The sequence below is a fragment of the Streptomyces afghaniensis genome, assembly GCF_044327915.1.
GTDB lineage: Bacteria > Actinomycetota > Actinomycetes > Streptomycetales > Streptomycetaceae > Streptomyces > Streptomyces afghaniensis.
This window is the reverse complement of sequence record NZ_JBIRGJ010000001.1, coordinates 1-57671: the sequence shown is the minus strand read 5'-3', so window position 1 is coordinate 57671 and position 57671 is coordinate 1. Positions and strand designations below refer to the sequence as shown.

General features: G+C 70.9%; 48 protein-coding genes, 1 tRNA gene, 1 rRNA gene and 1 pseudogene (1 of these 51 running past the window's edge). 18 read left to right on the top strand and 33 right to left on the bottom strand.

What is annotated here, in order from left to right; all coding sequences use genetic code 11:
* From hflX to miaA, 6 genes are all read right to left on the bottom strand, one after another.
* On the bottom strand, positions 1-21 hold the start of the coding sequence (gene hflX, locus ACH4G3_RS00255) for a GTPase HflX (RefSeq protein WP_020274556.1). 1473 nt of this gene lie to the left of the window's left edge; 21 of the gene's 1494 nt are visible here — the first part of the coding sequence; the start codon lies at positions 19-21; the stop codon falls past the left edge of the window.
* Between the two features lie 157 nt (positions 22-178).
* A complete protein-coding gene (locus tag ACH4G3_RS00250) occupies positions 179-1666 on the bottom strand; it encodes a M1 family metallopeptidase (protein ID WP_397622326.1) in 1488 nt (495 codons plus the stop codon).
* Positions 1667-2041: 375 nt separating this feature from the next.
* The gene (locus ACH4G3_RS00245; RefSeq protein WP_397622325.1) at positions 2042-4273 is read right to left on the bottom strand and encodes a RelA/SpoT family protein; all 2232 of its coding nucleotides are present in this window, start codon (positions 4271-4273) and stop codon (positions 2042-2044) included.
* A gap of 296 nt (positions 4274-4569) precedes the next feature.
* Positions 4570-5442, bottom strand: coding sequence for a diaminopimelate epimerase (gene dapF, locus ACH4G3_RS00240; RefSeq protein ID WP_397622324.1), 873 nt, complete (start codon positions 5440-5442; stop codon positions 4570-4572).
* A 154-nt stretch (positions 5443-5596) separates the two neighbouring features.
* Entirely contained in the window at positions 5597-6181 is a 585-nt protein-coding gene (locus ACH4G3_RS00235; RefSeq protein ID WP_397623340.1) for a hypothetical protein, read from the bottom strand.
* 108 nt (positions 6182-6289) lie between these two features.
* Positions 6290-7228, bottom strand: a complete 939-nt coding sequence (miaA, locus tag ACH4G3_RS00230; RefSeq protein WP_397622323.1) for a tRNA (adenosine(37)-N6)-dimethylallyltransferase MiaA — start codon at positions 7226-7228, stop codon at positions 6290-6292.
* A 182-nt stretch (positions 7229-7410) separates the two neighbouring features.
* On the opposite strand from miaA, the gene ACH4G3_RS00225 reads away from it, so the two are divergent.
* Complete coding sequence (locus ACH4G3_RS00225) at positions 7411-7686, top strand: hypothetical protein (RefSeq protein WP_397622322.1); 276 nt, start codon at positions 7411-7413, stop codon at positions 7684-7686.
* Positions 7687-7712: 26 nt separating this feature from the next.
* Positions 7713-8066, top strand: a complete 354-nt coding sequence (locus ACH4G3_RS00220) for an antitoxin (RefSeq protein ID WP_397622321.1) — start codon at positions 7713-7715, stop codon at positions 8064-8066.
* A 162-nt stretch (positions 8067-8228) separates the two neighbouring features.
* On the opposite strand, the gene ACH4G3_RS00215 is transcribed toward ACH4G3_RS00220, so the two are convergent.
* From ACH4G3_RS00215 to ACH4G3_RS00200, 4 genes are all read right to left on the bottom strand, one after another.
* Entirely contained in the window at positions 8229-8942 is a 714-nt protein-coding gene (locus ACH4G3_RS00215) for a class III extradiol dioxygenase subunit B-like domain-containing protein (RefSeq protein ID WP_397622320.1), read from the bottom strand.
* Between the two features lie 77 nt (positions 8943-9019).
* Positions 9020-10543 (bottom strand): tRNA (N6-isopentenyl adenosine(37)-C2)-methylthiotransferase MiaB, encoded by a 1524-nt coding sequence (gene miaB, locus ACH4G3_RS00210; RefSeq protein ID WP_397622319.1) that lies wholly within the window; start codon positions 10541-10543, stop codon positions 9020-9022.
* A 66-nt stretch (positions 10544-10609) separates the two neighbouring features.
* Complete coding sequence (locus ACH4G3_RS00205) at positions 10610-11317, bottom strand: response regulator (RefSeq protein WP_397622318.1); 708 nt, start codon at positions 11315-11317, stop codon at positions 10610-10612.
* Positions 11317-12264, bottom strand: coding sequence for a sensor histidine kinase (locus ACH4G3_RS00200; protein ID WP_354748687.1), 948 nt, complete (start codon positions 12262-12264; stop codon positions 11317-11319). The genes ACH4G3_RS00205 and ACH4G3_RS00200 overlap by 1 nt, the downstream gene beginning before the upstream one ends.
* A 261-nt stretch (positions 12265-12525) precedes the next feature.
* On the opposite strand from ACH4G3_RS00200, the gene ACH4G3_RS00195 reads away from it, so the two are divergent.
* On the top strand, positions 12526-13011 hold the full coding sequence (locus ACH4G3_RS00195; RefSeq protein WP_397622317.1) for a cation:proton antiporter regulatory subunit: 486 nt from the start codon (positions 12526-12528) through the stop codon (positions 13009-13011).
* 4 nt (positions 13012-13015) lie between these two features.
* Positions 13016-14239: a cation:proton antiporter gene (locus ACH4G3_RS00190; RefSeq protein ID WP_397622316.1), complete on the top strand. Its 1224-nt coding sequence runs from the start codon at positions 13016-13018 to the stop codon at positions 14237-14239.
* A 38-nt stretch (positions 14240-14277) separates the two neighbouring features.
* On the opposite strand, the gene ACH4G3_RS00185 is transcribed toward ACH4G3_RS00190, so the two are convergent.
* Positions 14278-14685: a pyrophosphohydrolase domain-containing protein gene (locus ACH4G3_RS00185; protein ID WP_397622315.1), complete on the bottom strand. Its 408-nt coding sequence runs from the start codon at positions 14683-14685 to the stop codon at positions 14278-14280.
* Positions 14686-14795: 110 nt separating this feature from the next.
* Between ACH4G3_RS00185 and ACH4G3_RS00180 the strand changes: the two genes are divergently transcribed.
* Complete coding sequence (locus ACH4G3_RS00180; protein ID WP_397622314.1) at positions 14796-15797, top strand: TAXI family TRAP transporter solute-binding subunit; 1002 nt, start codon at positions 14796-14798, stop codon at positions 15795-15797.
* Between the two features lie 34 nt (positions 15798-15831).
* Here ACH4G3_RS00180 and ACH4G3_RS00175 read toward each other — a convergent pair whose 3' ends face one another.
* Positions 15832-17235, bottom strand: coding sequence for a sensor histidine kinase (locus ACH4G3_RS00175; protein ID WP_397622313.1), 1404 nt, complete (start codon positions 17233-17235; stop codon positions 15832-15834).
* Positions 17236-17244: 9 nt separating this feature from the next.
* Positions 17245-17931, bottom strand: coding sequence for a response regulator transcription factor (locus ACH4G3_RS00170; protein WP_010034790.1), 687 nt, complete (start codon positions 17929-17931; stop codon positions 17245-17247).
* Positions 17932-18221: 290 nt separating this feature from the next.
* Here ACH4G3_RS00170 and ACH4G3_RS00165 point away from each other — a divergent pair, with 290 nt between their 5' ends.
* The 8 genes from ACH4G3_RS00165 to ACH4G3_RS00130 all read left to right on the top strand — a co-directional run bounded on the left by ACH4G3_RS00165 (position 18222) and on the right by ACH4G3_RS00130 (position 24836).
* Positions 18222-18998 carry an amino acid ABC transporter ATP-binding protein gene (locus tag ACH4G3_RS00165; protein WP_397622312.1) on the top strand — a complete coding sequence of 259 codons (777 nt, stop codon included), beginning with the start codon at positions 18222-18224 and terminating at the stop codon, positions 18996-18998.
* Between the two features lie 75 nt (positions 18999-19073).
* Positions 19074-19925 (top strand): glutamate ABC transporter substrate-binding protein, encoded by an 852-nt coding sequence (locus ACH4G3_RS00160; RefSeq protein ID WP_397622311.1) that lies wholly within the window; start codon positions 19074-19076, stop codon positions 19923-19925.
* A 128-nt stretch (positions 19926-20053) separates the two neighbouring features.
* Positions 20054-20731 (top strand): amino acid ABC transporter permease, encoded by a 678-nt coding sequence (locus ACH4G3_RS00155; RefSeq protein WP_397622310.1) that lies wholly within the window; start codon positions 20054-20056, stop codon positions 20729-20731.
* Entirely contained in the window at positions 20728-21636 is a 909-nt protein-coding gene (locus tag ACH4G3_RS00150) for an amino acid ABC transporter permease (protein WP_397622309.1), read from the top strand. The genes ACH4G3_RS00155 and ACH4G3_RS00150 overlap by 4 nt, the downstream gene beginning before the upstream one ends.
* 281 nt (positions 21637-21917) lie before the next feature.
* The gene (locus ACH4G3_RS00145) at positions 21918-23525 is read left to right on the top strand and encodes an FAD-dependent monooxygenase (protein ID WP_397622308.1); all 1608 of its coding nucleotides are present in this window, start codon (positions 21918-21920) and stop codon (positions 23523-23525) included.
* Positions 23526-23543: 18 nt separating this feature from the next.
* Complete coding sequence (locus ACH4G3_RS00140; RefSeq protein WP_397622307.1) at positions 23544-23705, top strand: putative leader peptide; 162 nt, start codon at positions 23544-23546, stop codon at positions 23703-23705.
* A gap of 100 nt (positions 23706-23805) precedes the next feature.
* Positions 23806-24393 (top strand): cupin domain-containing protein, encoded by a 588-nt coding sequence (locus tag ACH4G3_RS00135; RefSeq protein WP_397622306.1) that lies wholly within the window; start codon positions 23806-23808, stop codon positions 24391-24393.
* Between the two features lie 17 nt (positions 24394-24410).
* Positions 24411-24836, top strand: coding sequence for a rhodanese-like domain-containing protein (locus ACH4G3_RS00130; RefSeq protein WP_397623339.1), 426 nt, complete (start codon positions 24411-24413; stop codon positions 24834-24836).
* Positions 24837-24897: 61 nt separating this feature from the next.
* Here the strand turns inward: ACH4G3_RS00130 and recX are convergent, their stop codons facing one another.
* From recX to ACH4G3_RS00110, 4 genes are all read right to left on the bottom strand, one after another.
* Positions 24898-25788 carry a recombination regulator RecX gene (recX, locus tag ACH4G3_RS00125; RefSeq protein ID WP_397622305.1) on the bottom strand — a complete coding sequence of 297 codons (891 nt, stop codon included), beginning with the start codon at positions 25786-25788 and terminating at the stop codon, positions 24898-24900.
* 3 nt (positions 25789-25791) lie between these two features.
* On the bottom strand, positions 25792-26916 hold the full coding sequence (gene recA, locus ACH4G3_RS00120) for a recombinase RecA (RefSeq protein WP_037672698.1): 1125 nt from the start codon (positions 26914-26916) through the stop codon (positions 25792-25794).
* Between the two features lie 229 nt (positions 26917-27145).
* Entirely contained in the window at positions 27146-28459 is a 1314-nt protein-coding gene (locus tag ACH4G3_RS00115) for an AI-2E family transporter (protein WP_397622304.1), read from the bottom strand.
* An 84-nt stretch (positions 28460-28543) separates the two neighbouring features.
* Entirely contained in the window at positions 28544-28738 is a 195-nt protein-coding gene (locus tag ACH4G3_RS00110; RefSeq protein WP_397622303.1) for a DUF3046 domain-containing protein, read from the bottom strand.
* A 79-nt stretch (positions 28739-28817) separates the two neighbouring features.
* Between ACH4G3_RS00110 and ACH4G3_RS00105 the strand changes: the two genes are divergently transcribed.
* Positions 28818-29762: a hypothetical protein gene (locus tag ACH4G3_RS00105; RefSeq protein ID WP_397622302.1), complete on the top strand. Its 945-nt coding sequence runs from the start codon at positions 28818-28820 to the stop codon at positions 29760-29762.
* On the opposite strand, the gene ACH4G3_RS00100 is transcribed toward ACH4G3_RS00105, so the two are convergent.
* From ACH4G3_RS00100 to ACH4G3_RS00090, 3 genes and pseudogenes are all read right to left on the bottom strand, one after another.
* Positions 29763-30071 (bottom strand): AzlD domain-containing protein, encoded by a 309-nt coding sequence (locus ACH4G3_RS00100; RefSeq protein ID WP_397622301.1) that lies wholly within the window; start codon positions 30069-30071, stop codon positions 29763-29765.
* On the bottom strand, positions 30068-30790 hold the full coding sequence (locus tag ACH4G3_RS00095) for an AzlC family ABC transporter permease (RefSeq protein ID WP_397622300.1): 723 nt from the start codon (positions 30788-30790) through the stop codon (positions 30068-30070). The genes ACH4G3_RS00100 and ACH4G3_RS00095 overlap by 4 nt, the downstream gene beginning before the upstream one ends.
* Positions 30676-31644 (bottom strand): annotated as a pseudogene (locus ACH4G3_RS00090) (AraC family transcriptional regulator); the annotation flags it as partial. The gene ACH4G3_RS00095 and the pseudogene ACH4G3_RS00090, both read right to left, overlap by 115 nt.
* A gap of 92 nt (positions 31645-31736) precedes the next feature.
* Between ACH4G3_RS00090 and ACH4G3_RS00085 the strand changes: the two are divergent.
* Genes ACH4G3_RS00085 through ACH4G3_RS00075 form a run of 3 tightly spaced genes read left to right on the top strand, consistent with a single transcriptional unit; the run spans position 31737 to position 38313 of the window.
* Entirely contained in the window at positions 31737-36659 is a 4923-nt protein-coding gene (locus ACH4G3_RS00085; protein ID WP_397622299.1) for an ATP-dependent helicase, read from the top strand.
* A gap of 29 nt (positions 36660-36688) precedes the next feature.
* Complete coding sequence (locus ACH4G3_RS00080; RefSeq protein WP_397622298.1) at positions 36689-37516, top strand: Fpg/Nei family DNA glycosylase; 828 nt, start codon at positions 36689-36691, stop codon at positions 37514-37516.
* A gap of 32 nt (positions 37517-37548) precedes the next feature.
* Positions 37549-38313 (top strand): SDR family NAD(P)-dependent oxidoreductase, encoded by a 765-nt coding sequence (locus tag ACH4G3_RS00075; protein WP_397622297.1) that lies wholly within the window; start codon positions 37549-37551, stop codon positions 38311-38313.
* A 65-nt stretch (positions 38314-38378) separates the two neighbouring features.
* Here the strand turns inward: ACH4G3_RS00075 and ACH4G3_RS00070 are convergent, their stop codons facing one another.
* The 10 genes from ACH4G3_RS00070 to ACH4G3_RS00025 all read right to left on the bottom strand — a co-directional run bounded on the left by ACH4G3_RS00070 (position 38379) and on the right by ACH4G3_RS00025 (position 53477).
* Entirely contained in the window at positions 38379-38636 is a 258-nt protein-coding gene (locus ACH4G3_RS00070) for a hypothetical protein (RefSeq protein ID WP_397622296.1), read from the bottom strand.
* Between the two features lie 175 nt (positions 38637-38811).
* Positions 38812-39282, bottom strand: coding sequence for a Dps family protein (locus ACH4G3_RS00065; RefSeq protein WP_306963005.1), 471 nt, complete (start codon positions 39280-39282; stop codon positions 38812-38814).
* Positions 39283-39504: 222 nt separating this feature from the next.
* Positions 39505-39885: a helix-turn-helix domain-containing protein gene (locus ACH4G3_RS00060; RefSeq protein ID WP_020276318.1), complete on the bottom strand. Its 381-nt coding sequence runs from the start codon at positions 39883-39885 to the stop codon at positions 39505-39507.
* Between the two features lie 109 nt (positions 39886-39994).
* Positions 39995-40540, bottom strand: a complete 546-nt coding sequence (locus tag ACH4G3_RS00055; RefSeq protein WP_397622295.1) for a CinA family protein — start codon at positions 40538-40540, stop codon at positions 39995-39997.
* On the bottom strand, positions 40537-41445 hold the full coding sequence (gene pgsA, locus ACH4G3_RS00050) for a CDP-diacylglycerol--glycerol-3-phosphate 3-phosphatidyltransferase (RefSeq protein ID WP_397622294.1): 909 nt from the start codon (positions 41443-41445) through the stop codon (positions 40537-40539). The genes ACH4G3_RS00055 and pgsA overlap by 4 nt, the downstream gene beginning before the upstream one ends.
* Entirely contained in the window at positions 41442-42923 is a 1482-nt protein-coding gene (rimO, locus tag ACH4G3_RS00045) for a 30S ribosomal protein S12 methylthiotransferase RimO (RefSeq protein WP_397622293.1), read from the bottom strand. The genes pgsA and rimO overlap by 4 nt, the downstream gene beginning before the upstream one ends.
* Positions 42924-43016: 93 nt before the next feature.
* Positions 43017-43868 (bottom strand): helix-turn-helix domain-containing protein, encoded by an 852-nt coding sequence (locus ACH4G3_RS00040; protein WP_397622292.1) that lies wholly within the window; start codon positions 43866-43868, stop codon positions 43017-43019.
* 265 nt (positions 43869-44133) lie between these two features.
* Positions 44134-46890, bottom strand: a complete 2757-nt coding sequence (locus ACH4G3_RS00035) for an FtsK/SpoIIIE family DNA translocase (RefSeq protein WP_397622291.1) — start codon at positions 46888-46890, stop codon at positions 44134-44136.
* Positions 46891-47017: 127 nt separating this feature from the next.
* Positions 47018-47698, bottom strand: a complete 681-nt coding sequence (locus tag ACH4G3_RS00030; protein WP_354748628.1) for a response regulator — start codon at positions 47696-47698, stop codon at positions 47018-47020.
* Positions 47699-48005: 307 nt separating this feature from the next.
* Positions 48006-53477: a HAMP domain-containing protein gene (locus ACH4G3_RS00025; protein ID WP_397622290.1), complete on the bottom strand. Its 5472-nt coding sequence runs from the start codon at positions 53475-53477 to the stop codon at positions 48006-48008.
* Positions 53478-53852: 375 nt separating this feature from the next.
* Between ACH4G3_RS00025 and ACH4G3_RS00020 the strand changes: the two genes are divergently transcribed.
* Entirely contained in the window at positions 53853-56606 is a 2754-nt protein-coding gene (locus ACH4G3_RS00020) for a SpoIIE family protein phosphatase (RefSeq protein WP_397622289.1), read from the top strand.
* A 43-nt stretch (positions 56607-56649) separates the two neighbouring features.
* Here ACH4G3_RS00020 and ACH4G3_RS00015 read toward each other — a convergent pair.
* The 3 genes from ACH4G3_RS00015 to rrf form a co-directional block, all read right to left on the bottom strand.
* Positions 56650-56725: transfer RNA gene (locus tag ACH4G3_RS00015), tRNA-Thr, on the bottom strand.
* 74 nt (positions 56726-56799) lie between these two features.
* Entirely contained in the window at positions 56800-57462 is a 663-nt protein-coding gene (locus ACH4G3_RS00010; protein ID WP_397623338.1) for a DegT/DnrJ/EryC1/StrS family aminotransferase, read from the bottom strand.
* Between the two features lie 114 nt (positions 57463-57576).
* Positions 57577-57671 (bottom strand): 5S ribosomal RNA (gene rrf / locus ACH4G3_RS00005); the annotation flags it as partial.

Below are 57671 nucleotides of genomic sequence, written 5' to 3'. Positions count from 1 at the left end.
AGGGGAAGAAGAGGAGGTCATTGGATCCTTAACGTAGCTGGGAAACCGTTTACGGCGACGGGGCCCTGCGAGCTTTCCGTCACCGGTCACAACGCGCGAGCACTCCGGGAGATTCCCGGCGCTCCGTGCCGCGCCGACCTGAAGATAGTCGCACGGCACGGGGCGTCTCGTCACCGTGTTATCGAGCGGCCGCTCGCGCGGGCGCGGCCGGCTTCCAGTCCGGGTGCCCCGGCATCGGCGGGGTCTTCTCCCCGTACAGCCAGGCCTGGAAGAAGCCGTCCAGGTCGCGCCCGGAGATCTCGGCGGCGAGCCGGACGAAGTCCTCCGTCGTGACGGTGTCGTCCCGGTACCGCCCGGCCCAGGCGCGTTCCAGGCGTTCGAAGGCCGGGCGGCCGATCTCCTGGCGCAGGGCGTACAGGACGAGCGCGGCGCCGCCGTAGACGTTGGGCCGGAAGATGCTGGTCTTGCTGCCGGGCTCGGGAACCTTCGGTGCGGCGGGTGGTCCGCCGGAGGCGCGCCAGCTGTCGGAGGCGCCGTACGCGGCCTTCATACGGTCCCGCATCGGCTTGCCGGCCTGTTCCTCGGCGTACAGCGCCTCGTACCAGGTGGCGTGTCCCTCGCTCAGCCACAGGTCGGACCAGGTCCGGGGGCCGACGCTGTTGCCGAACCACTGGTGGGCCAGCTCGTGGATCATGATCGACTCGACGTACCAGGCGGGGCGGACGGACTCGGCGAACAGCTCCCGCTCGAAGAGGGAGAGCGTCTGGGTCTCCAGTTCGAAGCCCGTCGAGGCGTCGGCCACGAGGAGGCCGTACGTCTCGAAGGGGTAGCGGCCGACCTTGCTCTCCAGCCAGGCGATCTGCTCCGGGGTCTTCTCCAGCCAGGGTTCGAGCGCCTTGCGGTGCCTGGTCGGGACGACGTCCCGTACGGGCAGCCCGTGCGGGCCGGTGCGGTGCAGCACGGTGGAGCGGCCGATGGAGACCTGGGCGAGCTCGGTGGCCATGGGGTGGTGACTGCGGTACGTCCAGGTGGTCGCGCCGCCGGACCTGTCCACCCCGGCGGGCAGGCCGTTGGCGACGGCCGTGTGACCGTCGGGTGCGGTGACCCGGATGGTGAACATCGCCTTGTCGGAGGGGTGGTCGTTGCACGGGAACACCAGGTGCGCGGCGTCGGCCTGGTTGGCCATGGCAAGGCCGTCCGCGGTGCGCACCCAGCCGCCGTCGCGGCCCTTGGCCGACGCGGGGTTACTGGTGTGCCACAGGGTGATCCGCATCCAGTTGCCGTCCGGCACGGAGTCCTCGGGCGTGATCACCAGGTCCTCGCCGGCGGTGCTGAAGGTGGCGGGCTCGCCGTCGATCTCGACCGCGTGGACCGTGCCGTGGGCGAAGTCCAGGTTGACGCGGTCCAGGTCGGCGGTGGTCCAGGCGTCGATGGTGGTCACGGCCCGCAGCGGCTCGCTGTTGCTGCCGTGATAGGTGAAGGAGAGGTCGTACGACGCGACGTCGTAGCCGGGGTTGCCCAGGTAGGGGAAGAGGCGGTCGCCGACGCCGAGCGGGACGGCCGGGGCGCTCGCGGCGACGAGGCAGACGGAGACGGCCGAGGCGAGCAGCGCCGCGGACGTCCGCCGGCGACAGGCACGGGTACGGGTGTGAGGGGTGAGGCGCATGCGTCACGGCTATCAGCGCGCGCGTGCGCGACGCGGGCGACGCGCGTCCGGCCCACCCGAACCGGGGACCGGGGCCTGCGCCGGGTGCCGCCCCGCGTCAGATGACCGACGCCCGCGCGCGCCCGGCCGCCCCTCGTCCGGTGCTCGGCGTCCGGGGGCCCGGCCGACCCGTGTCCGGCGACCGGCGCCCGCGCGTTCTCAGCCGAGCTTCGTCCGGTGCTCGGCGTCTGGGCGGGCTCATCCGGCCCATGTCCGGCCGGCGCCCCGGGCCAGCGGCCGTATCCGCCGAGCGACGCCCGCACCCGCACCCGTATCCGCTGGCCGGCGCCTGGGCGGGCTCGCCCGGCCCGTGTCCGGTGGCCGCGCTCGGGCGGCTCAGCCGCCCTGCGTCTGCGGTTGCGCCCGGGTGACGTCGTAGACCCCGGCCACGTTGCGCATCGCGCGCATGAGGGCGGGCAGGTGGGCCGCGTCCGGGAGCTGCACGGTGTACGTGTGACGGACCTGCTGCTGGGTCGGGGGTTCGACGGTCGCGGAGACGATCTCGGCGCCTTCGAGGGCCATGGCCTCCGTGAGGTCCGCGAGCAGATGCGGACGGACGAACGATTCGGCGACCAGCGTGACCCGGCACTCGGTGGCCTCACCCCAGCGCACGCCGACCTCCGCGCGCCCCCCGTCCTTCATACGGGTCACCGCGGCGCACTCGACGCGGTGCACGGTGACCGCTCCCCCGCGTACGGCGAAGCCGGTGATGTCGTCGGGCCGTACGGGTGTGCAGCAGCCGGCGAGCCGGACGGTCGCGCCGGGCAGGTCGGTGAGGACGTTGCCGGTGGCGGGGCGCACGGCCGCCTGGTCGGGAGCCGGCCCCGCCGGATCGGACGCGTCGGCGGGCGCGGGCCGGACAGCCCCCGCGTGCTCCCCGGCCTGCCGGTCCTCCTGGGACTGCCGGTCCCCCCGGGCCTGCCGGTCCTCCTGGGCCTCGGTCTGCTGGGCCTCGGCCTGCGCCGGGTGGGCGGCCAGCCACCGCTGGATGGCGATCCGGGCCGCAGGCGTGTGAGCGTGCTCCAGCCACTCCCGGGAGGGCTCGGACGCCGGGTCCTGGCCCATGAGGAGCTGGACGCTGTCGCCGTCCTTCAGAACGGTGCTCAGCGTGGCCAGACGGCCGTTGACCCGCGCGCCGATGCACGCGTGCGCGTCCTCGCCGTACTGCGCGTACGCGGCGTCCACACAGGTCGCCCCCTCGGGCAGGCCCAGCGTGCCGCCGTCGGGCCGGAAGACGGTGATCTCGCGGTCCTGGGCGAGGTCCTCGCGCAGCGTCGACCAGAAGTGGTCCGGGTCGGGTGCCGCCTCCTGCCAGTCGAGGAGCCGGGAGAGCCAGCCGGGGCGGGTGGGGTCGACGCGTTCGCCGTCGGCGGGGTCGTCGGGGGCGGGCGCGTACGGGTTGCCGAGCGCGACGACGCCGGCCTCGGCGACCTTGTGCATCTGGTGTGTGCGGATGAGGACTTCGACGACCTGGCCGTCCTCGCGCGCGACGGCCGTGTGCAGCGACTGGTACAGGTTGAACTTAGGTACGGCGATGAAGTCCTTGAACTCCGAGACGACCGGCGTCAGGCAGGTGTGCAGTTCGCCCAGGACGCCGTAGCAGTCGGCGTCCTCGTTCACCAGCACCAGCAGGCGGCCGAAGTCGGAGCCGCGGAGCCGGCCGCGCTTGCGGGAGACCCGGTGCACGGAGACGAAGTGGCGGGGCCGGATGAGGATTTCGGCCGGGATGTCCGCCTCGCGCAGCACGGTGCGCACCTCGTCGGCGACCTCGGCGAGCGGGTCGTCCGCGCGGGCGGCGTTGCGGACGATCAACTCCCTTGTGTGCGCGTACTCCTCGGGGCGCAGGATCGCGAAGACGAGGTCTTCCAGTTCGGTCTTGAGCGCCTGGACGCCGAGCCGTTCGGCGAGCGGGATCAGCACGTCACGTGTCACCTTGGCGATGCGCTCCTGTTTCTCGGGGCGCATGACGCCGAGGGTGCGCATGTTGTGCAGCCGGTCGGCGAGTTTGATCGACATGACGCGGACGTCGTTGCCGGTGGCCACGAGCATCTTGCGGAAGGTCTCCGGCTCGGCGGCTGCGCCGTAGTCGACCTTCTCCAGTTTGGTGACGCCGTCGACGAGGTAGCGGACCTCCTCGCCGAACTGCTCGCCGACCTGGTCGAGCGTCACGTCCGTGTCCTCGACGGTGTCGTGGAGCAGGGACGCGGTCAACGTCGTGGTCTCGGCACCGAGTTCGGCGAGGATCAGGGTCACGGCGAGCGGGTGCGTGATGTACGGCTCGCCGCTCTTGCGCATCTGGCCGCGGTGCGAGGACTCGGCCAGGACGTAGGCACGGCGCAGGGGTTCGAGGTCCGCGTCGGGATGGTGGGCGCGGTGCGCGTCGACGACGTGGCTGATGGCGTCGGGCAGCCGGTCGCGAGCGGCGGGGCCGAGGAGCGCGGCGCGCCCGAGGCGGCGCAGGTCGATCCGGGGGCGGGCCTTTCTGCGCGGGGCTGTCGGCGTCACCGGCCCTGACACCGCGCCCGGCATCGGGCCTGGGGTCACGGAATTCGTGGCCTCCGCACTCATGGGCACCTCCGGCTGCGTGGACCGGCGGACGGGGTGCCCCAGGGCGGACACGGCTCAGGGAGCGGCTTCGATTCCCCGTCCGGGCCGGTGCTTGATGCTACCGAGCCCACCACGCGTGGCTGACCCCCTCTCGCCGAGCGTGAAACTGATCACCCATTCGAGGGATGAATGTGAAGTTTGCACCCCCGTACGTCGCGGCCACGACGGTTCTGTTCCCGCCAAGTGGCCGGTTCCCTACGGTGGGTTCGGGTCGCGTGGCCGACCGGGAGCAGCGTTTCGGTACGGTCGGCGCCTGCTCACGCGCGGGTGGCGGTCGCCAGCCACTCCGCGTCGATCTCGCCCTCGGCCACGATCACCGCGGGGCCCGTCATCTCGATCTCGCCGTCGGGCCGCTCGGTGATCACCAGGGTGCCGCCGGGTACGTCCACGGTGTACGTCGCCGGCGTGCCGGTGGCCGTCGGGTCGGCGCCGTCGCGGCGGGCGGCGGCCACGGCGACCGCGCACGCGCCCGTGCCGCACGAGCGGGTCTCGCCGGCGCCGCGCTCGTGCACGCGCAGCGCGACGTGCCCGGGGCCCCGGTCGACCACGAACTCGACGTTCACGCCGTCCGGGTAGGCGGTGGCCGGGCTGAAGGGCGGCGGCGAGAGCAGGTCACCGGCGTGGGACAGGTCGTCCACGAAGGCGACCGCGTGCGGGTTGCCCATGTTCACGTTCCGCGCGGGCCAGCTGCGCTCGCCGACGCTCACCGTGACGTCGCCCTCGGGGAGCAGTGCCTTGCCCATGCCCACGGTGACGTCGCCGTCCTTGGCGATGTGCACGGTCTTCACACCACCGCGCGTGGCGACGGCGAGGTCCCCTTCGGCGACATGTCCGGCGCACTGGAGGTAGCGCGCGAACACGCGCACGCCGTTGCCGCACATCTCGGCGATCGAGCCGTCCCCGTTGCGGTAGTCCATGAACCACTCCGCCTCGGGCGCCATGTGCCGGGCCTCGGGGTGCGCGGCGGATCGCACCACGTGCAGCAGTCCGTCACCGCCGATGCCCGCGCGGCGGTCGCAGAGGGCGGCGACGGCGGCCGGGGGCAGGTCGATGGCGTTCTCGGGGTCCGGGACGATCACGAAGTCGTTCTCGGTGCCGTGGCCCTTGAGGAAGGGGATCCGCGTGCTCATTCCTCGATCGTACGGGGCGCTCAGCGGGTCCGGCCGAAGGAGGGTTCGAGGTGGTGAGGCCGTGGGTCCGTGCAGGGCCGTCATGGCTGGTCCCGCTCACGCGGCGGAGCCGCGAGACGGCACAGCCCCGCGCCCCCGAGAGGGACGTTGCGCTCTAGCGGAGCCGTGCTACTCGCCAGACCGCCAGCACGACCACCGCGGCCACCATCACGGCGTACGCGAGGACGACGCGCCAGTCCGGTCTGCGGCCCGAGCCCTTGGGGGGCAGGCCCGGCAAGGTGTAGCCCACGCGGCGGGCGGCCATCATGCCCCAGCCGGCCGCGCACGAGCAGATCAGCAGCCCGAGCATGGCGATCACGGCCCCGCTGTCGCCGAAGTCGAAGGCGAGCGGGAACGCGAACATCAGGGAGCCGAGCGCGGCCAGGCTCACGATGGGCGCGAGCTGCCAGATGCGCAGCCGGCGCTGCGGGCGCAGCTCGACCTCGACCTCGCCCGCGAACATCTCCTCGGGCTCGGGGCCGTCGTCCGTCACACCCTGCGTCTCGTCGGGCCCGTCGGAGCTGAGACGGTCCGACTCCTGCTCCGGTCCGTCCCGGTGCTCCGGGTCATCCAGGCGCTCGGGTACATCCCGGCGCTCGGGTTCATCCAGGCGCTCGGGTACATCCCGGCGCTCGGGTTCATCCCGGTCGGCGGTGATGTGATCGGTGCCTTGTGCGGTGTCGCGAGGGCCGGCCTCCATCGCCACGCGCCCTCCCAACTAGGACTCAACTCGGTCGATCGAAGCTCGATGATGGCACGCCACCGCAGGCCCGGATGACGGCCTGGGCGTCCCGATGCCATGACGTGATCAGGCTGTAACCGGTCGTTCGACCAAAGACAACGCGAGCTGCGGAAGTTCCGTGAGATCGGCCGCAGCCCCACTCAACCAGTGCACCCGGGGATCGCGCCTGAACCATGAATCCTGACGGCGCGCGAAGCGCTTGGTGGCACGCACGGTCTCGGCCCGCGCGTCCTCCAGGGTGCACTCCCCGGCGAGCGCCGCGAGCACCTGCTGGTAGCCGAGCGCGCGTGAGGCGGTACGCCCCTCGCGCAACCCTTGCGCCTCCAGTGCGCGCACCTCGTCCACGAGGCCGGCCTCCCACATCCGGTCGACCCGGCGCGCGATGCGCTCGTCCAGCTCCGGCCGGGCCACGTCGACACCGATCTGGATCGTGTCGTACACGGAGTCATGGCCGGGAAGGTTCGCGGTGAAGGGCCTGCCGGTGATCTCGATCACCTCCAGCGCACGGACCACCCGGCGGCCGTTGCTCGGCAGGATCGCCCGCGCCGCCTCGGGGTCGGCGGCGGCCAGCCGGGCATGCAGCGCGCCCGGGCCGCGCAGCGTGAGTTCCCCCTCCAGGCGGGCGCGGACCTCGGGGTCGGTGCCCGGGAACTCCAGGTTGTCGACGGCTCCGCGCACGTAGAGCCCGGAGCCGCCGACCAGGATCGGCCAGCGGTCCTCGGCGAGCAGGGCGTCGATCCGCTCGCGGGCCAGGCGCTGGTACTCGGCGACGGACGCCGTGACGGTCACGTCCCAGATGTCCAGGAGGTGGTGGGGTACGCCACCGCGCTCTTCGGGCGTCAGCTTGGCGGTGCCGATATCCATCCCTCGGTAGAGCTGCATGGAGTCGGCGTTGACGACCTCACCGCCTAGACGCTGGGCCAGGAAAACGCCCAGATCGGACTTTCCGGCCGCAGTAGGTCCTACGACGGCGATGACGCGGGGGGCGGGGGGTGCACTGCTCACCGACCCAGTCTCGCAAACCTCGAACCCTGCTCTCGAACGAGTTACGTGACGCCACGGCCCCGGGGTCGTTGCCCGTTGCGAGGTTCCTGCCGCCGGATCACGAAGGCGGTGGCCCGGGTCGCGCAAACGGACGCACCGGGCGACGCGGGATTTCGCCCGCACGAGTAACGTATGGAGTGGATATGGGCGTTTTTGCACGACTTCTCCGGCGGTCCAAGGCCACGGAGGAGGCGGCGCCTGCCGCCGAGGCTCAGGCCGACAAGGCGACGGCCGGGACCGAGGCGGAGGAAACGGCAGGGGCGGAGGCTGCGGCGAAGGGGGCTGACGGGGCAGCGGAAGCGGCCGAGCCGGTGGCTGAGGCGGCCGAGGTCACCGAGTCCGAAGGCGTCGACATCCCCAAGCAGCAGTCCACCGACAAGGCGGCCGACAACGAGGCCGGCGAGGGCGCCCGCACGTGACCGCCCCGCGCGAGGGAAGGTGAACCATGGGTCTGCTGCACAACGTGAAGGCCAAACTGGGCCCGGCCAAGAGCAAGGTCTCGGACCTCGCACAGCGGCACGAGGACAAGATCCAGCACGGCCTCGACAAGGCCGCGCATGTCGTCGACAAGAGGACCAAGGGCAAGTACAGCGACAGGATCCACTCGGGCACGGACAAGGCCAAGAGCGCCATGGACCGACTCGCGCACAAGGGCGGCAGCGGACCTGACGCGAGCGGCACCACGCCGCCGCCGGGCCCCGGGCGCACCATGCCGCCGGACACGGGCCGTACGGCACCGCCTCGGGACGCCGGAGGCACCAGCACCCCGCCGCCGGACGCACCACCGCCCACTTCCTGAGCGCATATCGACGCAGCGGTTCCTGACCACACATCGGCACACTGAAGGGCACATCGGCGGACGGCCGTGGAGCACGAGGGCTCCCGGCCGTCCGCCGTTTTCCGTGACCCGTTTTCCGTGACCCGTTTCCCGTGACCCGTTTCCCGTGTCCCGCCGCCGGGGCTACGACCAGGTGGCCACGAGGTATCCCACTCCGTACGGCGCGTCCTCGTACAACAGTGATCCGCCGAGGTCCGCGCCCTCGGCCGCGCCCGCCAGGACCTGCCAGGGGGCCCGGCCGGAGACCTTCAGTTCGTGTGCCAGCCCTGTGTCCAGGGTCGTGAGCGCGGCCACGTCCGCCGCGCCGAGTGCGCGCGCGACCTCCGCGTCGAAGGGCGCCGCACGTTCGTCCAGATACCCCGGCGCCTTGAGCGTCCGGCACGCGCTGGCGTCACCCATCACCAACAGCGCGACCCGCTCGGCCCGTGAGGCGAGGTCCCGTCCGATCCGCCCGCACCGCTCCGGCGCGAGCCGGTCCCCCACGCCGAGTCCCTCGACCGGAGCATCGGACCACCCGGTCCGCTCCAGCAGCCAGGCGGCCACCGCCAGCGAGTACGGCAGCCGCTGCTCCGCAGACGCGCCCTCGCCCCCTCCCAGCCGTACGTCGAGATCGACGCCGAAGCCCCGGAACGAGCCCGGCGTGCCCTCCGGGTACGTCTCGGGCCCGGCACTGTCGACCGGCCCGACGACCACGAGCCGGCCGGGCCGGGCGGCGGCGAGCACGCCCAGCGCGTCCGTGCAGGCGGCCCGCGCGGCGTCCAGCTCCGGAGCGGCGCCCGCGGCGACGTCGGGCACCAGTAGGGGCGGGCAGGGGCAGACAGCGGCGGCGGCAAGCATGATCGGCAGGGTAACTCAGCAGGGCACAGGCCCTGCCCGGCCCGGCGCGGTCCTGGCCGCGGCGGGCCGCAGCCCGCTCAGTCGCAGCCGCAACCGCTCGCCGCCACCGGGAGCGGCTCGGGGACGCCGATCTTCGGCAGGCCCAGGAGCACGCCGGCCGGCTGGGCCGGCTTGCCCGCCTTCTCGGCGTTGCGCTTCTCCCAGGCGTCGCCCGCGCGCGTCCGGCGCACGTCCAGCACGGGGCCCTCGGCGAGGAGGTGGTGCGGGGCGGCGTAGGTGATCTCGACCGTGACCACGTCGCCGGGGCGCACCTCCTGGTCCGGCTTGGTGAAGTGGACGAGGCGGTTGTCGGGGGCCCGGCCGGACAGGCGGTGGGTGCTGTCGTCCTTGCGGCCTTCGCCCTCGGCGACCATCAGCTCCAGCGTGCGGCCGACCTGCTTCTTGTTCTCCTCCCAGGAGATCTCCTCCTGGAGGGCGACCAGACGCTCGTAGCGCTCTTGGACGACCTTCTTGGGGATCTGGCCGTCCATCTCGGCGGCCGGGGTGCCCGGGCGCTTGGAGTACTGGAAGGTGAAGGCCTGGGCGAAGCGGGCCTCGCGCACCACGTGCAGCGTCTGCTCGAAGTCCTCGTCGGTCTCGCCGGGGAAGCCCACGATGATGTCGGTGCTGATCGCCGCGTGCGGGATGGCGGCGCGGACCTTCTCGATGATCCCCAGGTAGCGCTCCTGACGGTAGGAGCGGCGCATGGCCTTGAGGACCGTGTCCGAGCCGGACTGGAGCGGCATGTGTAGCTGCGGCATCACGTTCGGCGTCTCGGCCATGGCGGCGATGACGTCGTCGGTGAAGTCGCGCGGGTGCGGCGAGGTGAAGCGGACGCGCTCCAGGCCGTCGATCTTCCCGCAGGCCCGCAGCAGCTTGCTGAAGGCCTCGCGGTCGCCGATGTCCGAGCCGTACGCGTTGACGTTCTGCCCGAGCAGTGTGATCTCGGAGACGCCCTCGGCGACCAGGGCCTCGATCTCGGCGAGGATGTCGCCCGGGCGGCGGTCCTTCTCCTTGCCGCGCAGGGCCGGGACGATGCAGAAGGTGCAGGTGTTGTTACAGCCGACGGAGATGGAGACCCAGGCCGCGTAGGCGCTCTCGCGCCGTGTCGGCAGCGTGGACGGGAACGCCTCGAGCGACTCGGCGATCTCGACCTGCGCCTCCTCCTGCACGCGCGCGCGTTCCAGCAGGACCGGCAGCTTGCCGATGTTGTGCGTGCCGAAGACGACGTCCACCCAGGGCGCCTTCTTCACGATGGTGTCGCGGTCCTTCTGCGCGAGGCAGCCACCGACCGCGATCTGCATGCCCGGGCGGGCGGCCTTCGTCGGCGCGAGGTGGCCGAGGTTGCCGTACAGCTTGTTGTCGGCGTTCTCCCGCACGGCGCAGGTGTTGAAGACCACGACATCGGCCGCGTCGGCGCCCTCGGGGGCGCGGACGTAGCCCGCGCCCTCCAGCAGACCGGCCAATCGCTCGGAGTCGTGGACGTTCATCTGGCACCCGTAGGTGCGTACCTCATATGTGCGCGTGCCGCCCACTGACTGGCTCCGGTCGATGCTGCTCATGGGACAAGGGTAGGCGGTCGGCAGAAGTGGCCCGGTCCCCTGTGGACAACCCCGGGCCCCTCGGGCTCAGGCCTCTATGAGACCGGCGCGGATCGCGTACCTGGTCAGCTCCAGACGGTCGCGCATGCCGAGCTTCTGGAGGAGGTTGGCGCGGTGGCGTTCGACCGTCTTGGCGCTGATGAAGAGGAGTTCGCCGATCTCCTTCGAGGTGTGGCCCTCGGCGACCAGCTTGAGGATCTCCTCCTCGCGTTCGGTGATGGCCCGTTCCGGCAGGCTGTCGCCCCGCTGCAGCCGCTCCAGGTAGGAGCGGACGAGGGCCCGTTCGGCACCCGGGTAGATGAACGGCTCGTCGCGCACGGCCGCCCGGCAGGCCTCGACCAGGTCGCGGTCGGCGACGGACTTGAGGACGTAGCCGCTGGCCCCGGCCCTGAGCGCCTCGAAGAAGTACTCCTCGTTGTCGTACATCGTCAGGATCAGGATGTGCAGCGCGGGGAGCCTGCGGGAGAGTTCGCGGGCCGCCTGGAGGCCGGTCATGCGGGGCATGGCGACGTCCAGGACGGCCAGGTCGACGGCGGTGTCCCGGGCGCGGGCGACGGCCTCGGCCCCGTCTCCGGCCTCGGCCACGACCGTCAGGTCGGGCTCTCCGTCCAGGATGAGGCGCACGCCCCGGCGTACGAGGGTGTGGTCGTCGGCGAGCAGGACGCGGATCGGGGGCCGGTCGATCGGGGTACGGGCGGTTGCCGACGGGCTGCCCGGCGTCACCGGTGTGGACATCAGCGGGCTCCTTCCGTCACCGGTATCCGCAGGCGTACGTCGGTGCCCCGGTCGGGCGCCGGTTCCAGGGCGAGGGAGGCGCCGATCAGGAGGGCGCGTTCACGCATGCCCGTGATGCCTGCGCCTTCCGGGGCGTCGCCGAGGCCGGTGCCGTTGTCGCGTACGAGGAGTTCGACGCCGCCGGGGACCGGCCGGAGGCGGAGTTCGGCACGGTCGGCGCCGGCGTGCCGGGCGGTGTTGGTCAGGCCTTCCTGGGCCACTCGGTAGACGACGAGTTCCGATTCCGGGGTCAGGGCGGGGAGGTCGCCGGTGACATGGTGGCGCACGGTCAGCCCGTGGGTCGTGAACTCGGCGGCGAGCGAGCGCAGGGCGCTGGCCAGGCCGAGTTCCTCCAGGACACCGGGGCGCAGCCGACGGGCGATACGGCGGATCTCGTCCAGGCCGGCCCGGGTCGCCTCCTGCGCCTGGCCGACCTCCTCGCGCAGGTCCTCGGGGGCCCGGTCCGCGACGCGCTTGAGCTGGAGGAGGACGGCGGTCAGGGTCTGCCCGACCTCGTCGTGAAGCTCACGGGCGATCCGGTGCCGTTCGCTCTCCTGTGCGGACAGCGCCCGGGCGGCGCCGGCGGCCCGCTCGGCCTCCAGCCGGTCGAGCATCGCGTTGTACGTCGTGATCAGTCCGGCCGTCTCCGCGGGTCCGGCGACCACCGGGCGGGAGCCCGGGCGCAGCAGGTCCACGGTGGCCATGGCCCGGTCCAGCCGTTGCAGGGGCCCGAGGCCGAAGCGCAGCACGAGCGCGTTGCCGGCGAGCAGCACCGCCAGGCCGCCGAGCAGGACGAGCGCCTCGCCCGCCAGGACGGGGGTCGACACGGTGACCGGGCCGAGCAGCAACGCGGTGGCCACGACCAGGCCCGCCGCGTTGAGCGAGAAGATCCGCCAGAACAACGACACGTTCCTGGATCCGCTCCTTCCGGCTTTCGCGTATGACCCGGGCTTCGCGTCCCCGGCCCTGGCGTCCCCCGCCCTGACGTCCCCGGCCTTCGCGTCTGACACCGCCCCCTCCACCCTCTCCGGCGACCGGCCGCTGCGTATATCCGTCACGACACCCATGTCGTCACCGTACGGCTGGATGACAGCATGCGGACTTGACCCGTCCGTTGATCGACACCGTTCACCAGACCGACAAGAGCCAGACGAACAAGGGGAAGAAACGTGTCAGCTCCGCGCCTGAGGGCGACGCCGCTGCCGGGCATCGGGGTCCAGTACGACCTGGAGACCCGGGAACACCGTTATCTGTCGGTGGTGGCGCACCGCGACGGCACACGCACGGTGAACGTGTACCGGACCGACGATCCGGACTCCTGCGCGCAGTCGCTGCGGCTGACCGGTTCGGAGGCAGGGTCGCTGATCGACGCGCTGAAGCCGTCCCACCACAGCCCGAGCCTGCTCTACACCACGGACCTGGGGCTGGTCGCCGAGCGGATCGAGGTGGCCGCGACCTCGCGCTGGAACGGGCGGGTGCTGGGCGACACGCGGATGCGTACGGAGACGGGCGCGTCGGTCGTGGCGGTGCTGCGGCGGGCCGAGGCCATTCCCTCTCCCGCGCCGGACTTCCGGCTGGCGGGCGGGGACACGCTGATCGTCGTCGGTACCCGTGAGGGCGTCGACGCCGCCGCGACGATACTCGGTCGGGAGTGAGCCGGTGCACTCCGCGGTTCTGCTGATCGAGTTCGGTTCCATCATCCTCGGCCTCGGCCTGCTCGGCCGGTTCGCCGCCCGCTTCCGGCTCTCGCCGATACCGCTGTACCTGCTGGCCGGTCTGGCCTTCGGCAAGGGCGGTCTGCTGCCGCTGGGTGCGAGTGAGGAGTTCATCGCCACCGGTGCCGAGATCGGCGTCATCCTGCTGCTGTTGATGCTGGGCCTGGAGTACACGGCGAGCGATCTGGTCTCCAACCTCAAGACCCATTACCCGTCCGGTCTGGTCGACTGCGCGTTCAACGCGCTGCCGGGGGCGGCGGTGGCGCTGCTGCTCGGCTGGGGGCCGGTGGCCGCCGTCGTCCTGGCCGGTGTGACCTGGATCTCGTCGTCCGGCGTGATCGCGAAGGTGCTCGGCGATCTGGGCCGGGTCGGCAACCGGGAGACGCCGGTGATCCTCAGCGTGCTGGTGCTGGAGGATCTGGCGATGGCGGTGTACCTGCCCATCGTCACGGCGCTGGTGGCGGGAGCCGGGCTGCTGGCCGGCAGCCTGACCCTGGCGATCGCGCTGGGCGCGGCGGGCCTCGTGCTGTTCCTGGCCCTGCGCTACGGCAGGGTGATCTCCCGCTTCGTCTCCAGCGACGACCCGGAGAAGCTGCTGCTGGTCGTGCTGGGGCTGACCATCCTGGTCGCGGGTGTGGCACAGCAGCTCCAGGTGTCGGCGGCGGTGGGGGCCTTCCTGGTGGGCATCGCGCTGTCGGGAGAGGTGGCGGAGGGTGCGCACACGCTGCTCAGCCCCCTGCGTGACCTGTTCGCGGCGGTGTTCTTCGTCTTCTTCGGACTGCACACCGACCCGTCCAGCATCCCGCCCGTTCTGCTGCCCGCCCTGGGCCTGGCCGTCGTCACCGCCCTGACGAAGATCGCCACCGGCTACTGGGCGGCGCGGCGGGCCGGAATCTCCGTCAAGGGCCGCTGGCGGGCGGGCGGTGCGCTGGTGGCCCGTGGCGAGTTCTCGATCGTCATCGCCGGTCTGGCCGTCTCGGCGGGTATCGAACCGTCCCTCGGCCCCCTGGCCACGGCCTACGTCCTCATCCTGGTCGTCCTCGGCCCGCTCACCGCGCGCTACACGGAGCCCGTGGCGGCCTGGTGGACCCGACGCCGCGAGCCACACCAGGATGCGGCGGAGACGACACCGCGGGCCAAGGAGGCGGACGCACAGGTGGCCGACTGAGGGGCGGCACCGAAGGAGACGCGGCACCGAAAGGGACATCAGGCGCCCGCGGCCGGTTCCCACCCCTGCCTCCGCAGCACCCCCGGCACATCCGGTGCCTCGTAGTGCTCCCCCTTGAGCACCTTGCCGTCCTCGCGGCGGGAGACGGAGCCGTCGGGACCGATCTTGGTCATGTTGGAACGGTGGATCTCGGCCAGTACCGCGTCGAGGTCGATGCCGTGGACGAGGGCGGTGCCGTACGCCACGTAGACGACGTCGGCGAGTTCGTGGGCGAGCCGGTCGAGCGGGCCCGTCACCGACACCTCGGCGACCTCCGCGGCCTCCTCCGCGAGGAGTTCGCCGCGGTGGGCGGCGAGTTGCGGGGACACCTCAGTCGGGGTGCTGCGGGCGTCCAGGCCGAAGGCGAGGTGGAATTCACGGACCAGGTCAGCGGGCGAGGAGCTCATGGGGCCGACTGTAGTGGCCGCCACTGACACTCCCCCCGCCCCCGTGTCGGACCCCGCCTTGGCAGCCGGCCCCTGGTCAGCGGGGCACCACGGCTGGCAGGATCTCGCGCATGCCCAAGACGTTCCCCCCTCTCGGCAGGCGCCGGGCCCTCCAGGGCGGCGCCGCCGCCCTCGTGGTCCTCGGGCTGCTCCTGTGGTGGCTGCGCCCCTGGGCCGAGGAGCCTCCGGGCGGGACGATCAGGTTCAGCACGGGCACGCGCGCGGGGGTCTACCACGAGTACGGCGAACTCCTGCGGACCGAGATCGACAAGGACATGCCCGATCTGAAGGTGCGGTTGCTGACCAGCGCCGGCTCGCAGGAGAACGTCGCTGACGTGGCGACGGGCAAGGCAGACTTCGCGATCGCCGCGGCCGACGCGGTCGCCACGTACAAGCTCGACAACGGCACGGGCGCCGACCGCCTGCGCGGTGTCGCGCGCCTGTACGACGACTACGCCCAGCTCGTCGTACCGCCGGACTCGGACATCCGCTCCGTCGCGGACCTGCGCGGCAAGCGCGTGGCCATAGGGCTGCCGAACTCCGGCGTACGGTTGATCGCCAATGGCGTGCTCAGGGCGGCCGGGATCGACCCGGAGAAGGACATCAAACCGTCGTCGGACGGCATCGACACCGGTCCCAAACGGCTGGGGCACGGCCTCGACGCGTTCTTCTGGTCGGGCGGACTGCCCACGGACGGCCTCAGCCGGCTGGCCAAGAAGTCGGCGTCGGCCTTCCGCTTCGTGCCGATCGACGTCGGCCTCGTGGCCAAGCTGCACGACCAGGGCGGTGCCACGCGCTACTACCGCGCCACCAAGATGCCCGAGTCGGCCTACCCCACGATCCAGCGCGGCGACCCGGTCCCCACCCTGGCGGTGTCCAACCTGCTGGTCACCCGCAACGACATGGACCCCCGGCTCACCGAGTGGCTGACCCGTACGGTGATCGACAGCCGGGACGGCATCGGCGCGACCGTCCACTCCGCCCAGCTGGTCGACGTCCGCACGGCGATCTACACCGACCCTCTCAAGCTGCACGACGGGGCCCGGCGCTACTACCGGTCCGTCAAGCCATAGCCGTTCTTCGACCTCGCCTCGGTCTCCGGCTCCGCTACGCCGGTCCGACCCTCGGCACCGTCACCGTCACCTTCAGCCCGTGCGGCTCGTGATGGTCGTACGCGATCGAACCGCCGCCCGCCGCCAGCAGCGCCCGTGAGATGGACAGTCCGAGGCCCGAGCCCTTGATGTTCTGGTGGCGGCTGCTGCGCCAGAAGCGGTCGCCGATGCGGGCCAGTTCCTCGTCGGTGAGGCCCGGCCCCTCGTCGGTGACGACGACGGTGGAGGTGTCGCCGTTCGGGGCGACGGTCACCTCGACGGTCCGGCCCTCGGGCGTGAACTTCACCGCGTTGTCGATGATCCCGTCCAGCGCGCTGGACAGCGCCACCGGGTCGGCCCACCCGGTCGTCGGCGGGCAGTCGCCCGCCAGGCGTACCCCCTTGGCCTCGGCGGTCGGGGACCAGGCCGCGACCCGTTCGGCGGCGAGCTCGCCGATGTCGGTGATCTTCAGATCGGCCTCGGTGTGCTCGGCCAGCGCCAGGTCGAGAAGATCCTCCAGGACCTGCGCGAGGCGCTTGCCCTCGGACTGGACCGAGGCGATCTCCTGGTTGCCCTCGGGCAGCTCGAAGGAGAGCAGCTCGATGCGCAGCAGCAGCGCGGCGAGGGGGTTGCGCAGCTGGTGCGAGGCATCGGCGACGAAGGCGCGCTGCTGCTCCAGCACGTCCTCGACGTTGTCCGCCATCTCGTTGAACGACCGGGCCAGGCGCCTGAGTTCCGGCGGACCGCCGGCGGCGGCGACCCGGGACTTCAGCCGCCCCGTGGCGATGTCGTGGGTGGTGGCGTCCAGCACCCGTACCGGCTTGAGCACCCAGCCGGTCAGCCGCAGGGCGGCGCCGACGGCCAGCAGCATCGCGGCGAACTCGCCCGCGCCGATGACCAGCCAGCCGTGCAGCGTGCGGGAGCGCAGCTGCCCGGTGGGCGAATCGGTGACGACGACCGCGACGACGTCACCGTCCCGGATGACCGGCGAGGCGACCACCAGGTTGCGGCGCTGCCAGGGCCACACCTGCCGCGGGTCGTGGCTGCGGCGGCTGAGCAGCGCCTCGTCGAAGGCGTCACGTACCTCCCCCTCCCTGGGCAGGGACCACCGGGCGGGTGCGTGGGCCATGGCACTGCCGCTGCGGTAGAAGACACCGGCTCGGATGCCGTAGACCGTGTAGTAGCTGTCGAGTTCGCGGCTGAGCGTGGCCAGGCGCTCGTTCTCGAACGCGCTGGCGGTTCCGGTGGGCGAGTCGGTGACGAACTGGGCGAGAGCCGCGAAGCGTGCCGTGTCGTCGATCCGGTCGACGACGACCTTCTGCTGCTGGGCGCCGGCCAGGCTGACGGCGAGCGGGACACCGAGCGCGAGCAGCACGGCCGCCATCAGGACGATCAGCAGCGGGAGCAGACGAGTGCGCACTCGGCCCCGCTATCCGGCAGGCGCGACGAGCCGGTAGCCGACTCCGCGTACGGTCTCGATGAGGGCCGGCATCCGCAGCTTGGCGCGCAGGGACGCGACGTGCACCTCCAGGGTGCGCCCGGTCCCCTCCCAGCTGGTCCGCCACACTTCGCTGATGATCTGCTCCCGGCGGAAGACCACCCCGGGCCGCTGCGCGAGCAGGGCCAGGAGGTCGAACTCCTTGCGGGTCAGCTGGATCACGGTTCCGTCCACGCTGACCCGGCGCGTGGGCAGTTCGATGTGTACCGGGCCGAGGCGCAGTTCGGTCTCGATGCCGCTGGAGGTGTCCTCGTGCGAGGTGCGCCGGCTCACGGCGTGGATGCGGGCGAGCAGTTCCCCGGTGTCGTACGGCTTCACCACGTAGTCGTCGGCTCCGAGGTTGAGGCCGTGGATGCGGGAGCGCACGTCGGAGCGCGCGGTGACCATGATCACCGGCGTGCTGGTGCGCTTGCGGATCTTGCCGCAGACCTCGTATCCGTCCTGGTCGGGCAGGCCCAGGTCGAGCAGGACGACGCCGAAGCCGTCGACCTCGGGCACCAGCGCCTGAAGGGCCTCCTCGCCGCTGCGCGCGTGTGTGACGTCGAACCCGTGCCGCGCCAGCACCGCCGACAGGGCGGCGGCGACGTGGTTGTCGTCCTCGACGAGCAGCAGTCTCACCCGGGCCCCCTTCGGTTCACTGGCCGTACGATCTATCTGTGTACAAAAACGCGTGCACGCGCGCGCGTGCACCTTGTGCAGTCACGCTGATGGATGAGGACGGCGTCAAGAGGGTTCCGGTTGCGGAGAGCTTCCGTTACCCGGCCGATATGAGCGCTGGTAACAAGTGCTACGACACGTGTCCGATTGCTATCGGATCGTGATGCTCAGATTCCCCTCAGATGTAATGACGCAGGTCGTAGAGGGTTACTACTGTCCTCCGAAACCGAGGAGGACGGAGCCTGAGAGCGATGACCGAAGTATCGGTGGCCAAGGAAGATGTGGCCGCGACCGGAGAACTGGTCGTCCTGAAGAGCGTCAACAAGCACTTCGGCGCGTTGCACGTACTCCAGGACATCGACCTGACGATCGCCCGCGGCGAAGTCGTCGTGGTCATCGGACCGTCCGGGTCCGGCAAGTCCACCCTGTGCCGCACCATCAACCGCCTGGAGACGATCGACTCCGGCACGATAGAGATCGACGGCAAGCCGCTGCCCGCCGAGGGCAAGGGACTCGCCCGGCTGCGGGCCGACGTCGGGATGGTCTTCCAGTCCTTCAACCTCTTCGCGCACAAAACCGTGCTCGAGAACGTGACGCTCGGCCAGGTCAAGGTCCGCAAGAAGGACAAGGGCGCGGCCGAGGAGCGGGCCCGGGCCCTGCTCGACCGGGTCGGCGTGGCCGCGCAGGCCGAGAAGTACCCGGCACAGCTCTCCGGCGGCCAGCAGCAGCGCGTCGCGATCGCGCGGGCGCTGGCCATGGAGCCGAAGGTCATGCTCTTCGACGAGCCGACCTCCGCGCTCGACCCCGAGATGATCAACGAGGTGCTGGAGGTCATGCAGCAGCTCGCCCGGGACGGCATGACCATGATCGTCGTCACCCATGAGATGGGTTTCGCACGATCGGCCGCAAACCGCGTGGTGTTCATGGCGGACGGCCGAATCGTCGAGGAGGCTGCGCCCGACCAGTTCTTCAGTAACCCGCGCAGCGACCGTGCCAAGGACTTCCTGTCGAAGATCCTGCACCACTAGGGCGCGCGTCGCGCCTGCGACGACCCGCGTCACCCGAAACGACGGTTTTTCTCTTCACGGCAAAGGATGTTCACCATGAAGCTCCGCAAGGTCTCCGCCGCGGCCGCCACCGCTCTCGTTCTCGCCTTGACCGCTACTGCCTGTGGTGGCGACGGCGGCGGTGACTCGAACGGCTCCGGCTCCGGCTCCGGCGGCGGTGACAAGATCAAGATCGGCATCAAGTACGACCAGCCCGGTCTGGGCCTGAAGGAGCCCGACGGTTCCTTCTCCGGCTTCGACGTGGACGTGGCGACGTACGTGGCCAAGGAACTGGGCTACGAGCCCGACCAGATCGAGTGGGTCGAGACCAAGAGCGCCGACCGTGAGAACGCGCTGTCCCGCGGTGACGTGAAGATGATCGCGGCCACTTACTCGATCACCGACGAGCGCAAGCAGAAGGTCGACTTCGCCGGTCCGTACCTGCTGGCCCACCAGGACCTGCTGGTGAAGAAGGACTCGGACATCACCAAGGCCACGGACCTGAACGAGAAGAAGCTGTGCTCGGTCGCCGGTTCGACCTCGGCGCAGAACGTCAAGGACGACTTCGCGCCGAAGGCCCAGCTGAGCGAGCGCGGTGGCTACTCGGAGTGCCTCTCCGCTTTGCAGAGCGGTGGGGTGGACGCGCTGACCACCGACGACTCGATCCTCGCGGGTTACGCCGCGCAGGAGCAGTACAAGGGTCAGTTCAAGCTGGCCGGCCTGAAGCTGAGCAACGAGAACTACGGCATCGGCGTCAAGAAGGGCGACAAGGCGACCCTCGACAAGATCAACGCCGCCCTCGAGAAGATGGTCAGCGACGGTTCCTGGGACAAGGCCGTCAAGGAGAACTTCGGTCCGGCGAACTACAAGAACGAGCCCGCCCCGAAGATCGGCCAGATCGTCCAGTAACGCGGGACTCCGCCGACGCAGGATCCCCGCAGTCCCTGCGGGGATCCGCAGGCGCGCTGCCCTCACGTCTCTGACGGCGGCGCGCCACGTCCGCCACCTACGCCACCCACCCGGAAGCGCGGGAGATCGTGTTCGACTTTCTTTCAAAATATGACGACCCGTCCGTGCTGGGCGCTTTCTGGGTCACCATTCAGCTCACCGTCTTGTCGGCCATCGGTTCCCTGCTCTGGGGCACCTTCCTGGCAGCCATGCGGGTCAGCCCCGTACCGCTGATGCGCGGTTTCGGCACTGCCTACGTGAACATCGTCCGGAACATCCCCCTGACGGTCATCATCGTCTTCACGTCGCTCGGCCTCGCCGACATCTTCGGCGTGACGATGGGCGCGCCCGATGACTTCGAGCTCAAGTACTTCCGTCTGGCCGTCCTCGGTCTCGTCGCCTATACGGCCGCCTTCGTCTGCGAGGCCATCCGCTCCGGCATCAACACCGTGCCCGTCGGTCAGGCGGAGGCGGCACGGGCCATCGGGCTCAGCTTCAGCCAGGTCCTGAGGTTCATCATCCTGCCTCAGGCGTTCCGCTCCGTCATCGGACCGCTGGCCAACGTGCTCATCGCGTTGACCAAGAACACCACTGTGGCGGCCGCGATCGGCGTGGCGGAGGCCGCCCTCCTGATGAAGGAAATGATCGAGAACGAGGCACAGACGCTGCTCATCGGCGCGATCTTCGCCTTCGGGTTCGTGGTACTGACTCTGCCCACCGGCCTGATCCTCGGCTGGCTGAGCAAGCGACTGGCGGTGAAGCGATGACGTCCGTTCTCTACGACGCTCCGGGCCCGAAGGCCAAGCGGCGCAACCTGCTGTTCTCGGTGGTCTTCTTCGTCCTGCTCGCCCTGCTCCTGTGGTGGGTCTGGCAGACGCTGGACGACAAGAACCAGCTGGAGTGGTCCCTGTGGAAGCCGTTCACCACGTCCGAGGCGTGGACGACCTACCTGCTTCCGGGCCTGGCCGACACGCTGAAGGCCGCGGCACTCGCCATGGTCATCGCCCTCCCGCTGGGCGCCGTCCTCGGCATCGCACGCATGTCCGACCACCGCTGGGTGCGCATCCCGGCCGGCGCGGTGGTCGAGTTCTTCCGGGCGATCCCGGTGCTGCTGCTGATGCTGTTCGCCAACGAGTTCTACGTCCGCTCCACGGGCATCCCCAGCGATGAGCGGCCCCTGTACGCGGTCGTCACCGGTCTGGTGCTCTACAACGCGTCGGTCCTCGCCGAGGTGGTCCGCGCCGGCATCCTCTCCCTGCCCAAGGGGCAGTCGGAGGCGGCGATGGCGATCGGCCTGCGCAAGAGCCAGACGATGACGAGCATCCTGCTGCCGCAGGCCGTCACCGCCATGCTGCCGGCCATCGTCAGCCAGCTGGTCGTCATCGTGAAGGACACCGCGCTGGGCGGCGTGATGCTCGGGTTCACCGAGCTCCTCAACACGCGGAGCACCCTCGCGGCCAACTACGCGAACGTCATTCCCAGCTTCATCGTGGTGGCGGTCATCTTCATCGTGCTGAACTTCATCCTCACGTCCTTCGCCTCCTGGCTGGAGGGCAGGCTGCGCCGCAGCAAGCGCAGCACGGGTGCGGTTCTCGGTGCCGACAAGGTCGACGACGTGAACGCGGCTGAGGTGGGCGACACCTACGGCACGGGTGCCGAGGGCAGGATCTGACCGCTCTACAACCGCTACTGCTGTGGCCCGCCGGAACTCCGGCGGGCCACAGTCGTGCCGAGCCATGAGCCGCCCTGCGTGGGCCGACCCTGACACCCCATCAAGTAGCGGGCGTGTCGCCCGGCTACCCTTGTGACGGCGGCATGATCGCCACCGGCCCCTGGTCACTTGACGCAAGCACCGGCAATGGGTTGCATACGTTCTGTGATCGTGCACCCTGCTCCAACTTCCTGTTCACCTACGTCTCTCAGGACAACACCACGGGCAGGGGGCGCCGCGCCGTGGACCCGGTGATCATTGTCGGAGCGGGGCCCGTCGGGCTCACGCTCGCCCTGGCGCTGGCGCGTCAGGAGGTGCCGTGCGTCGTGCTCGACGAGGGGCCGGGCAAGGACGAACCCCGTGCGGCGCGCACCGTCGTCCTGCGCGAGGACACCGCCGCCCTCATGGAACGCCTGACCGATGTGCCCCTGGACCAGGTCGGTGCCCAATGGGCCGGATGGCGGTCGGTACGGCGCAAGCAGGTGATGCGCGAGGTCTTTTTCGACGGCAGCGAGCCGATCCCGCTGCACATCACCCAGCACATCCTGACAGGCATCCTGCGTTCCGCCCTCGCGCGCGAACGGCTCGTCAAGGTCGCCGTGGACAGCCGCCTCGACGGCATCGAACAGGAATCCTCGGGCGTCACCGCCCACACCCGCGGCCCCAAAGGGACGTACTGGCGCGGAAGTTACCTGGTCGGCTGCGACGGCCCCCGTTCGACCGTGCGCAAACTCCAGGACATCCGCTTCCCGGGCCGTACGGCGGTGGAACGTCACGCCGTCGCCGCCCTGCGTACGGAACTCCCCTGGCACGACGAGGCGTTGCTGCACCGCATGCCGCCGTGGCGCATGTCGGGCCCCTCGGCCGGCGAGGTCACCGCGCGCCCGCTGCCGGACGGCGTCTGGCGTCTGGACTGGCTCCTGCCGCCCGGCAAGGACCTGGTCACCCCTGAGCTTCTGCTGACCCGCATCCGGGAGACTCTGGCCGGCTGGGCGGGCGGCACGACCCCGCCGTACGAACTGCTGGACACCGGAGTCCACACGGTCCACCACCGCCTGGCCCGCCGCTGGCGCGCCGACCGCGTCTTCCTCGCCGGGGACGCGGCCCACCTGCTCGGCGCGCTGGGTACGCACGGTCTTGACGAGGGCCTCAGGGACGCCGACAACCTCGCCTGGAAGCTGGCAGTGGCCTGGCACCACGGGCCGCACGAGGCGCTCCTCGACAGTTACCAGACCGAGCGCCGGGCGGTCGTCGCCGCCCGGCTGCGCGCCGCCGACCAGGCGCTGCCACTGCTGCGCGGCGGCGGAGGTCTGCGTTCGTACGTCCCCGGCTCGTCCCGAGGCCATGACGCGCTCCTCACGGACGGCCACTTGGGGCACGGTCAGCTCGGCGCGCCGGGGGCGTACGCCGACTCGCCCCTCGCGCCCCGACGCCTCGAAGGAGAGACCCCCGTCGACACACCGCCCGGAGCGCCGGTCACCGACGTACGGGTCACCGCGGAGGACGGCACGTTCGTACGGTTGCGGGACCGGCTCGGCCGCGGCGCGCTGCTCGTGGTGCTGATCGCGCCGGGCACGGGTGTGTGGGAGCGCAAGCACTGGGTCAGCGCCGGGATCATGCCCCGGCTCGCGGCCGCGGTCACGGCGCTGCCGCACCCCGCCGAACTGCTGGTCGCCGAGAGCTATCCGGGTGCTGCCGCGCACACGGTGCTCCTGGTGCGCCCGGACGGTCACCTCGTCACCGCGCTGAGCGGAGTGCGCCCGGAAGACCTGTACGCGGCGGCGGAGGCCACGGTGGGCGGACCGGTGAAGACGCAGGCCGAAGCCGGCGCGTCGGCCGGCTCTCGCTGACGTCGGCATCGCGGTGACGTGCTCACTGTCACCGTGCGTCCGCATGGTGACAGTGAGTTGACCGGTCAGGGCGGCCATGGTGTACTCCGATGCGTGACCGACACCTGTGTGCGCCTGTGGCGGAGGGTCCATATGGACCTCGTCCGCTATGCGGGCTGCGTGTGTCGCCCGTCCTGCTGACTTCGCATCCCTCTTCCTCATGGGCGCGCGCCGCGCTCTGTCTGCCGCGGCCGACGCGCCTGATTCGCGAACCCTCATCAGGACCTTCAGGACGGCACCCGTGTCTGTATCCCCTTCCGCGTCCCCCGCTGTCTCCTCTTCCGGCTCCGCTCACGGATCCTCCGACGGCTCCCCTTCCGCCTCGTCCGCCGCTTCGGCGCCCACGCAGGCCGACCTCTTCGACTTCGTGCGGCGTACGGCCGCCGACACCGAGCTGATCGCTTCTCTGCCGCTCGACCCGGAAGGCCGCACCTGGGTGCGGCTGGAGGGGCCCGGCGGCAGCGAGGCCTGGCTGATCGGCTGGCCGCCCGGCACGGGCACCGGCTGGCACGACCACGCTGACTCCGTCGGCGCCTTCCTGACCGCGTCGGGCGAGCTCAAGGAGAACTCGCTCGCTGCGCGGCTGCCCACCGACGGCTGGAAGACCCTGGAACTCAGCGACGGTGTCGATCGTGAACGCCGACTGTCGTCGGGCCAGGGCCGCGCCTTCGGCCGCCACCACGTCCACGAGGTGCTCAACGAGTCCCCCGACCGGCACGCGATCTCCGTCCACGCCTACTACCCGCCCCTGCCGCAGATCCGCCGCTACAGCCGCAGCGGGTCGATCCTGCGGCTCGAACAGGTGGAACGACCGGAGGACTGGCAGTGAGCGCGGCACACGAGCGGGTGAGCGACGGCAACGGCAGCAGCAGTGGTGGTGGTGGTGTCCAGCGTCCCGTCGGCATCGACGAGTTGCTGGAGCGCGTACGGGAGGGCTACGAGCGGATCGAACCGCGGGAGGCGTACGAGGCCGCCCTGGCCGGTGACGCACTGCTGGTGGACATCCGCTACGCGGCCCTGCGTGAACGGGACGGCCTGATCCCCGGCGCCCTCGTCGTCGAGCGCAACGAGCTGGAGTGGCGCCTCGATCCGCAGGGCAGTCACCGTCTCCCCGAGGCCACGAGCCACGCCCTGCGCGTCGTCGTGCTCTGCAATGAGGGGTACGCCTCCAGCCTGGCGGTTCAGTCCCTGCACCAGCTGGGACTGCGCCGGGCCACCGATCTGGTCGGCGGGTTCCAGGCTTGGCGGGCGGCGGGGCTTCCGGTGGTGTGACGACGCGGCTCGGCAGCGGGCGCGGCACCACGAGGGTCTCGCCCTCGCCTCAGCCTCCGCCTCAGACCCCCTCGTCCCCGAGGAACTCGGTGTCCTCGCCCTCCTCCTCCAGCGCCTGCCGGACCACGCGCAGGGCCATGCCCTCGGAGTAGCCCTTGCGGGCGAGCATGCCCGCGAGGCGGCGGAGGCGCTTGTCCCGGTCGAGCCCACGCGTGGAGCGGAGCTTGCGCGCGACGAGTTCCCGCGCGGTCGCCTCCTCCTGCTCGGAGTCGAGCTGGGAGACGGCCTCGTCGATCAGCATGGAGTCGACGCCCTTGGTCCGCAGCTCCCGGGCGAGCGCACGCCGGGCCAGCCCTCGGCCGTGGTGCCGGGACTCCACCCAGGCGTCCGCGAAGGCACCGTCGTTGATGAGGCCGACTTCTTCGAACCGCGACAGCACCTCCTCGGCGGCGTCGTCCGGGATCTGCCGCTTGCGCAGGGCGTCGGCGAGTTGCTTGCGGGTCCGCGGGGTCCCGGTGAGCAGGCGCAGGCAGATCGCCCGAGCCTGCTCGACCGGGTCCCCAGGAGGCTCCCCCTCCTCGGCCCTCGACGAGGAGAGGGAACCTCCGTCCTCGGCATCCCCCGCGCCGAAGCCGCGCCGGCGACGCCCACGTCCGCGCCCTCCAGGCGGCCCATCGCCACGCGAGCCGTCCCTGGATGAGCCGCCTCCGCGTGCGCCTCCCGTCGATGGGCCGCTGCCGGATGAGCCGCTGCCCTGGGAGACCCTTCCGTACGGCCCGTCGTCTCCGAACGGCCCGTCATCTCCGAACGGCCCGTCATCTCCGTACAGCCGGTCGTCCCCGTGCCCGTCCTCCCCGTCCACGGCCGAGCCCGTCTCTCCTCCGGTGCCCCTCCCCCGTGGGGCACCGGAGGCGGCGTACTCGTACTCCGCCCAGTCGGTTCGTCGTGTCACGGGTCAGCTCTTGGCTGCGGCGGCCTTGGACTTGGCGGACTTTGCCGGCGCCGGGGCGGGGACCGCCGCAGCTTCGGCCGGTGCCGGGGAGACCGCCGCGTCCGTGCCCGGCTCGGCGGCCGGCTCCTCGGGACGCACGCCGACGCCCAGCTTCTCCTTGATCTTCTTCTCGATCTCGTTGGCCAGGTCGGGGTTGTCCTTCAGGAAGTTGCGCGCGTTCTCCTTGCCCTGGCCGAGCTGGTCGCCCTCGTACGTGTACCAGGCGCCGGCCTTGCGGACGAAGCCGTGCTCCACGCCCATGTCGATCAGGCCACCCTCGCGGCTGATGCCGTGACCGTAGAGGATGTCGAACTCGGCCTGCTTGAAGGGCGGCGCGACCTTGTTCTTGACGACCTTGCAGCGGGTGCGGTTGCCGACCGCGTCCGTGCCGTCCTTCAGGGTCTCGATGCGGCGGATGTCGATGCGCACCGAGGCGTAGAACTTCAGCGCCCGGCCACCGGTCGTGGTCTCCGGTGAGCCGAACATCACGCCGATCTTCTCGCGGAGCTGGTTGATGAAGATCGCGGTGGTCTTGGACTGGTTGAGCGCGCTGGTGATCTTCCGCAGCGCCTGGCTCATCAGGCGGGCCTGCAGACCCACGTGACTGTCGCCCATCTCGCCCTCGATCTCCGCGCGCGGGACGAGGGCCGCGACGGAGTCGATGACGATGAGGTCGAGGGCGCCGGAGCGGACCAGCATGTCCACGATCTCCAGGGCCTGCTCGCCGTTGTCCGGCTGGGAGAGGATGAGGTTGTCGATGTCGACGCCGAGCTTCTTCGCGTACTCGGGGTCGAGTGCGTGCTCCGCGTCGACGAATGCGACCTGGCCGCCGGCCTTCTGCGCGTTCGCCACCGCGTGCAGGGTCAGGGTGGTCTTACCGGAGGACTCCGGTCCGTAGATCTCCACGACACGGCCGCGGGGCAGGCCGCCCACGCCGAGGGCCACGTCGAGGGCGGTGGACCCGGTCGGGATGACCTCGATGGGCTCCTTCGTCCGGTCGCCCATGCGCATGACCGCGCCCTTGCCGAATTGCCGTTCAATCTGTGCGAGAGCGGCATCCAGGGCCTTCTCGCGGTCGGTTCCTGCCATGGGTTCCACCCGATTTGCTTGAGTCGATCGCTTCACGTCAAAGACGCTAACGCCTGCCACTGACAATGCGCCCCGACGCACGTCCGGCCTGTGGATAACTCGGGCACATCTCCACCCAAAGTACGTCGAAATGCCCGTCGTTGAGCTTCGCCGGAGACTCCATAAGAATGGATGTTCGATTTTCGTGTCAAGCGCACCACGCGGCACCTCCGCGACAGGGCACAGCGACTCAGGCCGGGCTGTTCCCGGAGCCCCCGTCATCGGACGGCCCGTCCTCGGAGCCCCCACGCTCGGGCCGCCCGCCCTCGGGCCGCTCCGTCTCTGTCCGCCGTACCCACAGCTGCCTCGCGCGCGTGACGAGGCTCGGCCCCTCCCCGCGTCGGCGATGACCGTGCACCCGGGGGTCGTCCGTGACGGCGTACCGCTTCACGTACGCCCCCAGGAACGCCTGGAGCGTGGCGATGGCGGGGATGGCGATCAGCGCGCCGACGGCGCCCAGGAGGGCGGTGCCCGCGATGACCGAGCCGAAGGCGACCGCGGGGTGGATGTCGACGGTCTTGGACGTCAGCTTCGGCTGGAGCACGTAGTTCTCGAACTGCTGGTAGAACACCACGAAGATCAGCACCCACAGCGCGTACCAGGGGTTGACCGTGAACGCGATCAGCATGGGCAGCGCGCCCGCGAGATACGTGCCGATGGTGGGGATGAACTGCGACACCAGGCCCACCCACACGGCCAGCACGGGCGCGTAGGGCACGTCCAGGGCCTGCAGGAGGACGAAGTGCGCTATGCCGGAGATCAGTGCCATCAGGCCGCGCGAGTAGATGTAGCCGCCGGTCTTGTTGACGGCGATCTCCCAGGCGCGCAGCACCTCGGCCTGCCGGGCGGGCGGCAGGAGGGAGCAGATCGTGCGGCGCAGTCGCGGGCCGTCCGCGGCGAAGTAGAACGAGAACAGCGCGATCGTCAGCAGTTGGAAGAGACCCCCGATGACCTGGGCGGACACGTCCAGGACGCCCGTGGCGCTGTTCTGCACGTAGTTGCGCAGCCAGTCCGAACGGAGCAGGCCCTCCTGGATGTCCACGCGTTTCAGGTCGGTCTTGAAGTGCGTGTTGATCCAGTTGATGACGGAATCGAGGTAACCCGGGAAGCCCTCGATCATCTTGATGATCTGGTCCGCGAGGATGGAACCGAGCAGCGTGACGAAGCCCGCCGCCACGATGATCACGCCGATGAAGACGATGAAGGTGGCCAGTCCCCTGCGCATGCCGCGCGAGGCCATCCAGCTCACCGCCGGTTCGATGGCGAGCGCCAGGAAGAACGCGATGAGGATGTTGATCAGCAGTCCGGTGAGCTGGTGGAAGGCCCAACTGCCCAGCTGGAACGCGGCGACGAGGGCGAGTGCGAGCACCAAGGCGCGCGGCAGCCAGCGCGGCATGCGGCCGTTCGGCCCGGCGTCGCCACCGGTGGGGGGCGGGGCGGGCGGGGTCGTACCGAACGGGGAGGACTGCTGGGCTTCCTGCCCGGTCTCGTCAGTGGGTGCCACGCACCAAGTCTCACCCACGCCACCGACAGCCGTCTGCCCGCCTGCGATCTTCGTGGGCCGTCGCTCAGCGGTCTCCACGACTGGTCAACGCTTCTCCCTCGGCACGTCCATCACCGCGCACACCACCTGCCAGACCTCCTTGGCGTCCCAGCCGGCGTCGAGCGCCTCGTGGACGGTGCGTCCGCCGAGCTCCGACATCACATGGTCGCGCGCGAAGGTGTCGGCGTAGCCCTGCCCGAAGTGCTCCGCCATCCGCTGCCAGAAGACCGTCAACCGCATGACTCCAGTATCCCGCCCCTGGGGGTGGCCTGAGCCGGGACCGCCTGCCGGCGCCGTTTTCCGCCCTACGGTCTGACCCATGGCCGAAACAGGAGCTCCCTCACTGCCCCAGTCGCCCCCGCCGCACACCCCCGTGACGCGTGCGGAACGCTTCGTCTGGCTCACCGCGCGCGTGCTCGAGCAGCGCCTCTTCGCCCACCACTTCCGGGGCGGCGCCGCCGACCCTGTGGAGACCGCCCTGGACGCCTACCGCAACGAGGACGGCGGGTACGGCCACGCGCTGGAGCCCGATCTGCGCGGCCCGGTCAGCCAGCCGCTGCACACCGCCCACGCCCTGCGCGTCCTGGACGCCGTGGGACGCTGCGCCGGCCAGCGTGTGGAACGGATGTGCCGTTATCTGACGTCCGTCTCCACGGCGGACGGCGCCCTCCCGGCGATCCACCCGAGCCAGCGCGGCTACCCGACGGCGCCCTTCGTGCCGGTCGTGGACGACCCGCCCAGCGCCCTCCTGGCCACCGGTCCGGTGGTGGGGCTTCTGCACCGCAACGAGGTGTGGCACGCCTGGCTGTTCCGGGCCACGGACTTCTGCTGGCAGGCGGTCGAGTCCCTGGAGAAGTCCCATCCGTACGAGATCGAGGCCGCTGTGGCCTTCCTCGACTCCGCCCCGGAGCGCCCGCGCGCGGAGGCGGCCGCAGACCGCCTGGGCCGCCTGGTCCGCGAACACCGCCTGGCCGCTCTGGACCCCGAGAACCTGGACGCGTACCCGGTCTCCCCCGGTTACGCCCCGGGCGAGCACCACTTCCCGTACGACTACGCGAGGACACCGCGCTCCCTCGCGCGCGAGTGGTTCACGGACGACGAGATGGCCCGCTCCCTGGACCACCTCGCGGCCCAGCAGCAGGAGGACGGCGGCTGGCCCGTGCGCTGGCGCCACTGGGCCTCGGCCCCCGCCCTGGAGGCCCGCCCTGCGGTGACGATCGAGGCCCTGCGCACACTCGGCGCGTACGGCCGCGGCATCGGCTGATCAGGCCCCCATGGCCCGCACTCCCGCGGTCACCAGTACGGCCGCCGCGACGACGAGCAGGAACGGCGCCCGCAGCATCAGTGCCACGGCGGCGGCTCCGAGCCCGGCGGCCCGCGCGTCCAGGGCCGGCGTCTGCCCGTCGGCGAAGGTCTGCTGGGCCGTGAGGGCCGCCAGCAGCGCGACGGGCAGCAACGCGGCGAGCCGCTGCACGACGGGCCGCTCGAGAGCCCCCGCGGGCACCAGCAGCCCGGCCAGTTTGACGGCGTAGCACCCGAGGACGGTCACACCGATCGCGATCCAGACGTTCACTCCTGCTCCCCCTTTGCCTTGCGACGGCCGTCCGCCCAGAGCACGACCGGCGCCGCCAGCGCGGCCAGCAGAACCGGCACACCAGCGGGCAGCACGGGCAGCAGCCCGAGCCCCAGCAGCACGGCGAGCCCGGCGACGGCCCGCTCGGTGCCGGTCTTCAGCATCGGCGCGAGCAGCGCCAGGAACACCGCGGGTCCCGCCGCGTCGAGCCCCCAGGCGTCGGTGTCCCCGATGGCCTCGGCGCCCAATGCTCCGAGCAGCGTGGTGAGGTTCCACAGGACGTACAGGCTCAGACCCGTGACCAGGAACCCGATCCGCGCACCGCGCCGCGTGGGCTGCGCGAGCGCGACGGCGGCCGTCTCGTCGATCACCCACTGTGCGGCGAACGGCCGCACCGCGCGCGGGAGGGCCAGCAACTGCGACAGACGCAGGCCGTAGAAGGCGTTCCGCACCCCAAGGAAGAAGGCCCCGGCCGCCGCCGTGAACGGGCCGCCTCCCGCCGCGAGCGCTCCCACGAGGGCGAACTGGGACGCCCCGGTGAACACCAGCAGACTGAGCGCGCATGTCTGCATCAGCGTGAGCCCGCTCCCCGCCGATGTCACCCCGAAGGCGAACCCGGAGAGCCCGACGGCCACCCCGACGCCCAGGGCGTCCCGCACGACGGCACGGTCCGACTTCCCACCGGTCTCTGCATCTCTGAGAACTGTCCGATCTGCCACGCCCCGCACGCTACGAGGAGCCGCTACCGCAGGTCTTGTACGTTCTTGCGCTCCCGCTGATAGGCCCCGGGAGGCACACCGACGATCCGGCTGAAGTGCCGGTTGAGATGCGGCTGGTCGGTGAATCCCACGGCCACGGCGACCTCCGAGGGCGCCGTCCCGAGGTCCAGCAGCCGCCGTGCCCGCCGTACCCGCGCATCCGTGAGCCACGCGTGCGGCGGCATCCCGTAGGCGTCCCGGAAGGCCCGCAACAAGGCGAAGGGACTGGTCTTGAGATCGGCCGCCAACCGCTCCAGGCTCGGCGGCCGGTCCATTCGCTCTTCCAGGACCGCACGCGCGCGTGCCGCGATCCGGACCCCTGCCGTCCGCACTTGCCGCTGCGGCATGGGCCCGCCGTTCAGCCGCAGCAACCTGGTCACGGCGACCCGCAGCAGTGTGTCCGCGGCCAGCGCGTTGCCCTCGTCCGCGGCCCGCAGCACCTGATGCACCAGCCCTGCGGCGTACGGGTCGTCCAGCACAGGGCTGACGAACCCCGGCGTCCCCCGAAGCGCAGTGGTCTCTGCCGCGATCTCCGCCACCACGTCGACGGGCGGATACACGGCCCCGTACCGCCACCCCTCCGGCACAGCGGCCCGCCCGGTGTGCGGGGTGTCCGGATTCACCAGGGCGAGAGCCCCGGCCCCGGCGTACTGGTCGCCCCCGCCGTGGTGAAAGACCTCCACCCCGTCGGCGATGGCCGCGATCACGAAGTTCTCGTGCGTATGCCGCACGAACGTCTTGCGCACGTACCGGGCCCGCAGCAGGTCCACCCCGGGCAGCTCGTCGTACTGCCAGTGCCGCGCGCGCTCGCTCATACGGCCATTGTCCGGTCCCCCGGCCCACCGCGAAACGGCAGGCGGAACCGCGGCGGCCTCCCGTTGTCAGTGCCGGGGTGCACGATGGACGCATGCCCAGCAAAGCACCCGGACCCCTGGACGGCTTCTCCCCCGCGACCCGCGCCTGGTTCTCGGGCGCCTTCTCGGCGCCCACCACGGCCCAGTCCGGTGCGTGGCAGGCCATCCACGAGGGCTCGGACGTGCTGGTCGTCGCCCCCACCGGCTCCGGCAAGACCCTGGCCGCCTTCCTCGCCGCCCTGGACCAGCTCGCCTCGACCCCTCCCCCCGCCGACCCCAGGAAGCGCTGCCGGGTCCTGTACATTTCCCCGCTGAAGGCCCTGGCCGTGGACGTCGAGCGCAACCTCCGCAGCCCCCTGACCGGCATCCGCCAGGAATCCGTACGGATGGGCCTGCCCGAGCCCGAGGTCAAGGTGGGCATCCGCTCGGGCGACACCCCGGCCGCCGAGCGCCGCGCCCTGTCCACCCGCCCTCCGGACATCCTGATCACCACCCCCGAGTCGCTGTTCCTGATGCTGACGTCGGCCACGCGCGACGCACTGACCGGCGTGGAGACGGTGATCCTCGACGAGGTGCACGCGGTCGCGGGCACCAAGCGCGGCGCCCACCTGGCGCTCTCCCTGGAGCGGCTGGACGACCTCCTCCCGAAGCCCGCCCGCCGCATCGGCCTCTCCGCGACGGTCCGCCCGGTCGACGAGGTGGCCCGTTTCCTCTCGCCCCGCCGCAAGGTGGAGATCGTCCAGCCGGAGTCGGGCAAGGAGTTCGACCTCTCCGTGGTCGTCCCGGTCGAGGACCTGGGCGAGCTGGGCGGCTCCCCGGTGGCGGACGGCTCGGAGGGCGCCGAGCGCCCGTCGATCTGGCCGCATGTGGAGGAGCGGATCACCGACCTCGTCCAGGCGCACCGCTCCACGATCGTCTTCGCGAACTCCCGCCGCCTCGCGGAGCGCCTGTGCAACCGCCTGAACGAGATCGCGTACGAACGGGCCACGGGCGAGACCCTCGACGAGCACCATTCCCCCGCCGAGCTCATGGGCGGCTCGGGAGCCGCCCAGGGCGCACCCCAGGTCATCGCCCGTGCCCACCACGGCTCGGTGTCCAAGGAGCAGCGTGCCCTGGTCGAGGAGGACCTGAAGGCGGGCCGCCTCCCCGCGGTCGTGGCCACCTCCAGTCTCGAACTGGGCATCGATATGGGCGCGGTCGACCTGGTGGTCCAGGTCGAATCGCCCCCGTCGGTGGCCTCCGGCCTGCAACGCGTCGGCCGGGCGGGCCACCAGGTGGGCGCGGTCTCCACCGGCGTGGTCTTCCCGAAGTACCGCGGCGACCTGGTCCAGGCGGCGGTGGTCACGGAGCGCATGCGTACCGGTGCCATCGAGTCCCTCAGGGTCCCCGCCAACCCGTTGGACGTCCTGGCCCAGCAGCTCGTCGCGATGACGGCCATGGACACCTGGCAGTTCGACGACCTCCTCGCCGCCGTCCGACGGGCCGCCCCCTTCGCCTCGCTCCCGGAGTCGGCCTTCACGGCGGTCCTCGACATGCTGGCCGGCCGCTACCCGTCCGACGCCTTCGCCGAGCTGCGCCCGCGCGTGGTGTGGGACCGCGTCACGGGCGAGATCACGGGCCGCCCCGGCGCGCAGCGCCTCGCCGTCACCTCCGGGGGCACGATCCCCGACCGCGGCCTCTTCGGCGTCTTCCTCGCCGGCGCCGATCCCAAGAAGGGCGGCGGCCGGGTCGGCGAGCTCGACGAGGAGATGGTCTACGAGTCCCGCGTCGGCGACGTCTTCACGCTCGGCACGAGTTCCTGGCGCATCGAGGACATCACCCGCGACCGGGTCCTGGTCTCCCCGGCCCCGGGCGTGCCGGGCCGGCTGCCCTTCTGGAAGGGCGACCAGCTGGGCCGTCCGCTCGAGCTGGGCCGGGCGGTGGGCGCGTTCCTGCGCGAGGTCGGCTCACTGCCCAAGGACGACGCCCGCCTGCGCCTCCTCGCCGCCGGCCTGGACGCCTGGGCGGCGGACAACGTGCTGTCGTACCTGGACGAGCAGCGGGAGGCCTGCGGACACGTCCCGGACGACCGGACGATCGTCGTGGAGCGCTTCCGCGACGAGCTCGGCGACTGGCGCGTGGTCGTGCACTCCCCCTTCGGCGCCCAGGTGCACGCCCCCTGGGCCCTCGCGCTCGGCGCGAAGCTCTCCGAGCGCTACGGGATGGACGCGCAGGTCATGCACGCCGACGACGGCATCGTGCTGCGCCTGCCGGACGCCGACCTGATGGGCCTGGACCTGCTCGACCAGGAGCCGGTGAAGACGGGCCGGGAGTACGACGCCGAACAGGCACCGGTCGGCGCGGCGGACGTGGTCTTCGACAAGGGCGAGGTCGACCAGGTCGTCACCGACCAGGTGGGCAGCTCGGCGCTGTTCGCGGCCCGGTTCCGCGAGTGCGCCGCCCGCGCGCTGCTGCTCCCGCGCCGCAACCCGGGCAAGCGCACACCGCTGTGGCAGCAGCGCCAGCGCGCCTCCCAGCTGCTCCAGGTGGCGAGCGAGTTCGGCTCGTTCCCGATCGTCCTGGAGGCGGTCCGTGAGTGCCTCCAGGACGTCTTCGACGTGCCCGGGCTCGTCGAGCTGATGGGCGACCTGGAGTCCCGCAAGGTGCGCCTCGTCGAGGTCACCACTCCCGAGCCGTCCCCCTTCGCACGCTCCCTCCTCTTCGGCTACGTCGCCCAGTTCCTGTACGAGGGCGACTCCCCGCTCGCCGAGCGCCGTGCCGCCGCCCTGTCGCTGGACTCCCGGCTGCTGGCCGAGCTGCTGGGCCAGGCGGAGCTGCGCGAGCTGCTCGACGCGGAGGTGCTCACGGAGCTGGAGCGGGAGCTTCAGTGGCTGACCGAGGACCGCCGCGTCAAGGACGCCGAGGGCGTCGCGGACCTCCTCCGCCTCCTCGGCCCGCTCACGGAGGCGGAACTGGCCGAGCGGGGCGCCGAACCGCAATGGGCTCAGGAACTGGCCGGCGCCCGGCGCGCCATCCGCGTCCGGATCGCGGGCAGCGACCACTGGGCGGCGATCGAGGACGCGGGCCGGCTGCGCGACGCGCTGGGCACCGCCCTGCCGGTCGGCGTCCCGGAGGCCTTCACGGAGCCCGTCAAGGACCCGCTCGGCGACCTCCTCGCGCGCTACGCCCGCACCCATGGCCCGTTCACCTCGACCACGGTGGCATCCCGCTTCGGCCTGGGCGTGGCCGTCACCGAGGGCGCCCTCCAACGGCTGGCCGCAGCAGGCCGGATCGTCCAGGGCGAGTTCCACCCGGCCGGGATCGGCCAGGAGTGGTGCGACGCGGCCGTGCTGCGCCGGCTGCGCCGCCGCTCCCTGGCCGCCCTGCGCCATGAGCTGGAGCCGGTGCCGCCGGCCGCACTCGCCCAGTTCCTTCCCCAGTGGCAGCACATCGGCAAGGGGCACTCCCTGCGCGGCATCGACGGCCTGGTGCGCGCCATCGAGCAGGTGCAGGGCGCGTCCGTGCCCGCCTCCGCCCTGGAGAAGCTGGTCCTGCCCTCCCGCGTCACGAACTACAACCCGGCCATGCTGGACGAGCTCACCGCCGCCGGAGAGGTGGTCTGGGCCGGGGCGGGCTCCCTCCCCGGCAAGGACGGCTGGGTCTCCCTCTACCTGGCGGACGCGGCCCCGCTGCTCCTGCCGCCCCCGCACCCCTTGGAGCTGACCGCTCTGCACCAGTCCGTCCTGGACACCCTCTCCGGCGGCTACGGCCTGTTCTTCCGCCAGATCGCCGACCAGGTCCGCGCCACCACCCACCCCGACGCCACCGACCCCCAACTGGCCGACGTCCTCTGGGACCTGGCCTGGTCCGGACGCCTGACCAACGACACGCTCGCTCCCATGCGCTCCCTGCTCGGCTCGGGCCGCACCGCCGGCTCCACGGCCCACCGCGCCAAGCGCACGGTCCCGCGCGGCCGCTACGGCTCCCTGACGGCCGCGGCCCGCCCCGCCTCCCGGTCCGGCCCGCCGACCGTGGCCGGCCGCTGGTCCCTGCTCCCGGCCCACGAGCCGGACCCCACGGTGCGGGCCCACGCCCTCGCCCGCACCCTCCTGGACCGGCACGGCGTGGTGACCAGGGGCGCGGTCTCGGCGGAGGGCGTCGAGGGCGGCTTCTCGGCGACGTACCGCGTCCTGTCCGCCTTCGAGGAGAGCGGCCAGGCCCGCCGTGGCTACGTCGTGGAGGGCCTCGGCGCCGCCCAGTTCGCGATGGACGGTGCCGTGGACCGCCTGCGCGCGGTGTTCAACGCCCGCGACCGCGGTGAGGACCTGCCCGGCCCACCTCCGGGCCCCGGCCTCGATCCGTTCCCCACCCATGACTTCGCCGGACAGGACGACTCGCTCCCGTCCAACGACCACCCCGGCGACCCCGGCCCCGACGGCTTCCCCGGCCTCGGCCCCGCCTACGTCACCCCGGGCCCTCAGCCGTCCAGGGACGAGTACGTTTCGCCCCGGGACTACGCCCCGCAGGACCCTTCGCCCTGGCAGAACGGCGGACGGGCACCGTACGCCCACGGCTCCCCGGGCCGCCGCAACCGGCCGGACCCCGGCTCCCGGGCCGTGGTCCTCGCCGCCGCCGATCCGGCGAATGCGTACGGCGCCGCCCTGGCCTGGCCCGAGACCCCGACCGGCGCCGGGCACAAGCCGGGCCGCAAGGCGGGTTCCCTGGTGGTGCTCGTCGACGGCGAGCTGACGCTCTACATGGAGCGCGGCGGCAAGACCCTGCTGGCCTGGACCACCGCCCCGGACGGCGACCCCACCGACGACCCCCGACTGCACACCGCCGCCGAGGCCCTCGCCGCAGCCGCCCGCGCGGGTTCCCTCGGCACGGTCACGGTGGAGCGCGTCAACGGCGCCCAGGCCCTGACCTCCCCCATCGGCACCCTCCTGGAAGGAGCGGGCTTCATCGCGACCCCCCGAGGCCTCCGGCTGCGCGCCTGATCGTCACGGCGACGTGCCACCCTTGACCCATGCCCGAAGGTGACACGGTCTGGCAGACCGCGAGCCGGCTGCACGACGCCCTCGCGGGCAAGGTGCTGACCCGCAGCGACCTCCGGGTTCCCCGGCTCGCCACGGCCGACCTCACGGGCCGTACGGTCCTCGACGTCACCCCGCGCGGCAAACACCTCCTGACCCGCGTCGAGGGCGGCCTGACCCTCCACTCCCACCTGCGGATGGACGGCTCCTGGAAGGTGTACGCGAACGGCCGGCGCTGGAGCGGCGGCCCCGGCCACCAGATCCGCGCGATCCTCGGCAACGCCGACCGCACGGCCGTCGGCTACCGCCTCCCCGTCCTGGAACTCCTGCGCACCACCGACGAGCACCGCGCGGTCGGCCACCTCGGCCCCGACCTCCTGGGCCCGGACTGGGACCCCGACCGGGCGCTCGCCAATCTCCTCCAGGACCCCGCCCGCCCCCTCGGCGAGGCCCTGCTCGACCAGCGCAACCTCGCCGGTATCGGCAATGTCTACAAGAGCGAGCTCTGCTTCCTGCTCGGCGTCACCCCCTGGCTCCCCGTCGGCGACCTGCCCGCCGAGCGCGCCGCCCAGCTGCCCGCGCTCGCCAAGAGGCTGCTGGAGACCAACCGCGACCGCCCGATCCGCACGACGACGGGCCGCCGCGGCCAGGACCTCTTCGTGTACGGCCGGGCGCCCCGCCCCTGCCTGCGCTGCCACACCTCCGTCCGTGTCGCCGACCAGGGCGACGGCTCCCGCGAACGCCCCACGTACTGGTGCCCCACCTGCCAGCCCGGCCCCGCGCCGGCCGCGTCACGGGCCCGGCGCAGCCGCACCAATTGACGACCCGTCAGAAACACTCGTACGGTCCCTGTATGCCCGTCACGGCGTACGACCTCACCGGCCGCACTGCGTTCGTCACCGGAGCCGCGAGCGGCATCGGCCGTGCCTCGGCGCTCCTGCTCGGGGAGGCGGGCGCCACCGTGCACTGCGCGGACCGCGACCCCGAGGGCCTGCACGAGACGGCGACTCTGATCAAGGACGGCGGCGGCACCGCCCACACGCACGGCCTCGACGTCACCGACCGCGCCCGGCTGAGGCAGGCCATCACCTCCTGCGAACGCCTGGACGTCGTGGCAGCGATCGCCGGGATCATGCACAGCAGTCCGGTGCTGGAGACCCGGGACGAGGACCTCGACCGGGTGCTCGACGTCAACTTCAAAGGTGTGCTGTACGCCTGCCAGGAGGCGGCCCGCCTGATGATCGCCCGTGGTTCCGGGGGCAGCATCGTCACCATGGCCTCGGGCGCCGTCGACACCGGCGCCCCCGGGCTGCTCTGTTACGGCGCGGCCAAGGCGGCGGTGGTTCAGCTGACCAAGACCCTCGCGACCGAGGTCGGCCGGCACGGCATCCGCGTCAACGCGGTCGCGCCCGGCTGGATCCGTACGCCCATGACCGACCGCCACGACCGCGACGCCCAGGCGAAGACGGAGGCCGTCATGGCCCGCATGTCACCCCTGGGGAGGGTCGGCGCCCCCGAGGACATCGCGCACGCGGTCCTCCACCTGGCATCCGACGCCTCGTCCTTCACGACGGGCCAGATCATCCGCCCGAACGGCGGTGTGGCGATGCCCTGGTAAGGACACCTGGCACTCCCACCCACTCACAAAGAAACCCCCTCGCCCCAAATACCCCACCCCGGGCATCACCCCCTCCGCGACACCACACCCCGGCCCCCGCCCCCCAGCACCCTCCGCCACCGGCCCGTGCCGACGGCCCCACTCGCCCGCCCCTTCGGCACGCAATGCACCGGCAGCACGCTCAGCCCCCACCCCCCGGCCACGACCGTCGCCTCCAGCGCCCCGGCCCCGGGCACAACCACCAGCCGCAGCACCGCCCACCACCACAGCGCCCCCAGCCCCAGCACAGCCCCGCGGGCCCCCCAGCGCCGTGTCCCCGTCATGGCCGCCACCTCCGGCCCGACGCTATTCGGCCGCCCGGGCGGGCGGGCAGGGCGCACCAACGGCACACAGGCGCATCGCACACCCCACTGCGCCGAGCTGCGAGACCGCGAGCCGCAGCACCCCGAGCGGCGGGCCCTCCGGTCGGCCCGTCGCCCGCTGCCGCGCCCGCTCCGGTCACCCGTTCTCGGCCTGGAACATCCAGTGATGCTTCTCCAGGTCCGCCGTGATCCCGATGAAGATGTCCTGGCTCACGGGATCCGGCTCGCCTGTCGCCTCGACCCGCTCCCGCATCCGCGCGATCACCGCGCCCAGCGCCTCGACGAGCGCCCCCACGGCGGTCGTGTCATCGACCCACCCCTCGGGGGTCACGCCGATCCCGCTGCCGACGGCGACCGTCGCGGCACGCCCGTCAGGTGAGATCCCGAGCGCCGCGGCGCGCTCGGCCACGGTGTCGGAGTACTTCCGCGCGGTGTCGACGACCTCGTCGAGCTGGAGATGCACGGAGCGGAAGCGCGGACCCACCACGTTCCAGTGGATCTGCTTCGCCACGAGGGCGAGGTCCACCAGGTCGGCGAGGGCACCCTGCAACGCCTCGGACACGGTCTTCAGGCTCGCGTCGGACAGCGGGCTCTTCACGACGTACATCCGCACCTCCGGTGACTTCCCCCCGCCATCCCCTCAACGATGACCGCCGCACGCCCCACCGGCAAACGCAAACAAATCGGGCACAACCCTGCCCGGCGGTCTGCGGGCAAGCGAAAACCCCGACCGATACCCCTCCGGATCTCCCGGAGAACCCCGGCCGGGGCCTCACCAGTCTCGGCGCCTGGTCAGCGCCGCTCGTTCATGCCGCGCACGCGCGAAGCGTCACGCGGCGGTGGCGGCCACCGCCTCGGCGGGCGCCTTGATCGTCACCCGTTCCGGTGGCACACCGGTCACCGAAACGGAACCCAGCATCGGGCGAACCGGCGTGGGCACAGGTTCGCTGGGGGTGGCCGCAGCGGACTGGGCCAGCTCGGCCAGGGCGAGCTCGTCGCTCACTTCCCGCATGAGCTCGGACATCCGTACGTCCAGCGCGTCGCAGATGGCGGAGAGCAGCTCGGAGGAAGCCTCCTTCTGCCCCCGCTCCACCTCGGAGAGATAGCCGAGTGAGACTCGGGCGGACGAGGAGACTTCGCGCAGAGTACGGCCCTGGCGCTGGCGCTGCCGACGCAGCACGTCACCCAGCAGGCGACGGAGCAGAATCATCGGTGGCTCCCTCCTCGGACCGCGTAGCCGCATCCATTACGCCCCACCGTACCGCCTTGCGCCGCGGCCGTGCGGGGAGCGATGTCGTGTTCACTCAGGGCTGCAAACATCAAAACCCCCCGTTCCGTTCCGTATCCTGTGCCCGCTCATTCCCGGTCTGTTCGCCCGCAAGCTCCTTCAGGAGCAGTGCGAGTACGCTCCGTACACTCTCTCTACGAATTTCCTCGCGGTCGCCGTTCAACCGCAGAGCCTCCACTTTTCCGCCGCCGGCAGAACCGGAATCGACCCTCAGGGGTCCGTCCACGGCGACGAAGACCGTCCCGACGCCCTGTCCGTCCTGCGGCTCGGGGCCCGCGACACCGGTGGTGGCGATGCCCCAGTCCGTGCCGAGCGCCTTGCGCACTCCGGCCGCCATCTGGGCCGCGACCTGCGGATCCACCGCTCCTCGCGCCGTCAGCAGGGTGGCGTCGACACCCAGCAGTTCATGCTTCAGTTCGGTGGCGTAGGCCGTCACCGAGCCCCGGAAGACCTTGGACGCCCCCGGCACGGATGTGATCTCCGCCGCAACGAGGCCACCGGTCAGCGACTCCGCGACGGCGAGCGTCGCACCCTTCACCGTGAGTAGTCGCACCACGTCGGTGGCCGTGGAACTCACGCTTCCTTCTCCTCCAACGCGGCCTCGCGCTCGGCGATTCCCTGCCTGCGCAGCACAATGGCCTGTTTCACATAGTCGAGCCCGGTCACCACGGTCAGAACGACCGCCGCGGCCATCACCCAGAACCTCAGGGTGGCCAGCCACCCCGTCAGCGCCAGCACGTACATGCCCACGGCCACGCCCTGGGTGAGCGTCTTGAGCTTGCCTCCGCGGCTGGCGGGGATGACGCCGTACCGGATGACCAGAAAACGCAGCAGCGTGATCCCGAGTTCCCGGCCGAGGATGACGCCGGTCACCCACCACGGCAGATCGCCGAGCGCGGACAGGCAGATCAGCGCCGCCCCCATGATCGCCTTGTCGGCGATGGGGTCGGCGATCTTCCCGAAGTCCGTGACCAGGTTGTACCTACGCGCCAGATGACCGTCGAAGAGGTCGGTGATCATGGCGATGGCGAAGGCCGCCCAGGCGAGGGACCGCCACGCCGGGTCGTACCCGCCGTCCGCCAGCATCAGCGCGACGAAGGCCGGTACGAGGATCAGCCGGAGCATGGTCAGGAGGTTGGCGACGTTCCAGACGCTGGCCTGGTTGACGGCCGCGGCCGCCAGTTTCCCGCCCCGCGCCGGCTTCCCGTCGTCCTGCGTGTCGACGACGGCGCTCTCCGGGCCGTCACCGACGGCGGCCCCGCCGTCACCCGCACCGGACGCCGCACCATGACCGGCACCTGGCGCCGCGCCGGCCGCCGCACCCTGCCGCGCAGCCGACGCCGCACCGGCCGCACCGCCCTCGGCCGACCGCGCGGCCGACCGGCCCATCGAAGCCCCGGGAACCTTCCCCGAAGCCGCACCGGACGCGGCCCTCCTCGCGCCGGAGGGGCCTCCCGCCGCGGATGCCGGAACACCGGTCATCTGCCCGCCTCCTCACTCCACGCCGGCGACGCGAACGAGCCCTGCAGCGGCTCGGCCACCAGGTCGACGCCCTCGGTACCGACCACCTTCGCCTCGACCATACGGCCGCTGCTCAGACCCGCGCCGCTCGTGAGCAGCACCTGGCCGTCCGTCTCGGGCGCCTGGTGCGCCGCGCGGCCGTACACGCCCTCCTCGTCGTCGACGGACTCGACGAGCACGTGCACCGTCTGGCCGACGCGCTCCTCCGCGCGCTGCGAGACGAGTTCCTCGGCCAGCCGCGACACGCGGGCCAGCCGCTCGGCGACGACGTCCTCGTCGAGCTTGTTCTCGTAGGTCGCCGCCTCGGTGCCCTCCTCGTCGGAGTAGCCGAAGACGCCGATGGCGTCCAGCCGCGCGCCGTTCAGGAACCGCTCCAGTTCGGCGAGGTCGGCCTCGCTCTCGCCGGGGAAGCCGACGATGAAGTTGGAGCGCACGCCGGCCTCGGGCGCCTTGCTGCGGATCGTGTCGAGCAGCTCCAGGAACCGGTCGGTGTCGCCGAAGCGGCGCATCGCGCGCAGCACGCCGGGCGCGGAGTGCTGGAAGGAGAGGTCGAAGTAGGGCGCGACCTTCGGGGTCGACGTCAGCACGTCGATCAGGCCCGGCCGCATCTCGGCGGGCTGGAGGTAGCTCACCCGCACTCGCTCGATGCCGTCCACCTCGGCGAGCTCCGGCAGCAGCGACTCCAGCAGGCGGATGTCGCCGAGGTCCTTGCCGTAGGAGGTGTTGTTCTCGGAGACCAGCATGATCTCCTTCACACCCTGCTCGGCCAGCCAGCGCGTCTCGTTCAGCACGTCGCTCGGGCGGCGGGAGATGAAGGAGCCGCGGAAGGACGGGATGGCGCAGAAGGAGCACCGCCGGTCGCAGCCGGAGGCGAGCTTCACGGAGGCGACCGGGGAGCCGTCCAGACGGCGCCGCAGGGGCGCACGCGGGCCGGAGGCCGGAGCAAGGCCCTCCGGAAGGTCGGCCGGGGCGTGCCCGGGCAGCGCGACCTCGGCGGCCGACCCCTGCCGCTCGGCCGGGCTGATCGGGAGCAGCTTGCGCCGGTCGCGCGGGGTGTGCGAGGCGTGGATGCCGCCGTTGAGGATGGCCTGGAGCCGGTCCGAGATGTCCGTGTAGTCGTCGAACCCGAGCACGCCGTCGGCCTCGGGGAGGGCCTCGGCGAGTTCCTTGCCGTACCGCTCGGCCATGCAGCCCACCGCCACGACGGCCTGGGTTCTGCCGTGTCCCTTGAGGTCGTTGGCCTCCAGGAGGGCGTCGACGGAGTCCTTCTTGGCGGCCTCGACGAAGCCACAGGTGTTCACGACAGCGACGTCCGCGTCCTCGGCGTCCTCCACGAGCTGCCAGCCGTCCGCCTCCAAACGGCCTGCGAGCTCCTCCGAGTCCACCTCGTTACGGGCGCAGCCAAGGGTGACGAGTGCGACGGTACGGCGTTCAGGCATGGGCTCAAGAGTACTTCGTCCCGCTGACACCCCACGTCGACGGGGTTGGCCGTTTCCGGACCAACCCCGTGGTGACTGTGCCCTGCGGACCGGTTATCCGGCCTCGGGGTCACCCTTCGTGTACGTCAGGCGCTCCACGGAACCCGGCTGGAAGTCGTCCTTGATCTTCTTGCCGTTGACGAAGAGGTCGATCGCACCGGCGTCCCCGAGGACGAGGTGGACCTTCGAGCTGTCCTGGAAGGTCTTGGTCTCGCCCTGCTTGAGGAATCCGTCGAAGAGCAGCCGGCCGTTGTGGTCCTTGGCGGAGATCCAGCTGCGGCCGTCGGCGGCGGCCACCTGGACCGTCACCTTGTCCTGGGGCGCGGCGGCGATGGCGCTGTCGGACGCCTCGGGCGTGGGGTCGGTGGGCTTCTTGGTCTTGGTGGTCGGGGAGGCGGAGCCGCCGGTCGTGGGCGTGGAACCCTCGGCCACGGTCGCCTCGCCGCCGCTGTCGCCGCCCTGGAACATGGTGAACCCGACGAATCCGATCACGGCGACGATCGCGGCGACCATGGCGGCGGTCCAGTTGGGCCCCCGCCGCTCCGGACGGATTCGTTCCGCCTCGAAGAGGGGAGCCGCCGGGGTCGGTGCCGGGCGCCCGCCGTGCTCGTCGCCGTACTGGGCGAGCAGCGGCGCGGGGTCGAGGTGGACGGCCTTGGCCAGGGTCCTGATGTGCCCTCGGGCATAGACGTCCCCACCGCAGGCGGTGAAGTCGTCCGCCTCGATGGCGTGCACGATGTTCATGCGGACCCGGGTGGCGCTACTGATGTCGTCGACGGTCAGCCCAGCGGCGATACGCGCCTGCTGAAGGGCACGGCCGATGGAGGGGCGGGCTTCCTCGCGGTCTTCTTCGACGCGCTCGTCTTCGAACGGACGCTCGTCTTCAGGGGAGTTGCCGATGGACACGGGGGCGCCTTTCGAGCGTGTAGCCGCCTGTGCTGGAGGTTCAGTCTAGGGGGGGTACAAAAGGGTGGGGCAACCGGGCGGTGGCACTTTGTACGCCATCGGAATGGCCCGACATTCCGATGGTGCGAAAGCGGTTCATCGCTTCCCTCAACTTGACGTACACCGAAGGGAAACGGTTGCTCGACGATCCCTTACGGGTGAGTCACGATCCGGACACCCGATTGCAGTACGACTCGGCGTGGCGACCGGCCCTGACCCGCTGTTCCTACCCTTCAGACTCCCCCCGGATCACCGCGAGCACGCCATCCAGCTCATCAGGCTTCACAAGAACGTCACGAGCCTTGGAACCCTCGCTCGGCCCGACGATGTTCCGGGACTCCATGAGGTCCATCAGCCGCCCGGCCTTGGCGAAGCCGACACGCAGCTTGCGCTGGAGCATGGACGTCGACCCGAACTGCGTGGAGACGACCAGTTCGGCCGCCTGGCACAGCAGGTCGAGGTCGTCGCCGATGTCCTCGTCGATCTCCTTCTTCTGCTTGGTCCCGACGGTGACGTCGTCCCGGAAGACGGGCGCCATCTGGTCCTTGCAGTGCTGGACGACGCCCGCGATCTCCTCCTCGGTGACGAAGGCGCCCTGCATACGGGTCGGCTTGTTGGCACCCATCGGCAGGAACAGCCCGTCGCCCTTGCCGATGAGCTTCTCCGCGCCCGGCTGGTCGAGGATGACCCGCGAGTCGGCGAGCGACGACGTGGCGAACGCCAGCCGCGACGGCACGTTCGCCTTGATCAGGCCGGTGACGACGTCGACCGACGGCCGCTGTGTGGCGAGCACGAGGTGGATGCCGGCCGCGCGCGCGAGCTGCGTGATGCGCACGATCGCGTCCTCGACGTCCCGCGGCGCGACCATCATCAGGTCGGCGAGCTCGTCGACGATGACCAGCAGGTACGGGTACGGCTGGAGCTCGCGCTCGCTGCCCTCGGGCGGTTTGACCTTGCCCTCGCGCACGGCCCGGTTGAAGTCGTCGATGTGCCGGTAGCCGTAGGCGGCCAGGTCGTCGTAGCGCAGGTCCATCTCGCGTACGACCCACTGGAGCGCCTCGGCGGCCCGCTTGGGGTTGGTGATGATCGGGGTGATCAGGTGCGGGATGCCCTCGTAGGCCGTCAGCTCGACCCGCTTGGGGTCGACCAGGATCATCCGGACGTCCTCGGGGGTCGCCCGCATCATGATCGAGGTGATCAGGCAGTTGATGCAGGACGACTTGCCGGAACCGGTGGCGCCGGCGACCAGCATGTGCGGCATCTTCGCCAGTGAGTGCATGACGTAGCCGCCCTCGACGTCCTTGCCGAAGGCGACCAGCATCGGGTCGTCGTCCTCCGCGGACTCCGCGAGCCGCAGCACGTCGCCGAGGTTGACCATCTCCCGGTCGGTGTTCGGGATCTCGATGCCGACCGCGGACTTTCCGGGGATCGGGCTGATGATCCGCACGTCCGGGCTGGCGACGGCGTAGGCGATGTTCTTGGCCAGCGCGGTGATCCGCTCGACCTTCACGGCGGGGCCGAGCTCGATCTCGTAGCGCGTGACCGTCGGCCCGCGCGTGAAGCCGGTGACGCTGGCGTCCACCTTGAACTCGGTGAAGACGTTGGTGAGCGCGGCGACTATGGCGTCGTTGGCGGCGCTGCGGGCCTTGCCGGGGCCCCCGCGCGTGAGGAGGTCGAGGGACGGCAGCGCGTACGTGATGTCGCCGGACAGCTGGAGCTGTTCCGCGCGCGGGGGCAGATCGCGGGGCTTGGCGGGCGGGGACTTGGTGAGGTCGCGGACGCCCGCCTTCGGCTTCTCCTGCTCGGGCTCGTCCTGCTTGAGCTTTTCCTGCTTGAGCTTCTCCTGCTGGGGCCGGGCGGCCGGGACGGGCGTCGGCGTGGTCGCCTCGCGGTCCCCGACGGTGACGCCCTGGGTGAGGTCGGCGACGATCGGCGAGGGCGGCATCCCGTGCAGCACGGCCCCGTCGAGCGCGGCGGCCGCCGCCGCGGCGACGTCCACGGCGTCCATGGGGCGGTCCATGTCGGGCTGCGGCACGGCGGACCGCCGGGGGCGGCCGCGGCGCCGGGAGAGCGCCTCCTGCTCGGCGCTGTCGGGGTCGTACGCCGCGGGCGCCGGCGTACGCCTGCCGCGCGGGCGCGCGGGCAGCGCCTCCCGCCACTGTTCGTCGTAGCGCTCATCGTCCTCGGCGTAGCCGAACTCGTCCTCGGCCGGGTCGCGGACGATCCCGAGCCGCACCCCGGCCTGCCGCAGCCGCTGCGGAATGGCGTTGACCGGCGTGGCCGTGACGACGAGCAGCCCGAACACCGTCAGCAGCACCAGCAGCGGCACGGCGAGCATGTGGCCCATGGCGTACGACAGCGGGGTCGCCATGGCCCAGCCGATGAGGCCGCCGGCGTCCCTTATGGCCTGCATGCCCTCGCCACGCGCTGGTGAGCCGCACGCGATGTGGACCTGGCCGAGCACGCCGATGACGAGCGCGGACAGGCCGATGACGATGCGTCCGTTGGCCTCGGGCTGCTCCGGGTGGCGGATGAACCGCACGGCGATGACGGCGAGCAGGATCGGCACGAGCAGGTCCAGCCGGCCGAAGGCACCGGTCACCAGGATCTCGACCAGGTCACCCACAGGGCCCTTCAGGTCGGCCCAGGTGCCCGCGGCGACGATCAGCGCGATGCCGAGCAACAGCAGGGCGACACCGTCCTTGCGATGAGCCGGGTCGAGGTTCTTGGCGCCCTGCCCTATGCCCCGGAACACGGCGCCCACAGCATGGGCGACGCCGAGCCACACGGCGCGCACGAGCCGGTAGATGCCCCCGGTCGGGCTCGGAGCCGGTTTGGGCGCGGCCTTCTTCGCCGCGGCCTTCCTGGCGGGCGCCTTCTTCGCGGGAGCCTTTTTGGCAGCGGCCTTCTTCGCCGGAGCCTTCGCCGAACCGGCCGCCTTCTTCGCGGGCGGCTTCTTCGCTGCGGAGGGACGTGAGGCCATGGGTGTGAGGTTACCGGGGGAGACGACGAGGGACACGTGTGCCTACGGCTTCACCCGTTCGTGTCGCTCCGGGAGAGGCACGGAATTGACGCGGGCTCATGGGCGGGCAACCTCGCCTGCCCGGGCGTCAGTTCTGCGAGGACACCGACGATGTGGTCCCGGTGCCCGGCTCCAGCGCGTCCAGCGCCCGCCGCAACCCCGTGAGCTTGCGCTCCAGATGAGCCGCCGTGGCCACCGCCGCCGCGTCCGTCGAGTCGTCGTTGAGCTGTTTGGTCAGCGCCTCGGCCTGCTCCTCGACGGCCGCGAGCCGCGCGGAGAGCTCGGCGAGCAGCCCGGCCGACTCCTTGGCCTCGCCGTCCGCGTCCTTGCCGTTGCCCTCCAACTGGAGGCGCAGCAGCGACGCCTGCTCACGCAGCTGGCAGTTCTTCATGTACAGCTCGACGAAGACGGAGACCTTCGCGCGCAGCACCCACGGGTCGAACGGCTTGGAGATGTAGTCGACCGCGCCCGCCGCGTAACCCCGGAAGGTGTGGTGCGGCCCGTGGTTGATCGCGGTGAGGAAGATGATCGGGATGTCCCGGGTCCGCTCCCGCCGCTTGATGTGCGCGGCTGTTTCGAAGCCGTCCATGCCCGGCATCTGGACGTCCAGCAGGATGACCGCGAAGTCGTCCGTGAGCAGCGCTTTGAGCGCTTCCTCCCCGGACGATGCCCGCACCAGCGTCTGATCGAGCGCAGAGAGGATCGCCTCCAGCGCAAGCAGATTCTCCGGCCGGTCATCGACCAGGAGGATCTTGGCCTTCTGCACCATGGCCCGCCCTCCTCGCCCCGGCGTGGGGCCTCCCCTGTCCGCAGGACCTGGGGATGCACCGGTGGGTGCTGCCCCAGGGGACGACTCCCTTGCGCCGCCCGTCCTTGTGCCGGTCATCGTAGCCGCACCCCGCCCGTCGCCACACCCTGTCACCGTGATGTCACTGTGCACGTAGCAGAAACGCAGCAGGAGACCAGAAGGTTCCCCAGATCTCGTACTTCTACACGACTATGCGCACACTGAGTCCGCAACTCCGTGTGAACACCGAACCTTCCCGCCAACGTTGCGTAACGGTCCAACGTTCCCCTCATTCCCCTCGCATCCACTGATCCATCACCGTCAGCAGGTGATCGGGGTCGACCGGCTTCGTGACGTAGTCGGAGGCGCCCGACTCGATCGCCTTCTCCCGGTCGCCCTTCATCGCCTTCGCGGTCAGCGCGATGATCGGCAGCCCGGCGAACTGCGGCATCCTGCGGATCGCCGTGGTCGTCGCGTACCCGTCCATCTCGGGCATCATGATGTCCATCAGGACGACCGCCACGTCATCGTGCTGCTCCAGCACCTCGATGCCCTCACGGCCGTTCTCCGCGTACAGCACGGACAGACCGTGCTGCTCCAGGACACTGGTCAGCGCGAAGACGTTGCGGATGTCGTCGTCCACGATCAGGACCTTCTGACCGCCGAACCGGATGCCGCGCTGCGTCTTCGGCGCCGTCTCCTGCTCCGCGGGCGTCCACTGCTCCGGCTGCGCCGGGCGCGGCGCCAGCTCCGGCATCCTGCGCCGCCGCCGGAACAGGGCCGCCGGCCCGTTCTGCGTCTCGTTGTACGACTTCACCTCGGCCGGCGTCTCGACCTCGACCTCGGACAGCTCGGACAGGTCCGGCGTCGACGCCATCAGGTGACCGGCCTCCAGGGCCGGCAGCTGCTGCTGATAGCCCTGCGGCGGCAGTTCGCTGGGGTGCAGCGGCAGGTACAGCGTGAACGTCGAGCCGCGGCCCGGCTCGCTCTGCGCGTGGATCTCTCCGCCGAGCAGCTGGGCGATCTCCCGCGAGATGGACAGCCCGAGCCCCGTACCGCCGTACTTGCGGCTGGTCGTGCCGTCGGCCTGCTTGAACGCCTCGAAGATCACCCGCATCTTGCTGGACGCGATGCCGATCCCGGTGTCGGTCACGGAGAACGCGATCAGCTCGGCGTCCGGATCGGTCAGCGACCCGGTCTCCAGCAACTGCTCCCGGATCTTCTGCGGCACGTCGTCCCGCGCCGGCCTGATGACCAGCTCCACCGACCCGGAGTCGGTGAACTTCACCGCGTTGGACAGCAGGTTGCGCAGCACCTGGAGCAGCCGCTGCTCGTCGGTGTGCAGCGTCGCCGGCAGCTCAGGCGACACCCGCACGGACAGGTCCAGGCCCTTCTCCGCGGTCAGCGGCCGGAAGGTGGCCTCCACGTAGTCCACGAGCTGGACGAGCGCGATCCGCGTCGGTGAGACGTCCATCTTGCCCGCCTCGACCTTCGACAGGTCGAGGATGTCGTTGATGAGCTGGAGCAGGTCGGAACCGGCCCCGTGGATCGTCTCGGCGAACTCGACCTGCTTCGGGGAGAGGTTCCCCTCGGCGTTGTCGGCGAGCAGCTTGGCGAGGATCAGCAGCGAGTTGAGCGGCGTACGCAGCTCGTGCGACATGTTCGCCAGGAACTCGCTCTTGTAGCGCATCGACACCGCGAGCTGCTCGGCGCGCTCCTCCAGGACCTGCCGCGCCTCCTCGATCTCGGTGTTCTTCACCTCGATGTCGCGGTTCTGCTGGGCCAGCAGCTCGGCCTTCTCCTCCAGTTCGGCGTTGGACGCCTGGAGGGCCTTCTGCCGCTGCTCCAACTCCGCGGAACGCTCCCGCAGCTGCTCGGTCAGCTTCTGCGACTGCGCCAGCAGCAGCTCCGTCTTGGTGTTGACGGAGATGGTGTTGACGCTCGTCGCGATCATCTCCGCGATCTGGTTGAGGAAGTCCTTCTGGATCTGGGTGAACGGCGTGAAGGACGCCAGTTCGATGACACCGAGCACCTTGCCCTCGAAGAGCACCGGCAGCACGATCACCTGCGCGGGCGGCGCCTCACCGAGCCCCGAGGAGATCCTCAGGTAGCCGCTGGGCGCGTTCTCCACGAGGATCGTGCGCTTCTCCGTGGCGGCCGTGCCGATCAGCGCCTCACCGGGCTGGAACGACGTCGGCATGGAGCCCATCGAGTAGCCGTACGAGCCGAGCATGCGCAGCTCGTACTGGTCGTCGTCCGCGGCGTTCATGTCCTCGCCGTCGACGAGCGGCATCGCCAGGAAGAACGCGCCGTGCTGCGCGGACACCACCGGCGTCAGCTCGCTCATGATCAGCGAGGCCACGTCCTCCAGGTCGCGCCGGCCCTGCATCAGCGCGGAGATACGGGCCAGGTTGCCCTTGAGCCAGTCCTGCTCCTTGTTGGCGATGGTGGTGTCGCGCAGGTTGGCGATCATCTTGTTGATGTAGTCCTGAAGCTCCTGGATCTCCCCGGACGCGTCCACGTCGATCTTCAGGTTCAGGTCGCCGCGGGTCACCGCGGTCGCCACGCGCGCGATGGCACGCACCTGCCGCGTCAGGTTCCCGGCCATCTCGTTCACGGACTCCGTCAGGTCCCGCCAGGTGCCGTCGACGTCACGCACGCGTGCCTGCCCGCCGAGCTGTCCCTCCGTGCCCACCTCGCGGGCGACCCGGGTGACCTCCTCGGCGAAGGACGACAGCTGGTCGACCATCGTGTTGATGGTCGTCTTCAGCTCCAGGATCTCCCCGCGCGCGTCGATGTCGATCTTCTTCGTGAGGTCACCCTTGGCGATGGCCGTGGTCACCATGGCGATGTTGCGCACCTGGCCGGTCAGGTTGGACGCCATCTGGTTCACGGACTCGGTCAGGTCCTTCCACGTACCGGCCACACCCGGCACGTGCGCCTGCCCGCCCAGGATGCCGTCCGTGCCCACCTCACGGGCCACCTTGGTGACCTGCTCGGCGAACGAACTCAGCGTCTTCACCATCGTGTTGATGGTGTCGGCCAGCTGAGCGACCTCGCCGCGCGCCTCGATGGTCACCTGCCGCGTCAGGTCACCGTTGGCGACCGCCGCCGAGACCTGGGAGATGTTCCGCACCTGGGTGGTGAGGTTCTTGGCCATCAGGTTGACGTTGTCGCTCAGGTCCTTCCAGATGCCCGTGACGCCCGGCACGTGCGCCTGACCGCCCAGGATGCCCTCGGTGCCCACCTCACGGGCCACCCGGGTCACCTGCTCGGCGAAGGAGGACAGCTGGTCGACCATCGTGTTGACGGTCGTGACGAGTTCGAGGATCTCGCCCTTGGCGTCGACGGTGATCTTCTTCGACAGATCGCCACGGGCCACCGCGGTCGTGACCTCGGCGATGTTGCGCACCTGGATGGTCAGGTTGTTCGCCATGCCGTTCACGGACTGGGTGAGGTCCTTCCAGGTGCCGGAGACGCCCTGCACCTCGGCCTGGCCGCCCAGGATGCCCTCCGTACCCACCTCACGGGCCACACGCGTGACCTCCTGGGCGAACGACGACAGCTGGTCCACCATCGTGTTCAGGGTGTTCTTCAGCTCGAGGATCTCCCCGCGCGCGTCCACGTCGATCTTCTGCGAGAGATCGCCCCGGGCCACCGCGGTCGCCACCTGCGCGATGTTGCGCACCTGGGCGGTGAGGTTGCCTGCCATGCCGTTCACGGAGTCCGTCAGGTCACGCCACACACCGGCGACCCCGGGCACCTGCGCCTGACCGCCCAGCCGGCCGTCCGTACCCACCTCGCGGGCGACGCGGGTCACCTGGTCGGCGAAGGCCGAGAGCTGGTCGACCATCGTGTTGATGGTGTTCTTCAGCTCGAGGATCTCCCCGCGCGCGTCCACGTCGATCTTCTGCGACAGATCACCCCGGGCCACCGCCGTCGTCACCTGCGCGATGTTGCGCACCTGGGAGGTGAGGTTCCCGGCCATGGAGTTGACGGAGTCGGTGAGCTCCTTCCACGTGCCGGACACGCCGTCCACCTGGGCCTGACCGCCGAGGCGGCCCTCCGTGCCCACGTCCCGGGCCATCCGGGTCACCTGGTCGGCGAAGGACGACAGCTGGTCCACCATCGTGTTCACGGTGTTCTTCAGCTTGAGCATCTCGCCGGAGACGTCGACCGTGACCTTCTGCGACAGATCACCGTTGGCAACCGCCGTCGTCACCTGGGCGATGTTCCGCACCTGTCCGGTGAGGTTCCGGAACGCCGTGTTGACGGAGTCCGTCAGGTCCTTCCAGGTCCCGGCCGCGCCCGGCACCTGCGCCTGGCCGCCCAGTTCGCCCTCGACACCGATCTCCCGGGCCACCCGGGTCACTTCGGCACCGAAAGCGGACAGCTGGTCCACCATCGTGTTGACGGTGTTCTTCAGCTCCAGCATCTCGCCGGCCACATTCACGGTGACCTTCTGCGACAGATCACCGTTGGCCACGGCCGTCGTCACCGCGGCGATGTCCCTCACCTGGGTGGTCAGATTCCGGAAGACCGTGTTCACCGAATCGGTGAGGTCCTTCCACGTCCCCGCCGCACCCGGCACATTCGCCTGACCACCGAGCCGCCCTTCGGCCCCGACCTCGTTGGCCACACGCGTGACCTCGTCCGCGAAGATCCGCAGCGTCTCGGTCATCTGGTTGATCGTCTCGGCGAGCTGCGCGACCTCGCCCCGCGCCTGCACGGTCACCTTCCGCGACAGGTCACCGTTGGCGACCGCGGTCGTCACCTCCGCGATCCCGCGGACCTGGGCCGTGAGGTTCCCGGCCATGGTGTTCACCGAATCGGTGAGTTCCTTCCACACACCCGCGACACCCGGCACCTGCGCCTGCCCGCCCAGCGCACCCTCGGTGCCCACCTCACGGGCCACCCGGGTCACCTCGGAGGAGAACGCCGACAGCTGGTCCACCATCGTGTTGACGGTGTTCTTCAGCTCCAGCATCTCGCCGGCCACCTGAACCGTGACCTTCCGGGACAGATCACCCTTGGCGACCGCCGTCGTCACCAGCGCGATGTCCCGCACCTGAGCGGTGAGCCGGTAAGCCATCGTGTTGACGGAGTCCGTGAGATCCCGCCATGAACCCGACATACCACGTACACGGGCCTGCCCACCGAGCTTGCCCTCGGTGCCCACCTCACTGGCCACACGCGTGACCTCGTCGGTGAACGTCGACAACTGGTCGACCAGGTTGTTGACGGTCCGCCCGACCTTCAGGAACTCGCCGCGCAGCGGCTGCCCGTTCCCGTCCGGCACCTGCGTCCGCAACTCCATACGCGGCGACAGATCACCCTCGGCCACCGCGGACAGCACCCGGCTGACCTCGGAAACCGGCCGAACCAGGTCGTCCACCAGGGCATTCGAGTTGTCGATCGCGGTCGCCCAGGAGCCCTCACAGGCCCCCGTCTCCAGCCGCTCGGTGAGCTTGCCCTCCCGGCCCACCATCCGCCGCACGCGCGAGAGCTCACCCGTCAGATGCAGATTGCGGTCGGCCACCTCATTGAAAACCGCCGCGATCTCGGCCATGACGCCGTCCCCGGACACCGTGAGCCGCTTGCGGAAGTTGCCGTCCCGCATCGCCACCAGGGCTACCATCAGCCGGTTCAGGGATGCCGTGTCCACCTCAGTCGTGCCACTGCGCACTTTTCCCTGGTTGCTCGGGGACTGTCCGCCTTTCGCGCGCGTCTTCTTGCCACGCGTCGCTGCGCCAGACTCCACTGTGTCCCTCCCGCAGGGGTCGACCGTCACTGTGCTGGGGTACCACGCTCGGCGTACCGGTTACTACTGCGTATTCTCTGCCCTGCATACCAGGCCGTGCCCAGGGGGCTGCTGCCCCCCGTACGCAGAAGACACTCAGCCTGCCCGGACTTTCACAAGAAGCTTGCCCAGTGTTTCACCCTGGCCGAACCAGGCCATAACAGTTCGGCAGCTTCGCACATCGTCCGCACACCCTCCGGACGGAAACACTGCAGACCGGCATCCGCATGGACCGCGAAGGTAAGTAACCTTGCATCCGGCTGTCCAGCCACGCCGGTCCGTCCGGCCTGGGCGGTGGCACGAAGACGAGCGGGCATCGGAGGGGCGGCCGCACACATGACCACCGGACTGATCCCGGGGGGACAGCCCCCGGACCCCCGGCCGACGGGTGGCCTGCCGCAACAGCGGCGCGAGCCGGTCGGCCAAGCAGCCCAGCACGTCGAGAACCGGTCGAGGAGTTCTGTGATCACCGCGCGAGCGGCCGCCAGTTTCGAGCCTGTCGGGCGATCTGTCGCGAGCGCCCGCTCCTTCGTCCGCGACACCCTCCAGGGCTGGGGCTTCGCCGACATCGTCGACGACGCCGTCGTTCTCACCAGCGAACTGGTGACCAACGCCGTGGTCCACGCCGGCACCTCAGCGGACCTGCTCTGCCTGCGCAGCGACGAGGGCGTACGCATCGAGGTGGCCGACCGCTACCCCGAGCGTGAGATCCCGCTCCAGGCCTCGGCCATCAACATGGGCAGCCCCGACCGCGAGGGCGGACGCGGCCTCCAGCTCTGCGCGGCCCTCGCCGGCCGCTGGGGCGTCGAGTACACCCCCACTCACAAGACCGTCTGGTTCCGACTCGACCTCCCGGCCCGGACGGTGGGCACCCGCGCGGCCGGCCCGGCCCTCCCCGCCGACCTCCTCCCCCTCGCCGACGGCCGGGTCCGCGTGGCCGTCATCCAGATCGACCGCACCGGCCACATCACCGCCTGGAACGAGGACGCCGAGGACCTCTTCGGCTACCCGGCCGAGCAGGTCACCGGCAAACCCCTGACCGACCTCGCGGCCTGGCCGCACACCCCGGGCACCAGCACCGGCATCGCGGAGGCACTCCAGCTCTCCCGCTGGGAGGGCAGCTACGGCATCCGCGCCGCCGACGGCCGCGTGGCCCCCGTCTACGCGTCCCACCTGCGCGTCCGCGACACCGGCGGCGAACCGTCAACCGTGTGCCTCCTGGTACGCGACCACGAACGGGCAGTTCTCCAGACGCCTCTGCGCGGCCCCGCCTCCGACACCGGCACCACCTCCGAGGGCCAGAGCACCGACCCCTTCGAGGTGTTCATCGGCTACCCCGCCCCGGACGACCTCGACGGACTCCTCCAGCGCACGGTCGAACGCGCTCGCGACATGCTCGACGGCGACTCCGCGTTCCTCCTGCTGGCCACCGACGACGAGACGGAACTGGAGGTCCGCGCCTCCACGGGCCTCCCCTCCGCCCGCCAGCGCTTCGCCCGCGTCCCCGTCGAGGCAGGCTCCGGCCGCTACGGCTCCGCCCGCATGCCGGCCGTCCACGACGACCTGACGGCGGTCCCCGGCGCGGTGCCGCTGCTGAACGGCACGGGCATGCGCTCGGTCGTCACGGTCCCGCTGAAGGTCGAGGGCCGCCTCACCGGCTCCCTCGGCGTCGCCGCCGAGGCCCCCGGCAGATACTCCAACGAGGAGGCCCTGCGCCTCCAGTTCGCCGCCGACCGCATCGCACTCGCCGTGGAATCGGCCCGCCTCGGCGAACTGGAACGCCTGCGCCGCGGCTCCCTGAACTTCCTCGTCGAGGCCTCCGACCTGCTGGCCGGCACCCTGGACCGCGACCAGACGCTGGCCCTGATGGCCCAGATGACGGTCCCCACCCTCGCCACCTGGTGCGCCGTCTACACGATCGCCCACCAGGCTTCCGAGCCGTACCTCTCGTACGTCCTGCACGAGGACGAGGAACTCATCGACGGCATCAAGTCCCTGCTGTCGAAGGTGCCCCCGCCCGACCCGGTCCCCACCCCCGGCGCCCGGGTCTGGACGGCTCCCGCCGAGGTGGCCCACCAGGCGGCCCTGCGCAGCTCCATGCGCAGCCTCGGCCTCAGCGGCGGCCCGACTCGCCAGGTCACACCCGGGATCGCCCCCACCCTCGCCACGGCATCCGCGGTGGGCGGCGAGACGGTCGTCCTTCCCCTGGTCGCCCGCAACCGCGTCATCGGCATGCTGACGCTCGGCAAACCGACCGACGAACACTTCCGCCAGGAGATCCTGGAACTCGCCGAGGACCTGTCCCGCCGAGCCGCCCTGGCCCTGGACAACGCCCGCCTCTACTCCGAGCGCACGGCCATCAGCCAGTCACTCCAGCGCAGCCTCCTCCCCCCGGAGCTCCCCACGATCGAGGGAGTCGAGGTCGAGGTCATCTACCGCGCGGCCGGCGAGGGCAACGAGGTCGGCGGCGACTTCTACGACGTCTTCCCCATCCGCGACGGCGCCTACGGCTTCGCCATCGGCGACGTCTGCGGTACGGGCCCGAACGCGGCGGCGGTCACGGGCCTGGCCCGCCACGCCCTGCGCCTCCTGGCCCGCGAGGGCCTCAGCGGCCCGGCGGTCCTGGAACGCCTGAACTCCGCCATCCTCGACGAAGGCGCCCGCAGCCGCTTCCTCACCCTCCTCTACGGCGAGATGCGTCCCCAGGAGGACGGCAGCGCCGAACTGAAGGTGGTCTGCGCCGGCCACCCGCTCCCGCTGCGCCTGCGCCAGGACGGCTCGGTGGAACCGGCAGCCGAACCCCAGCCGCTCCTCGGCGTCATCGACGACCTGGAGCTCTACGAGCAGACAATCACCCTCGACCCCGGCGACGTCCTCCTGTGCGTCACGGACGGCGTCACCGAACGCCGAGAAGGCGCCCGCATGCTGGGCGACGACGGCCTCGCAGACGTCCTCACGACCTGCACGGGCCTCACGGCCGGAGCGGTCGCGGCGCGCATCATGCGCGCGGTCGAACGCTTCGCGTCGGACGCCCCGTCCGACGACATGGCTATCCTGGCGATGCGCGTCCCGGGCCTCCACAAGGACTAGGACACGAAAAAGGCCCCACCCGTGAGGGTGGGGCCTTTTCTGCTGGAGCCCCCAAACGGAATCGAACCGTTGACCTTCTCCTTACCATGGAGACGCTCTACCGACTGAGCTATAGGGGCCTGTCGCTTTGCGGGGTTTCCCGCGCGGCAACGGGATAGATCATACCCCGAACAGACCCGTGCTCCCAACCACGTCAGAAAGCGGGCTGAAGAAGCCCTCCAAGGGCATTACAGGCGGACACGATCCGCTGCATGTCCCGCTTCGTCAGGGTGGCGTCCACCGGCAGTGCGAGCGTCTCATCGGAAGCCCGCTCCGTCTCCGGGAGAGAAACACACCGCCGGAATTCGGGCAGTCGATGCACCGGAGTCTTCACCGGCACACGGCAGTCGACTCCCCTGCTCCGCACAGCCCGCGCGAAAGCGTCCCGATCCGGCCGTCCGTTGCCCGGAACGCGCACGACGTACTGCTGATAGGTATGCCCGTCACCGTCGTCCGGCGTGCGCACACCCCTCAACTTCGCATGGAGATAGGCGGCCCGCTCCCTGCGCTGGGCTATCTCGTCGTACGGCGCCTCGGACTCCCCCTGCTCCAGCACGAGCAGCCCGTGCCGCGCTCCCAGCTCGTGCAGCCGCGCGATGTCGGCGAGCCGGCCGAAGCGGTGTACGACCACCACGGCCGCGGTCCGCGGAGTCACCGCCGCTTCCACAGCGGAGGCATCGAGGCAGTAGGTGAAGGGATCTATGTCGGCGAACACGGGCAGCGCCCCGGCCTTGGCCACGGCCTCGGCGACTTCGACGTTCCCGAAGGCCGGCACGACGACCTCGTCACCGAGTCCGACCCCGGCGGCCCTGAGCATTGCAGCAGTACCCATGCTCTGGATGCTGATCGCGCAACGTGAACTTCAAGTGACGGAGAACAAAAAAGGGTTGGACCCGTAACCGAAGTTCCGGGTCCAACCCTGTCAATAATTGTTCGGCGGCGTCCTACTCTCCCACAGGGTCCCCCCTGCAGTACCATCGGCGCTGTAAGGCTTAGCTTCCGGGTTCGGAATGTAACCGGGCGTTT

Bases quoted from the DNA above. Each gene is read 5' to 3' on its own strand.
- ACH4G3_RS00080 (WP_397622298.1), top strand. From the start codon at position 36,689: ATGCCCGAAGGTGACACGGTCTGGCAGACCGCGAGCCGGCTGCACGAC.
- ACH4G3_RS00220 (WP_397622321.1), top strand. From the start codon at position 7,713: ATGGGTCTGCTGCACAACGTGAAGGCCAAACTGGGCCCGGCCAAGAGC.
- ACH4G3_RS00185 (WP_397622315.1), bottom strand. From the start codon at position 14,685: ATGAGCTCCTCGCCCGCTGACCTGGTCCGTGAATTCCACCTCGCCTTC.
- dapF (WP_397622324.1), bottom strand. From the start codon at position 5,442: ATGAGCACGCGGATCCCCTTCCTCAAGGGCCACGGCACCGAGAACGAC.
- ACH4G3_RS00150 (WP_397622309.1), top strand. From the start codon at position 20,728: ATGACGTCCGTTCTCTACGACGCTCCGGGCCCGAAGGCCAAGCGGCGC.
- ACH4G3_RS00225 (WP_397622322.1), top strand. From the start codon at position 7,411: ATGGGCGTTTTTGCACGACTTCTCCGGCGGTCCAAGGCCACGGAGGAG.
- ACH4G3_RS00010 (WP_397623338.1), bottom strand. From the start codon at position 57,462: ATGCTCAGGGCCGCCGGGGTCGGACTCGGTGACGAGGTCGTCGTGCCG.
- ACH4G3_RS00070 (WP_397622296.1), bottom strand. From the start codon at position 38,636: ATGACGGGGACACGGCGCTGGGGGGCCCGCGGGGCTGTGCTGGGGCTG.
- ACH4G3_RS00180 (WP_397622314.1), top strand. From the start codon at position 14,796: ATGCCCAAGACGTTCCCCCCTCTCGGCAGGCGCCGGGCCCTCCAGGGC.
- ACH4G3_RS00030 (WP_354748628.1), bottom strand. From the start codon at position 47,698: ATGGTGCAGAAGGCCAAGATCCTCCTGGTCGATGACCGGCCGGAGAAT.
- ACH4G3_RS00075 (WP_397622297.1), top strand. From the start codon at position 37,549: ATGCCCGTCACGGCGTACGACCTCACCGGCCGCACTGCGTTCGTCACC.
- ACH4G3_RS00020 (WP_397622289.1), top strand. From the start codon at position 53,853: ATGACCACCGGACTGATCCCGGGGGGACAGCCCCCGGACCCCCGGCCG.
- ACH4G3_RS00035 (WP_397622291.1), bottom strand. From the start codon at position 46,890: ATGGCCTCACGTCCCTCCGCAGCGAAGAAGCCGCCCGCGAAGAAGGCG.
- pgsA (WP_397622294.1), bottom strand. From the start codon at position 41,445: ATGACCGGTGTTCCGGCATCCGCGGCGGGAGGCCCCTCCGGCGCGAGG.
- ACH4G3_RS00245 (WP_397622325.1), bottom strand. From the start codon at position 4,273: ATGAGTGCGGAGGCCACGAATTCCGTGACCCCAGGCCCGATGCCGGGC.
- ACH4G3_RS00085 (WP_397622299.1), top strand. From the start codon at position 31,737: ATGCCCAGCAAAGCACCCGGACCCCTGGACGGCTTCTCCCCCGCGACC.
- ACH4G3_RS00205 (WP_397622318.1), bottom strand. From the start codon at position 11,317: ATGTCCACACCGGTGACGCCGGGCAGCCCGTCGGCAACCGCCCGTACC.
- ACH4G3_RS00105 (WP_397622302.1), top strand. From the start codon at position 28,818: ATGGCCGAAACAGGAGCTCCCTCACTGCCCCAGTCGCCCCCGCCGCAC.
- miaB (WP_397622319.1), bottom strand. From the start codon at position 10,543: ATGAGCAGCATCGACCGGAGCCAGTCAGTGGGCGGCACGCGCACATAT.
- ACH4G3_RS00065 (WP_306963005.1), bottom strand. From the start codon at position 39,282: ATGTACGTCGTGAAGAGCCCGCTGTCCGACGCGAGCCTGAAGACCGTG.
- ACH4G3_RS00165 (WP_397622312.1), top strand. From the start codon at position 18,222: ATGACCGAAGTATCGGTGGCCAAGGAAGATGTGGCCGCGACCGGAGAA.
- ACH4G3_RS00235 (WP_397623340.1), bottom strand. From the start codon at position 6,181: ATGGAGGCCGGCCCTCGCGACACCGCACAAGGCACCGATCACATCACC.
- ACH4G3_RS00110 (WP_397622303.1), bottom strand. From the start codon at position 28,738: ATGCGGTTGACGGTCTTCTGGCAGCGGATGGCGGAGCACTTCGGGCAG.
- ACH4G3_RS00215 (WP_397622320.1), bottom strand. From the start codon at position 8,942: ATGCTTGCCGCCGCCGCTGTCTGCCCCTGCCCGCCCCTACTGGTGCCC.
- recA (WP_037672698.1), bottom strand. From the start codon at position 26,916: ATGGCAGGAACCGACCGCGAGAAGGCCCTGGATGCCGCTCTCGCACAG.
- ACH4G3_RS00060 (WP_020276318.1), bottom strand. From the start codon at position 39,885: ATGATTCTGCTCCGTCGCCTGCTGGGTGACGTGCTGCGTCGGCAGCGC.
- rimO (WP_397622293.1), bottom strand. From the start codon at position 42,923: ATGCCTGAACGCCGTACCGTCGCACTCGTCACCCTTGGCTGCGCCCGT.
- ACH4G3_RS00160 (WP_397622311.1), top strand. From the start codon at position 19,074: ATGAAGCTCCGCAAGGTCTCCGCCGCGGCCGCCACCGCTCTCGTTCTC.
- ACH4G3_RS00250 (WP_397622326.1), bottom strand. From the start codon at position 1,666: ATGCGCCTCACCCCTCACACCCGTACCCGTGCCTGTCGCCGGCGGACG.